Genomic DNA, 57,671 nt, shown 5'->3' with positions numbered 1-57,671 from the left:
GATGGGATCAGCGGTTATGAGCATCAAAGTTGCACTGGAGCACCGCACCAGTTACACCTTTGACAAGCTGGTCCAGGTCTATCCCCATGTGGTGCGGCTGCGCCCGGCTCCGCATTCGCGCACGCCGATCGAGGCCTACTCCCTGCGGGTCGAGCCGGCCGAGCACTTCATCAACTGGCAGCAGGACGCGCTGGGCAATTTCCTGGCCAGGCTGGTGTTTCCCAAGCCCACGCGGGAGATGACGATCACCGTCGGCCTCATCGCCGACCTCAAGGTGATCAACCCGTTCGACTTCTTCATCGAAGACTGGGCCGAGACCTGGCATCCGGACAAATCGCTGTACCCCAAGGCGCTTGCCGACGACCTCGAGCCGTACCTGCGACCCGTCGACGAGGACGGCGAAGGGTCCGGGCCCGGGGACCTGGCGCAGGCCTGGGTGCGCAACTTCTCGGTACCCGAGGGCACCCGCACCATCGACTTCCTGGTCGCACTGAACAGGGCCATCAACGTCGACGTCACCTACAGCCTGCGGATGGAACCCGGCGTCCAGACCCCGGACTTCACCCTGCGCACCGGCGTCGGCTCATGCCGGGATTCGGCGTGGCTGCTGGTGTCGATCCTGCGCCAGCTTGGCCTGGCCGCCCGGTTCGTCTCGGGCTACCTGGTACAGCTGACCTCTGACGTGGAAGCGCTCGACGGGCCATCGGGACCGGCCGCCGACTTCACCGACCTGCACGCGTGGACCGAGGTGTACATCCCGGGCGCGGGCTGGATCGGACTCGACCCGACCTCGGGGCTGTTCGCCGGGGAGGGACACATCCCGTTGGCGGCCACGCCCCACCCGGCGTCCGCCGCACCCATCACCGGGAGCACCGAACCCTGCAGTTCGGTGATGGAGTTCTCCAACACCGTCACCCGGGTCCACGAGGACCCGCGCGTCACCTTGCCCTACACCGACGAGGCATGGGCCACGATCTGCGCGGTGGGCCACCACGTCGACGACCGGTTGGCGGCCGGTGACGTCCGCCTGACCATCGGTGGTGAGCCGACGTTCGTGTCGGTGGACAACCAGGTGGACGCGGAGTGGCGCACCGCCGCGGACGGCCCGCACAAACGGAAGCTGGCCTCGGATCTGGCCGCCCGGTTGAAGGCGCAGTGGGCGCCGGAGGGACTGGTGCAGCGCAGCCAGGGCAAGTGGTACCCCGGAGAGCCGTTGCCGCGCTGGCAGATCGGGCTGTACTGGCGCACCGACGGGCGCCCCCTGTGGACCAACGAGGCGTTGCTGGCCGACCCCTGGGGGGCCGTCGATGCCGAGCCCGTCGAGATCGACACCGCACACGACGTGCTGGCAGGGATCGCCGAGAGCTTCGGGCTGCCGTTGTCGCAGGTGCGCCCGGCCTTCGAGGACCCGCTGGCCCGGCTGGCCGCCGCCGTCCGGTTGCCGGCGGGCGATGCGGTGGCCCCCGACGACGACCTCGCCGACGACGCTGGCGCGCGCCGGTCCGAGTTGCTGGCGCGGCTGGATGAGGCCGTCACCGCTCCGTCGGCCTTCGTACTCCCGCTGCACCGCCGCGACGACGGCAGCGGCTGGGCCAGTGCCGACTGGCGGTTGCGCCGGGGCCGACTGGTGCTCACCGAGGGCGATTCGCCCGCGGGTCTGCGGCTGCCGCTGAACTCGATCAGCTGGGACCCGCCACCGGCGTCCTACGAAGTCGACCCGGTGGCGATCAGCGACCCGCTGTCCCCCGCCGCGCCCGACCAGGCGGTGCTCGTCGAGCCACACAACGCGCCGACGACCGCGCTGGTCGCCGAGGTGCGCGACGGGCTGCTGTACGTGTTCATGCCGCCCACCGAGGCGCTGGAAGACTTCGTGGACCTGATCGCGCGCATCGAATCCGCCGTGGCGAAGGTCGACACCCGGGTGGTGATCGAGGGCTACGGTCCGCCGCCGGACCCGCGCCTGACGTCGACGACGATCACACCCGACCCCGGTGTCATCGAGGTCAACGTCGCACCGACCGCCAGCTTCGACGAGCAGCGCCGGCAACTGGAAACGCTCTATGCGCAAGCGCGGCTGGCGCGGCTGTCCACCGAGTCGTTCGACATCGACGGCACCCACGGGGGCACCGGCGGCGGCAATCACATCACCCTCGGCGGCGTCACGCCCGCGGACTCTCCGCTGCTGCGCCGCCCCGACCTGCTGGTGTCGCTGCTGACCTACTGGCAGCGGCATCCGTCGCTGTCCTACCTGTTCGCCGGCCGGTTCATCGGCACCACCTCGCAGGCGCCCCGGGTGGACGAAGGCCGCGCCGAGGCGCTCTACGAACTCGAGATCGCCTTCGCGGAGATCGCGCGTCTGAGTGCCGGCGGTGCCGCGAAACCGTGGGTGACCGACCGGGCGCTGCGCCACCTGCTCACCGACATCACCGGCAACACCCACCGCGCCGAGTTCTGCATCGACAAGCTCTACAGCCCCGAAGGCGCCCGCGGCCGGCTCGGGCTGCTGGGGCTGCGCGGCTTCGAGATGCCGCCGCACCTGCGGATGGCGATGGTGCAGTCGCTGCTGGTGCGCTCGCTGGTGGCGTGGTTCTGGGAACAGCCGCTGCGCGCCCCGCTGATCCGGCACGGCGCCAACCTGCATGGGCGATACCTGTTGCCGCACTTCCTGATTCACGATATCGCCGACGTCGCGGCCGATCTGCGCTCGCACGGGATCGCGTTCGAGACCAGCTGGCTGGACCCGTTCACCGAATTCCGGTTCCCGCGCATCGGGACCGCCGTCTTCGACGGCGTGGAAATCGAGTTGCGCGGCGCCATCGAGCCGTGGAACACCCTGGGCGAGGAGTCGACCGCCACCGGCACCGCCCGCTACGTCGACTCGTCGGTCGAACGCGTCCAGGTCCGCGTGATCGGCGCCGATCGGCACCGCTACGCCGTGATCTGCAACGGCTACCCCGTCCCGCTGCTGGCCACCGACAACCCCGACATCCACGTCGGCGGTGTGCGGTTCAAGGCCTGGCAGCCGCCCAGTGCGCTGCACCCGACGATCTCCACCGATGTCCCGCTGCAGTTCGAGCTCATCGACCTGACCGCCGGGACCTCACGCGGGGGCTGCACCTACCACGTCGCCCATCCGGGCGGACGCGCCTACGACGAGCCGCCCGTCAACGCCGTGGAAGCCGAGTCGCGCCGCGCCCGCCGCTTCGAAGCGGCCGGATTCACCTCCGGCAAGTTCGACCTCGCCGGGCTGCGGGAGAAGCAGGCCCGATTCCTCACCGACATCGGCGCGCCGGGCATCCTCGACCTGCGGCGCGTGCGTACCGTGCAGCAGTAATGGCGCTTCCAGATTTCTCGGTCGGTGACCGCTACGACGTCGACCGCCTGCTGGCCGGTTACCGGACGGCGCGCGCCCAGGAAGCCCTGTTCGACCTGCGTGACGGACCTGGCGGCGGCTATGACGAGTTCGTCGACTCGCACGGCGACGTGCGCGCCACCTGGACCGAGCTGGCCGACACCATCTCCCACGGCGGCCGGGCCGGCCTGGACCGGATGCGTTCGGTGGTGCACAGCCTCATCGACCACGACGGGATCACCTACACCGGGGTGGACCCGACGCGCGAGGCCCCGCCCGCGCCCGGCCATGGCCCCGAGCCGAACCCGTGGAGCCTGGACACGCTGCCGCTGGTGCTGTCGGCGGCCGATTGGGAGGTCCTGGAAGCGGGGCTGGTACAGCGCTCGCGCCTGCTCGATGCCGTGCTCGCCGATCTGTACGGGCCACGCAACCTGCTCACCGAGGGGCTGCTGCCGGCCCAGTTGGTGTTTGCCCACCCCGGATATGTGCGGCCCGCCAACGGGATCAAAGTGCCGGGCCATCACCAGCTGTTCATGCACGGCTGCGATCTCAGCCGGCTGCCCTATGGCGGGTTCCAGGTCAATGCGGACTGGACGCAGGCCCCCTCGGGCGCCGGCTATGCGCTGGCCGACCGGCGGGTGCTGGCACACGCGATCCCCGACCTGTACGAGCGGATTGCCCCGAGGCCGACCACGCCGTTCGCCCAGGCCCTGCGACTCGGCCTGATCGACGCCGCGCCCGACGTGGTGCAGGACCCGGTGGTGGTGGTGCTGAGCCCCGGTATCTACTCCGAGACGGCGTTCGACCAGGCGTATCTGGCGACGCTGCTGGGTTTCCCGTTGGTGGAGAGCGCCGACCTGGTGGTGCGCGACGGCAAGTTGTGGATGCGTTCGCTGGGCACCCTCAAACGTGTCGACGTGGTGCTGCGGCGCGTCGACGCGCTGTACGCGGACCCGCTGGACCTGCGCGCCGACTCCCGTCTCGGCGTGGTCGGCCTGGTGGAGGCGCTGCACCGCGGGACGGTGACCGTGGTCAACACGCTGGGTAGCGGCATCCTGGAAAGCGCTGGGCTGCTTCGCTTTCTGCCCGAGATGGCCGAGCGACTGCTGGGCGAGGAACCGCTGCTGCCCTCCGCGCCGGTCTACTGGGGCGGCATTCCCAACGAACTCTCCCACCTGCTGGCCAACCTGTCGTCGTTGTTGATCAAACCCACTGACGGCGGGGAAAGCCTTGTCGGGCCTACGCTTTCGTCGGCGCAGCTGGCCGAACTGGCCGCGCAGATCGAGGCGGTGCCCTGGCGGTGGGCGGGCCAGGAGCTGCCGACGTTCTCGTCGGCACCCACCGACCACGCCGGCGTGCTGTCCTCGGCTGGAGTGGGCATGCGGTTGTTCACCGTCGCCCAACGCAGCGGCTACGCGCCGATGATCGGCGGCCTGGGCTACGTGGTGGCACCCGAGCCCGACTGCTATACGCTGAAAACAGTTGCCGCTAAGGATATCTGGGTCCGCCCAACCGAGCGGTCGATCGCCGAGAAGGTGATCTCGCTACCGTCGGCCCCGCAACCGGCCGTCGCGTCCGGCGCGGGCAGATGGACCGTCAGCTCCCCACGCGTGCTGTCCGACCTGTTCTGGATGGGACGCTACGGCGAGCGCGCGGAGAACATGGCCCGATTGCTGATCGTCGCGCGCGAGCGCTACCACGTCTACCGCCACCATCAGGACACCGAGGAAAGCGAATGCGTGCCGGTCCTGATGGCCGCCCTGGGCCAGATCACCGGGACCGACACCGGGGCGACCAACGACGGCGAGTCGGACAACGCGGAGATGATCGCCGTCGCGCCCTCGATGCTGTGGTCGATGACCGTGGACCTGGACCGGCCGGGATCGCTGATCCAGTCGGTGGAGGGGCTGGCGTTGTGCGCCCGCGCGGTGCGCGACCAGTTGTCCAACGACACCTGGATGGTGCTGGCGAATGTGGAACGGGCGGTGGGACTTCGGTCCGACCCGCCGCAGTCATTGGCCGAGGCCGACGCGTTGCTGGCCTCTGCGCAGTCGCAGGCGCTGGCCGGCATGTTGACCCTGTCCGGGGTCGCGGGTGAGTCGATGGTCCATGACGTGGGGTGGACGATGATGGACATCGGCAAGCGCATCGAGCGGGGCCTGTGGCTGACCGCGTTGCTGGCCGACACCCTGAGCGTCGTGCGCAGCACCGTCGCCGAGCAGTCCGTCGTCGAGGCGATGCTGGAGGCCTGTGAGTCGTCGGTGATCTACCGGCGTCGCACGCTCGGCAAGATCAGCATTGCCGCGGTGACCGACTTGATGCTGTTCGACGCGCAGAACCCCCGATCGCTGCTGTTCCAGCTGGAGCGGCTGCGAACTCACCTTCGCGACCTGCCCGGCTCGTCGGGGTCGTCCCGCCCGGAACGGATGGTCGACGAGATCAGCACCCGCCTGCGCCGCTCGGATCCCGCTGAGCTGGAAGAGATTACCGACGGCAGCCGGGAGGAATTGGCGGAGCTGCTCGGTGCCGTGCATGCCACGCTGCGCGACCTGGCCGACGTGATCACCGCGACGCAGCTGGCCCTGCCCGGCGGCATGCAGCCGTTGTGGGGCGGGCCCGACGAGCGCCGCACCATGCCCGCCTAGCCTGGCCTGCGCGAGCAGACGCAAAATCCCCCGTGGAGCACGCGCTCCAGGGCGATTTTGCGTCTGCTCGCGAGGGGTGGTGACCTTCATTACTCACAATTTGTGAGAAATGGGTGCTACGGTGGTGCCATGAACGAATACGAGTTCTTCACCCTCCACGGCGGAGCATTGACACCCGAACCGATCGAGGTGTTCGCCTACCCGATGGGCGATGTGACGGTGCGGCGCAGCGGCGACGCGGAGCTCTCCCCCGCTGTTCAGGTGCTGTGGGTTCGCACGCCGTCGCCGGATTGGTCCGTCGTGTTCAACTGGGCCTCTCTCGTCGCGGGCGCCGCCCGGCGCGTGCTGGTGATGCCGTACCTGCCCAGCGCGCGAGGCGACAAGGACCTGCCCAGTCCCGCTCGGACGAATGCCAGACTGGCAGCGCTCTCCGGCATCACCGACATCGTCACGGTCGACCCGCACTCACCCGTGTGGCTGGATGCGATGAGTGCAACAAACCCGGCCATCGGCCGCTGGGAACTCGACCTGGCCGCGATCGTCAGCGATGCGGTGACCGACAGCGGCTCCTATCAGGGCGTGATCGGGCCGGACGCGGGATCGAGAGACCGTGCCTCGCTGGTGGCCGCAAAGCTCGGGCTGCCGGTCTTCATCGCCTCGAAGTCGCGGGACCAGGCGACCGGGAAACTCAAGGGCTACCACGCGCCCGACGGCGTGCTGAACGGCCGCTATCTCGTGGTGGACGACATCTGCGACGGCGGAGGGACTTTCGCGTTACTGCGAGCCGCGATACCGAGCGACGCGTCGTTGGACCTATGGGTCACCCATGGCGGTTTCACCGGTCCCGATCGCTCGCACCGGGCGCTCGCCGGATACCAGTGCGTCTACACCACCGACTCCCTGCCGAGCGCCGCCGGCCCACACATCCGGACCACAGATCTGGCTCCGTACGTCACGCAGCTGCTGAGCCGTATCGCCACCAATCATGAAGGGGCACAATCATGAACGACAGGCAGGATCGCGCGCTGGACACCCTGCTGGCGACCGACGCCTACAAGCTCGATCACCGTCGTCAATACCCGAAGGGCACCGAGTTCGTCTACTCGAACCTGACCGCGCGGGGAACGCGACTGCCCGATGTCGATGCCACCGTGTTCTTCGGGCTGCAGGCATACCTGCGCCAGCTGCGGCAGCGCTGGCAGGTGTTCTTCGACCTTGCGCCCGACGAACTCGAGGCGGTGCTGACTCAATACGAGCAGTTCGTCACCGCGCTACTCGGCCCGAATAACATTGGCGCCGAACACTTCCGGCAGCTGCACACGCTGGGTTACCTGCCGCTGCGGGTGCGGGCGGTCAAGGAAGGCGCCTTGATTCCGCTGCGGGTGCCCTACCTGACGGTCGAGAACACCGACAGCCGATTCTTCTGGCTGACAAATTATCTCGAGACCGAGCTGTCGGCGCAGCTGTGGCAGCCCATCACCAGCGCCACCCTCGCGTGGCGCAACCGTACGCTGCTGGACCGGCGGGCGGCGTTGTCCGGCGACGAGGATGCGGTGAAGTTCCAGGGTCACGAATTCGCCTACCGCGGCATGACCGGCACCGAAGCCGCGGCCGCGTCGGGAGCCGGCCATCTGCTCAGCTTCTGCGGCACCGACACCCTGCCTGCGATCCGCTACATCCAGCAGCATTACCCGGGAGACGATGGCGAACTGATCGGTGCCAGCGTCCCGGCCACCGAACACTCGGTGATGTGCGCCGGTGGTCAGGACGGCGAGCTGCAGACCTTCGACCGCCTGTTGCAGCTGTACCCGGACGGCACCCTGTCGGTCGTCTCCGACACCTGGAACCTGTGGCGCGTGCTCACCGAGTATCTGCCCGCCCGTGCCGACGAAATCACATCCCGCAGCGGCAAACTCGTCATCCGGCCCGACTCCGGAGACCCCGAGCTGATCCTGTGCGGTGACCCGGACGCCCCCGCCGGCACTCCGGAACACAAGGGCGTGGTGCGGCTGCTCGCCGACACCTTCGGGACCGTCGTCAACGCAAAGGGCTATCGGGAACTCGACCCGCACGTCGGTGCGATCTACGGAGATTCGATCACCTACGAACGCGCCGACGCCATCACCCGAAACCTGATGTCTCAGGGATTCTCCTCTACCGCAGTCGTTTTCGGTTTCGGTTCCTACACCTACCAGTACCAGACCCGGGACACGTTCAAGATGGCCGTCAAAGCCACCTGGGTGCAGGTCGATGGTCAGGGTCGCGACATACTCAAAGACCCGATCACCGACGACGGCTCCAAGAAATCGGCCACCGGCCGGCTGTCCGTGCGCCGGCGCGCCGATGGCCGCCCCTACCTGATCGAACACGCCGACCACGAGTGCGACGACGAGTTGGAGATCGTCTTCCAGGACGGACAACTGCTGCGCACTCAGACCTTCGCCGAAGTGCGGGCGAACCTGCGGCGCGAGACGGCGATCCGCGAGCAGTGGACCGGTACATGACGCAAACCTGGCTCAGCGTCGACGTCGTCGCGCTCACCGAGGACGAGCCGGTGCCGCGCCTCGTTCTCATCCGGCGCGCCGGGACCCCGCACCGCGGGGCGACGACGCTGCCCGGTGGGTTGCTGGCTGCCGAGCGGGGGGAAACCGTCGAGCAGGCCGCCAGAAGGATTGTGCGCGAGAAGGCAGGCGCGGAAATCACCAGCGGCATCGTCGTCGTCGACGTGGTCAGCGACCCCGCGCGCGACGAACGCGGCCATACCGTCTCGATCGTGGTGGCGGCACGGGTTCCCGCCGGCACGAAGGGCGCCGTCGCGGTGACGGAGATTCCCGGCGCGATGCCGTTCCAGCACACGGCGATGGCGCGCGCGGCGCTGTCGAGGATCGGTGAGCGCCTACTGGCCGACGCCGAGACCACCTATGCGCTGCTCGGGACGGAGACGACGTTCGTCGAGGCCTACTCGCTGCTGCGGGCTTGCACCTCGATCACCGACACCGCAGCACGAGCACGGCTGGACCGGTCCCCGCTCTACGTGCGGACCGGCCGGTCGCGCAAACCCGCCGGGTCCGGCCGCCCCGCGCACATCTATCACCGGCGGCCCGCCTAGCTTGGCGAGCAGACGCAAAATCGGCCGGGAGCGTGCGCTCCAAGGCGACTTTGCGTCTGCTCGCGCCACCAGCTCAGCTGGCGGCCTGCAACTGCTGGGTCACTTCCTCGATCACGGTGTGCACGAACTGCATCTTGTCCAATACCGCCGGCGGCAGCACGAACGGATACAGATCGTCGTGCCCCATCGAGCGGTTCACCATGTTCAGCGACCACGACAACGGCAGCCACATCTCAATGATGGTGGGAAAAGCGCTGGGCCCCAACGGCGGCCGATCGAAAGTGGCGGCCGCCGGCGCCAGGCCGCAGGACGCCGAGGTGTCCAGTGTGTCCCGGATGTGCAGGTAGTGCGCGAACGTCTCGGCCCAGTCTTCGGCCGGGTGCATGGTCGCGTACGACGAGACGAACGTCTCCTGCCAGCCCTCGGGCGCCCCCTGGCTGTAGTGACGGTCCAGCGCCGCCTGGTAGTCGGAGTCAGGGTCACCGAACAACTCGTTGAATCGCTGCAGGTACTCCGGTGACCGGACCAGACGGTAGAAGTAGTAGTGCCCGACTTCGTGGCGGAAGTGCCCGAGCAGGGTGCGGTAGGGCTCTTCCATCTCCACCCGCAGCTGTTCGCGGTGCACGTCGTCGCCCTCGGCCAGATCCAGTGTGATGACCCCGTTTTCGTGTCCGGTGATGACGTTCTCATGCGCACTGGACAACAGCCGGAACGCCAGTCCGTAGTCCGGATCCTGCTCGCGCCCGATGATCGGCAGACTCAGCTCGTGCAGTTCGGCGACGAGCCGGCGCTTGGCCGCCTCGGCTCGGGCGAACTCCGCCAGCCCGACCGTGTCGTTGTCGTTCGGCCGCTCGATCGTCAGCGCGCATGACTCGCACAGCCCACCCGGGTGACCGACCGGAACCAGCCAATTGCATTCGGCGACATAGAGGTTCGCGCACAGCTGGTATTCGTTGGCGGCGACCGCGCCGGCGTGCTCACTGTCTTCGTCGCGTTTGGCGATCACCAGCAGCGCCATCTGGTCCAGGGAGAACCCCAGTGCGCTGTGGCAGGACAGGCATTCTGAGTTTTCGAAGGCCAGACGCTGGCCGCAGTTGGGGCAATGGAAGTCACGCATGCAGCGCATCCCCTTCGAACGGGACGACGTCGACGCCGACGTCGATCACGCTACGTTCCGAGTTGGTATAGATGATGCCGCGCAACGGCGGCACGTCCGCGTAGTCGCGGCCGCGTCCGACCACGATGTAGCGCTGGTCAACCAGTTGGTCGTTGGTGGGATCAAGTCCCAGCCACTCGAACTGACCCGGTTGCTGCGGCGTCCACACCGACGCCCAGGCGTGGGTGGCGTCAATGCCTATCATTCGATCCTTTCCAGGGGGTGGGTCGGTAGCCAGATAACCGGATACGTAGCAGGCCGCCAAACCATGGGCGCGCAGGCAGGCGATCGCCAACCGCGCGAAGTCCTGGCATACCCCTTCCCGGGCCGTCAGAACCTCATTTACCCGCGTGGAAACCGTGGTCGAGCCCGAACGGTAGGTGAAATCACGGAAAATTCGCGACGCCAGGTCGCGCAGCACCTCAACCAGCGGCCGTCCCGGCTCGAAGCTGGGCGCGGCGTACTCACGAACCTCGTCGGTGATTTCCGGTGGTGTCAGGTCCAGCGCGAAGTCGCACGCCAGCGCCCCCCGCGCGCCGCTGGGCCGCGCGTTCTCCCACGGTTGCAGTGCCGGCCCGGTGCTGTAGATCCCGGCCGCCTGCGGCGCGACGTCGACGATCGAGTCGCTGACGATGGTCAGGGCGTGATGCGGTTCGGTCACGTGGAAATACGAGCTGATGTTGCCGTAGGAGTCGCGGCTGGTCGAACTGTCGGCCGGGGCCGGATCGATGATCAGTTCGTGCGCAACGCAGCGCTGCCGCAACGAGTCTCGCGGTGTGAGGAACCCGCGCCCGTAAGAGCTGGTCACGACGTCGGAGTAGCGGTACTCCGTACGGTGCGTGACCCGGTAGCGTTTTGCGGCCAGCGGCGCCGACCGGCCATTGAACCCCTCGGACGGCTCCTCAGACGGCAAGACGAACCTCCCTGTCGGCGAGTGGCGGCAAGGGTAGCTCAGGCCGCATGCTGACAGTCTCCACTCCAGGTCTAGTCCCGCTCCAAATGGGAACCCTATCGGTCACGGCAGAAAGGAGCCCAGCTCGTGCAGGGACACGAAATGAAGTCGCTGGCCGACCTCGCGGGCGAAGGCACGCGGGTCCTGACCACCCTGGTTCGTGATGTTCATCACGGCATCGCCAGGCGCGTTTTCACCTCGATAGGTCCGGCGGCCAGACCCGTACAGGTGATTCACGACACCACCGCCTCGGCCGTCTACACCCTGGTCGACGGCGCGGTACGGGGTTCCCTGTACGGCGCGGGGGCGCTGGCGGCCCACACGCTGAGCAACGACGAGGACGAGACGGTCCTGGCGCGGCCGCGGGTCGCCGGTGCGATCGCCGCGGTCAACGGGATCTACGGCGACGAGATGACCAACCGGGAAAACGGCTTCGCGCTGTCCATGCAGGTCCGACGCAGGGGTGAACCAGTCCCCCTGACCGCGGAAGCCATCGCGGAGGCGTTTCCGCGGGCCACCGGGCGGATAGCGGTATTCGTGCACGGCTGGTGCATGACGGAACGGTCATGGTGGCGCACGCCGCGCACCGGCGACGGGCTGCGCCCCTACGGAAAACGGCTGCGCAAGGACCTCGGCTTCACGCCGGTGTTCGTGCGTTACAACAGCGGCCACCACATCTCTGAGAACGGCCAGGCGCTGGCCGACCTGCTGCACCGGTTGCACGAGTTGTGGCCGGCAGCGGTCGAAGACGTGGTCCTGGTCGGCCACTCGATGGGAGGGCTGGTCTCCCGCAGCGCCTGCCACTACGGGCGTGACCGGGCACACGCCTGGACCGACGCCGTGCGGCACGTGGTGTGCCTGGGCTCCCCGCACCTGGGCGCCGACCTCGAAAAGGGTGTCAACGTCGCGGCGTGGGCGCTGGCGAAGCTGCCCGAGACGCGGGGTCTGGCGGCGTTTCTCAACACTCGCAGCGCCGGGGTGAAGGACCTGCGGTTCGGCGCGCTGCTTCACGAGGACTGGCGCGACTGCGACCCGGACGAGTTCCTGCGCGACCGCTGCCAGGAGGTGCCCTTCCTGCCCCATGCGGTCTACCACTTCGTCTCCACCACCGCGGCGCCCCGAGCGGTCGGCCTGCTGATGGGTGACCACCTGGTGCGACCCAAGAGCGCGGCAGGCCGCGGCCGGTCCCGGAAGGTCCCGTTCGAGGCTGCCCACGGCCTCACCCTGACCGGTCTCAATCACTTCGACCTGCTCAACCACCCGTCGATCTACGAAAAGTTGGTGGCGTGGCTCAGTCACACGCCGGCGCTGGCGCAGCCGGAATCCGTCGGTTAGGGGACTAACGCGATGAGTCAACTGAGCGGCAAGACGGCACTCGTCACCGGCGGTAACTCGGGCATCGGTCTGGCGGCCGCGCAGCGGCTGGCCGCCGAGGGCGCTCACGTCTTTCTGACCGGCCGTAACCAACAGACGATCGACGCCGCGGTGGCCTCCATCGGCGAGGATGCGACCGGTATCCGCGCCGATGTGTCGAACGCCGACGACCTGGCAACCGTGGCCGCGGCGATCGAGTCGCGCGGCAAGGGGCTTGACGTGCTTTTCGCGAATGCCGGTGGCGGAGAGTTCGCGCCATTGGGCGACATCACTCTCGAACAGTTCAGCGGCACATTCATGACGAACGTGGGCGGCACGTTGTTTACCGTGCAGACCATGCTGCCGCTTCTCAACCGGGGGTCGTCGATCATCCTGACGGGTTCCACGGCCGCCTACAACGGGACGCCCGCGTTCACCGTGTACGCGGCCACCAAAGCGGCGATCCGTTCGTTCGGCCGGACCTGGGCCGCCGAGCTGGTGGGGCGCGGTATCCGGGTCAACACGATCGTCCCTGGACCGGTCGAGACGCCGGGCCTGAAAGGCCTGGCGCCCGCCGGCCAGGAACAGGAATTACTGGATGGTGAGGCGGCAAAGGTTCCGATGGGCCGTCTCGGCCGGCCCGACGAGATCGCATCCGCGGTTCTCTTCCTTGCCTCTGATCAAAGCAGCTTCATGACCGGCGCCGAACTGTTCGTCGACGGCGGCGCTGAACAGATCTGAGCAGCGCGCGGGCAATTTCGGATAACGCGCCGAACTGGGCGTTTGGAGCGCACAATCGAAACGTGGCCACTTGGGATGACGTGGCCCGCATCGTCGGTGAGCTGCCGCTGACCACCGAGCAGTCACCGCGCGACTGGCGGGTGGGCAAGAAATTGCTGGCGTGGGAGCGACCGCTGCGGAAATCCGACATCGAGGCGCTGACCCGCGACGGGGTGCAGCCACCCCCGGGTGACATCCTCGGCGTGCGGGTGCCGGACGAGGGGGTGAAGTTCGCGCTGGTCGCTGACGAGCCCAACGTGTACTTCACCACCCCGCACTTCAACGGCTACCCGGCCGTACTGGTCAAACTGGGTGAGATCGGGGTCGCCGACCTGCGGGAGTTGATCACCGAAGCGTGGCTGACGCAGGCACCGAAGCAGCTCGTCAAGGAGTTCCTGGCCAAGTCATCCTGACGGCCGCTCGATCACCTGCTGTAGGTCGTCGGCGCAGCCCGAGACCACGTCGGCGACCACCACCTCGTTTCGGTCGCGGGCACCGGACTGCAGTTCCGCGGCGTGGCGGCGCGCGGCGGCAAGGTGGGCGGACGCGGCCGCGTAGTCGACATCGGCGAGCCCGGTCGCCACAGTCAGGTCGGCGATCGCTGCCTGCAGGGCCGGCGCTGCCGCCCGGCCCAGCGGACGATTAACCGAGCGGGCCAGGTGCAGCACGGAACTGGCGAACAAGCCCAGCTGCGCGGACTGAGCGTCGATATCCCGAATCGCGCCGCGTGCGGCCCACCGGCGCGGCGCACGACGCGCGGCGACTTCCGCCGTGGATCGCGCCTCGATCAGGGCGCCGACCTCCTGATGGAGGTGGTCGGAAACGGATGTGGGCCAGTCGGGATGGCGAGTGCCGGAATCATTCAGGATGCCGGCCGTCCGCACCAGCGTCTCGTGCGCCGCCGCGAGGACACCCGCGCGCGCGTCACTGAGGAGCTTTTCCGGGTCGGCGGGGAACAGCACGAGAGCGAATACCAGCGCCAGCCCGCCCCCGATCAGCGAATCGAAGAGGCGCTCGGTCACCACGATGCCGGTGTGAGAGAACACCAGGACCAGGATCGCCGAGACGGCGGTCTGGTTGACGAACATCAAGCCCTGCCCGATGGCGCCGCGACCGACGAGCACCGCGACCGACAGCGCGATCATTACCGCCACCCCGATCCCGACCGGTCCGGCGCCGACGAAACCTTCCGTACCGCCGCCCACGGCGATGCCCAGCGCGACCCCGACCATCATCTGGGTGGCGCGCCGCGCACGAAGTACATTGCTCGCCGACATGCACACCACCGCCGAGATCGGCGCGAAGAACGGTTGCTGGTGATGCAGCAGGTCATGGGTCAGGTACCAGGCCAGCGCGGCGACGACCGATGTCTGGGCGATCGGCCACAACGCGGTGCGCAATCGCTGGACGGCCGCCGTGCCCTCACCGGCCATCCCGGCCAGCAGCGAAGTCTTCACCACGCCTGCTTACCCCACCACGGAATAACCTGCGATGCGTGCCGCGCGAGAACGGAGAACGGGCCGCCACTACTGCATCGTCGGGTGACTTGGCTGGGGCCCAGAGCTGCCGAGAGTTCGCCGCTGAGATGACGGCGATGGCGAATCAGTCGCGGCGCAGTTCGAACAGCGGAATGACCCGGTCGGTCTTCGCCTGATACTCGGCGAAGCCCGGTGCCGCCGCGGTGATCTGCTCGAAGATCGCGTCGCGCTCGGCGCGGTCCAACTCGTGTGCGGTGACCTCGAACGCCTCGGTGCCGACCTCGACGTGTGCCCGGGGCTGAGCGCGCAGGTTGTGCACCCGCGCCGGGTCTATCGGCGCGCCGGCGAACGACCCGATGATGATCAGCCGACCGTCAACGCCGAAATAGGCCAGCGGCGCAATGCGCGGCTGACCCGACCTGGCGCCGGTGGTGGTCAGCAGCAGCAGGTCGGCATTGGCGAACTGGCCGCCGACTTTGCCTCCGTTGGAACGGAACTCATCGACGATGCCGTTGTTGAACGCTTTGATGGATTCGGTGTCCGGGGTCGTCATGATTGGTCAAGCTGCTTGGGTTTGAAATCTATTCCCGACTCCTTGCGCTGCTGAGCGGTGATCGGCGCCGGCGCGTCGGTCAGCGGGTCGACTCCCCCGCCGGTCTTGGGGAACGCGATCACCTCGCGAATCGAGTCGACGCGGGACAGCAGCGCGTTGATCCGGTCCCAGCCGAAGGCGATCCCACCGTGCGGCGGGGCGCCAAAGGTGAACGCCTCCAACAGGAATCCAAACTTCTCCTCGGCCTCGGCCTGGTCCAGACCCATCACCGCGAACACCCGCTCCTGAATGTCGCGACGGTGGATACGGATCGAACCGCCGCCGATCTCGTTGCCATTGCAGACGATGTCGTAGGCATCGGCCAGCACGGCGCCTGGGTCGGATTCGATGCTGCCCTCGTGTTCGCGCTTGGGTGAGGTGAACGCGTGGTGCACCGCCGTCCACGCTCCCGCGCCCACCGCGACGTCGCCCGACGCCGTGGCGTCCTCGGCAGGCTCGAACAGCGGCGGGTCGACGATCCACACGAACTCCCACGCGTCCGGGTCGATCAGGCCCAGCCGGTGCGCGATCTCAATGCGCGCCGCGCCCAACAGCGCCCGAGACGTTTTCACCGGCCCGGCCGAGAAGAAAATGCAGTCGCCGGGGTTGGCGCCGACGTGGGCGGCCAGGCCGTCGCGTTCGGCGTCCGACAGGTTCTTGGCCACTGGCCCACCCAGCGTTCCGTCCTCGCCGACGAGCACGTAAGCCAGGCCCCGGTGGCCGCGCTGCTTGGCCCACTCCTGCCAGCCGTCGAGCGTGCGGCGCGGCTGAGAAGCCCCGCCCGGCATCACCACCGCGCCGACGTAGGGCGCCTGGAACACCCGGAACGTGGTGTCCTTGAAGAACTCCGCGCACTCGACCAACTCCAGGCCGAACCGCAGGTCGGGCTTGTCAGAGCCGAACCGGCGCATCGCATCGGCATACGTCATCCGCGGAATCGGCGTCGGAATCTGGTAGCCGATCAGCGCCCAGAGTGCCGTCAGGATCTCCTCGGAGACCGCGATGACGTCCTCGACGTCGACGAAGCTCAGCTCCATGTCGAGCTGAGTGAATTCGGGCTGGCGATCGGCGCGGAAGTCTTCGTCGCGGTAGCAGCGCGCGATCTGGTAGTAGCGCTCCATCCCGGCCACCATCAGCAGCTGCTTGAACAACTGCGGGCTCTGCGGCAGCGCGTAGAACATCCCGGGATGCAGTCGCGCCGGTACCAGGAAGTCGCGTGCACCTTCCGGCGTCGACCGGGTGATCGTCGGCGTCTCGACCTCCACGAAGTCGTGGCGCCCCAGCACCTCGCGGGCTGCGGCGTTGACCTTGGAACGCAAGCGAATTGCGGCGGCCGGGCCCTCGCGGCGCAGGTCCAGGTAGCGGTACTTCAGCCGCAGCTCCTCCCCCGCGGGCTCGTCGAGCTGGAACGGCAGCGGCGCCGATTCGCCCAGCACGGTCAGCGAGGTGGCGTTGACCTCGATGTCGCCGGTGGCGATGTCGGGGTTCGCGTTGCCCTCCGGCCGGATCTCGACGACACCGGTGACCGCGACGCAGAACTCCGAGCGCAGCCGGTGCGCCTGAGCCAGCACCTGGGTTTCACGGAACACCACCTGCGCGACGCCGGACGCGTCGCGGAGATCGATGAAGATGACGCCGCCGTGGTCGCGGCGGCGGGCCACCCACCCGGCCAGGGTCACCTGCTGCCCGGCATCGCCGTCCCGAAGCGATCCCGCGGCGTGGCTGCGCAGCACAAATACTCCTTTACACCGGGTGAGATTGACTGCCCAGTCTAGAGGGCCGGTTGATTTGCCCGATCCTGCCGGTACTTTTGGCTGCATCGCAACCGATATCGCACTCGTGGGCCCCGGCGCCGTCGGCACGACCGTCGCGGCTCTATTACATGCGGCGGGGCACCGGGTGTTGCTCTGCGGCCACCGACCGCGGGACGGCATCGAACTGCGCCCGGACGATGCCGAACCGATCGTGGTGCCGGGCCCGGTGCACACCGATCCGGACGCCGTCAGCGGTCCGGTGGACGTGCTGATCCTGGCGGTCAAAGCCACCCAGAACGAGGCGGCGGCCGGCTGGCTGGCCCGGTTGTGCGACGAGAACACCGTCGTCGCCGTCCTGCAGAACGGCGTCGAACAGGTCGAACAGGTCGCCCCGCTCTCGCCGTCTCCGCACGTGATACCGGGCAGCGTCTGGTTCTCTGCCGAGACCCAGCCGGACGGTTGGGTGCGGTTGCGCGGTGAAGCGGCGCTGGTGGTGCCCACCGGGCGGGCGGCCGAATCGTTCGCCGACCTGCTGCGCGACGCGGGCTGCCAGGTGGAATGCAACCCCGACTTCGTCACCGTGAACTGGCGCAAGCTGCTGCTCAATGCGCTGGCCGGACTGATGGCGTTGTCCGGCCGCCGCTCCGGGATGTTCCGCCGGGACGACGTGGCCGAACTGGGCCGCCGGTATATGGCCGAGTGTGTGGCGGTAGCGCGCGCCGAGGGCGCCCAACTGGACGACGCGGTGGTGGACCAGCTCGTCGAATCCTTTCGGGTGGTGCCCGAAGACATGGGCACCTCGATCCTGGCCGACCGGGAGGCGCACCGCCGGATGGAGTGGGACCTGCGTAACGGCGTCATCGTCCGCAAAGCCCGCGCGCACGGGCTGCCCACTCCGATCAGCGACGTGCTGGTGCCGCTGCTCGCTGCCGCCAGCGACGGGCCGGGTTAGGTTTGCAGGCATGCACCCGTGCGAACGCGTCGAGCTGAGCTTCATCGAGACGGCGCCCTACCGCTTCCGCAACAGTGTCGATCTGGCTATCACGCCCGAGCAGTTGTTCGAGGTGCTGGGCGACGCCGAGTCCTGGCCGCGCTGGGCGAAGGTGATCACCAAGGTCACCTGGACCAGTCCGGAGCCGCGCGGCGTCGGCACCACCCGCGTCGTGGAGATGCGCGGCGGCATCGTCGGGGACGAAGAGTTCATCGCCTGGGAACCGTTCACGCACATGGCATTCCGGTTCAACGAGTGCTCCACCAAAGCGGTCGCGGCGTTCGCCGAGGACTATCGGGTCGAGGTGATACCCGGCGGCTGCCGGCTCACCTGGACGATGGCCCAAAAGCCCGCCCGAGGCGCCGGACCGGGCATGGCCGTGTTCGGTCCGCTGCTCAACCTGGCGCTGCGCCGGTTCCTGCGGAATCTGCGTACTTACACCGACACCCGATTCGCCGCCGCGCAGCAGCGATAGGCTGTGTCGGCGCGGCTCAAACTCTAATTCCGGGAGCGACCGATGACCTTCAACGAGGGTATGCAGATCGACACCAGTTCCGCGTCGTCCTCGGGCGGCGGCGGGATGGGCCGGATGGCCATCGGCGGTGGAATCGGCGGCCTGCTGCTGGTGGTGGTGGCCATGCTGCTCGGGGTCGACCCCGGCGGCGTGATCAGCCAGCAGCCGCTCGACTCGCGCGAGGACGTGGCTCCCGGTTTCGACCTCAGCCGCTGCAAGACCGGCGCGGATGCCAACAAATACGTGCAGTGCCGCGTGGTGGCCACCAGCAACTCGCTGGACGCGGTGTGGAAGCAGTTGATGCCGAAATACACCCGCCCCCGCCTGCGACTGTTCAGCGGCCAGGTCAGCACCGGCTGCGGGCCGGCCAGCAGCGACGTCGGCCCGTTCTACTGCCCGGTGGACAAGACGGCCTACTTCGACACCGATTTCTTCCAGGTCCTGGTGACTCAATTCGGTTCCAGCGGTGGGCCTTTCGCGGAAGAATATGTGGTGGCTCATGAGTACGGGCACCATGTGCAGAACCTGCTGGGGGTGCTCGGGCGCGCTCAGTCCGGGGCGCAGGGCGCAACCGGCAGCGGGGTCCGCACCGAGCTGCAGGCCGACTGTTATGCCGGGGTGTGGGCGCACTACGCGTCCACCGTCAAGCAGGACAGCACCGGACAGCCGTTCCTGCAGCCGTTGACCGACAAGGACATTCAGGACGCGTTGTCGGCGGCCGCGTCGGTGGGTGACGATCGTATTCAGCGGCAGGTGAACGGGCGGGTCAACCCGGAATCCTGGACGCACGGCTCATCCGCGCAGCGCCAGAAGTGGTTCACCACCGGATATTCGACCGGCGAGCCCAATAAGTGCGACACGTTCAACACCAACGATCTGGGGTGAAGCTCGAGCATCCGATCACGGTAGGCACAGCCGAGTTCAACGCGGACCAGCATTGCTACTACGACTGGATGCGCCGCGAGGCGCCGGTCTACCGAGGCCGGTTGGCGCTGCGCCCGCCCGAGCAGGACGTCTACTTCATCTCCCGCTACCGGGACTGTCTGGACCTGGTCACCGACCCGCGGATCCGCCGCGTGCTCGACGGCGCCGCGGAGGACACCTCGGTGGTGCCCGAGGCGATCCGCCTGCTGACCACCGACACCATGGTGTATCAGGACGACCCGTCACACCTGCGGCTGCGCAAACTGGTGAGCCGGCCGTTCACCCCGCGCGCGATCGAGGGGCTCGGTGACCGGATCCGCACCGTCGCCCGCGAACTGCTCGACGGCTTCGAGCCCGGCCAGCGCCTCGAGGTGCACCGGCAGTACGCGCTGCCGGTCCCGACCACGATTATCAGCGAAATGGTCGGCGTCTCAAGCGAACACCGGTCCTCGTTCTACCGCTTCATCGAGTTGTTGTTCGAGGCGATGCTCAGCCACAACGCGGCCGGCGCCGGCGAGCAGATGCAGGGCTTCGTCGCATACCTGCGCGATCTGATCGAGCAACGACGGGCTGACCCGGGCCCGGACATCATCACCGGGTTGATCAACGCCCGGGCAGACGGTGGCGGCCTGACCGACGACGAGATCGTCGCGATGGTGTTCCTGCTCATCACCGGCGACTACCAGACCACCCCGAATGTGATCACCAACGGCATCGCGGCGCTGCTCACCCACCCTGACCAACTTCGCCTGCTGCAGCAGCAGCCCGAACTCATCGGCAGTGCCGTCGAGGAGATCCTTCGCTACTCCGGCACCGTCGGCGGCACCGAAGCCACCACCTTCGCCGGCGAGGACATCACCCTGCACGGCGTCACCATCCCGCGCGGGGCCATGGTGACGACGCTGTTGACATCGGCCAACCGCGACCCCGCACAGTTCCCCGACGCCGACCGCTTCGACATCACCCGCAGTCCCAACGACCACCTCGCGTTCAGCAAGGGCACCCACTTCTGCCTGGGCTCACATCTGGCACGGCTGGAGACCGGGATCATAATCGGCGAACTCATCAACCGCTTTCCCGGCCTCACACTGGCCGTCGCGCCCGAAGAGCTGCGCCTGCAACCGATTCCGTTGCTGAACCGCTTCGACGAAGTGCCAGTGATCCTGGGCTGAACCTCACGGCCCGGCCAGTAGGTCCCGTAACTCGGCGCGCCAGTGCTCGTCGAGCGACAGCAGCGGCGCGCGTGGGTCGCCGACCGGGAAACCCAGCAGACCCAGACCGGCCTTGACGGTGGTGGGCAGCCCACCCGCCACGATGAACTGCAACAACGGTTTGAGGTCGTCGTAGAGCAGTTGCGCCTTCTCGAGGTCGTCCGCCCGGATCGCGTGGTACAGGTCGATACACGGCTGGGGGCGCAGATTCGGTGCGGCCGTGCACCATCCGGACGCCCCCACCCGCAGGGCGTCGAGCACCAGCGGATTGCTGCCGTTGTAGAAGGGCAACTGGCCGTCGCTGAGTTCGGCGATGCGCCGCATCCGGGTCAGGTCACCGGTGGACTCCTTGACCATGGTGACGTTGTCGATGTTGTCGAACAGGGTGACCAACAGCTCGGGGCTCATGTCCACACCACTGGTGGCGGGGTTGTTGTACGCCATGATCGGGATCCCGATCGACTCGCCGATGCTGCGGTAGTGCTGCGCGACCTCGCGATCGGTGAGCTTCCAGTAGGAGACGGGCAGCACCATCACCGCGTCGGCGCCGGCCTGTTGCGCGTACTGAGCGCGCCGAATCGTGTTGGCGGTGGTCAGATCTGACACCCCGACCACAACCGGGACCCGCCCGTTGACGGTGGCCATCGTGGTGTCGACGACGGCGTCGAACTCGGGTTCGTCGAGATAGGCCAATTCGCCGGTGCTGCCGAGGGGGGCGATCGCATGCACGCCGGAGGACACCAGTCGGTCGACCAGCGCGGCAAGCCGGTCTTTGTCGATGCTCGACGTGTCGGCCGAGAACGGGGTGACGGGGTAGGCGATGATGCCGTGGATCTCGGACACGGTTCCTCGAATTCAGTTGGCGGACGGAGGGTTCAGGACGTCGGGGTGCCGCGCCAGCGCGCGGCGGGCGTAGTAGGCGAAGTTGGCCCGGCTGCGCGAGGGTGTCAGCGTCCAGTCGTGGGCCTCGCGGGCCAGTTCCTCCGGGAGCGCTTTGACGGTGCCCGCGGCCATGGCCGCGAGTTGCAGCTTGGCGGCGCGTTCGATCAGCACCGCCAGCGAACACGCCTCCTCGACACTGGCGCCGGCCACCACGTGCCCGTGATGGGCCAGCAGGGCGGCTTTCTTGTCGCCCAGTGCGGCGGTGATGATCTCGCCTTCCTCGTTTCCCACCGGCACGCCGGGCCACTCGGCCAGGAAGGCGCAGTCGTCATAGAGCGGGGTGGTGTCCATGTGCGAGACGATCAGCGGAACCCCCAGCATCGACAGGGCCGCCACATGGAAGGGATGCGTGTGCACGATGCAGTGGACATCGGGCCGCGCGCGGTAGATCCAGCTGTGAAAGCGGTTGGCCGGGTTGGCCATTCCGTTGCCTTCCAGGACATTGAGGTCCTCGTCGACCAGGAGCAGGTTGTCCTCGGTGATCTCGTCGAAACCCAGGCCCAGGCGCTGGGTGTAGTAGGTGCCGGGCTGCTCGGCGCGTGCGGTGATCTGCCCGGCCAGACCGGAGTCATGGCCGGCGTCGAACAGGGCTCGGCAGGTGAGCGCGATCTTCTGGCGGGTGCTCAGCTGTGAGTTGGCGCTCTCGGCATCCAGGCGTTGCTGGGCGCGCCGCATCAAGTCGGCCTTCGAATGCGTGAATGTGGATGACATCAACGACTCCCTCGATCGGGAATGTGTGACACAATAGTAGCACTATAGGACACTTTGTGTCATTCCACGTCCGAGGAGGTCCTGCCGAATGACCGCTCTGCTGCGGACGGTGCGCCGGCAACGTGGCCTCACCCTCGAGCAACTGGCCGAGCAGACCGGCCTGACCAAGAGTTACCTGTCCAAAATCGAGCGCGGCCAGAGCACGCCGTCGATCGCGGTGGCACTCAAGGTGGCGCGGGCGCTCGACGTCGACGTCGGCCGGCTCTTCTCCGACGACGCCGCCGAGGAGCAGATCACCGTCGACCGCGCCGACCCGGCGGGCGGGCGCTACCGGGCCCTGACCACCACGTTGCTGGGCAAATCCATGTCGCCTTTCGTGGTACGACCCACGGCAAACGCCTCTGACGATCCACATCCCGAGCACGCCGGCCAGGAATTCATCTTCGTGCACGTCGGGGCCGTCGAGTTGACGTACGGCGACCGCGTGATCTCACTCGCCGCCGGCGACAGTGCCTATTTCGACGCGTCCGTGGGGCACCGACTCAGGGCTGTCGGCAGCGAGCCCGCGGAAGTCGTCGTGATCACCAACCCGGGCCCTTAGCCTGGTGTCCCCCGATCGGGGGACACAACTAGGGCCCGTCGTGGGATACACATCGCACTGATATGTAACGAGAATAGCGTTACACATTGACATAAATCGTCATTGTGTAATGATTATTACCAGTTATCGATTCACTAGGAGAATCATCGTGTCCTACGAAAACCTGTTCGCCGCCGAGGAGACCACGTACGGCCTGATCTCGTTCATCGTCGACGAGATCGCCGACTGAGAACGGCCCGCCGGCCGGCGGGAATCGATCGCCCCCCGCTGGCCCGGGTTCTCGTCAGCTAACCGCCCAACATCTAGGCTCGGAATCGATATGCCCACGGAGAACACCCCCGCAAGCCCGATAACCGCCGACGGCAGCCTGGTCGAGATTTATCGACGCGTGTCGGTGATCGACGAAGTCAACCTGATCACCGCGCACCTGGAACCGGGCGGCTCGGTGCTGGACCTGGGATCGGGAGCAGGACGCATCGCCAACCCGTTGGCCGACAACGGATTCCAGGTCAGCGCAGTGGACGACTCGGCTGACATGCTCACTCACGTGCGCGGCGCCAGAACCGTTCAGGCCCGCATCGAGGACCTGCGACTGCCCGAGAAATACGACGTCGTGCTGCTGGCCAGCAGTCTGGTCAACTACCCGGGCGTGGACGCACGCAGGGGTCTTCTCGCCACGGTTGCCCATCACCTCAAACCCACTGGCAAAGCCATCATCCAGTGGCGGCCGCCGGACTGGTTCGGCCGGCGACCCGCCGGCAGTTACCACCGTGCCGACGGTGACATGCAACAGACCATGACCATCCTGCACAACGACGGCGATGTCGTTCTCGGCGAGTTCACCCTCGAGTACGGCGGGCAGAGCCTGACCCAGTCCTTCGAAGCTCACCGGGTCAGCGTCGACGACTTCCGCTCATTGCTCGACGAAGTCGGGCTGACACTGGACACCCAAGACCCGGATTCCGCCGAATGGCTCATTGCTTCCGCGCGGAGTTGACCCATCCGGTGGACGGCTCCGTACGCCGGTCGGAGGACCACAATTGGGTCCGTTCGTAGGCTGCCCAGGACCGATGCCCGCGTCGCACCATTGAGGCTCAATCACATTGAGCGAAAGGTGGTGTGTGTACCCATGGCACACGAAGTTCTGTTCCTCGACGAGGAGACGTCGTACTCGCTACTCAGTTTCGTCGTCGGCGACGTCGCGGAGTAAGCCCGGGCCGGGGATGCCTGCTCGGCTACCAGGGCCGCGTCGAGCAGGTGACTCCGGTGGTGGCGCTTCGCGAGTCCACCACCTGACCGTCGACGGCAATCTCGCAGCGCAGCTCCGGCGTGCTTCCCGAGCCGCAGTCCGGCCAGTGGCAGCCGCCGCTGGCGCTGACGAAGGCCCACTGGCCCGGGTTCGCGAGAGTCGCGGTGTACACGAGCGGTTGATCGGCGCTGAAGGTGGCCGGCACGGTGGTCAGAAACTGCGAGGAGTTCGCGTCGAACGCCCCTTGACTGGGCGGATCGGTGTTGATGTAACGGACGTTGCCGGTGAGGTTTCCGGTGGTGGTGATCGTGTAGGTCACCTGGTGGCCGGTCGGGTCCGCGAGGGCGGTCGGGGTCAAGCCCACGAAGGCCGCGCCCAGGATGCCTGCGGCGACCGCGCTTGCCAGTTTGTGCACGTTCGTCATATCGGAAACGCTACCGGATTCGTTACCTGCCCAAACCGGGCAAAGGTCTCTACCATCTAGCTGTGCCCACAGCCTTCGTGTTGTCCGGTGGCGCCAGCCTGGGAGCAATCCACGTGGGGATGCTGCGCGCCCTGGCCGACGAAGGAATCACCCCGGACGTCATCGTCGGCACCTCCGTCGGCGCGGTCAACGGCGGCTGGCTCGCCTCCCGGGCCGACGCCGCGGGCATCCGGGGCCTGGCCGACCTGTGGGTGTCGCTGACCCGCCAACAGGTATTTCCCGCCCACCCGCTGTCGGGTTTCATGGGCATTCTCGGGCGCCGGGCGCACCTGGTCCCCAACTCCGGCCTGCGGCGCATTCTCGCTGAGCAGCTGCAGTTCAGCCGGCTCGAGGACGCGCCGATTCCGCTGCACGTGGTGGCCACGGACGTCGTCTCGGGCACCGATGTGTTGCTGTCGTCGGGTGACGCAGTGGATGCCATCGCCGCCAGCGCCGCCATTCCGGGAATCTTTCCGCCGGTCAATATCAACGGACGCGATCTGATGGACGGCGGTGTTGTGAACAACACACCGGTGTCGCATGCGGTTGCGCTCGGCGCCGACCGCGTGTGGGTGCTGCCCACCGGTTACTCCTGCGACCTGCCCGCAACGCCCAAGTCGGCCGTCAACATGGCCCTGCACGCCATGACCATCGCCCTCAACCATCGGCTCGCCGCGGATATCTCCCGCTACGAAACCACCTGTGAGCTGCACGTTATTCGACCGCTGTGTCCGGTCGACATCTCCGGCTCCGACTTCTCGCACGCGGCCACGCTGATCGAGCGCTCGCATGCCGCGACCCGCGAGTGGCTGGCGGCGCACCCGCCGTCCACCGGGCAGGCGGCATTGCTGGAACCGCATCGCCACTAGACGCCTACCGGCGGGCCAGTTCTGGCGGCGTTCACCCGGGTCCGGTATGAAGCACCCCATGAGCGACGATCCGGGACAGGGAGACCCACCTGGCTTCAGCCGCCGCACACTGATCACGACCGGCGCCGTGGCCGGTGTCCTCGGCGTCGGTGCCGGGGTGGGCGGGGCCGCGTTACTGCGGTCAGGTCACGCCGGGGTCTGGTCCCAGCCGGATCGCACCGGCGCGCCGCCGGTGGCCGGGTTGCATCTGCAGTTCGGCCGGGATGCCGGCACCGAGGCGGTGGTGTCCTGGCATACCACCGACGCTGTCCGTAACCCGCGGGTGATGCTGGGCGCGCCGACGTCCGGATTCGGCAGCACGGTGGCGGCCGAAACCCGGACGTATCGAGATGCCAAATCCAACACCGAGGTTCGCGTCAATCACGCGCGGCTGACGGGCCTGCAGCCGGACACCGACTACATCTATGCCGCGGTGCACGACGGAGCGCAGCCCGAGCTGGGGAGCCTGCGAACCGCACCGGCAGGGCGAAAGCCGTTCCGCTTCACCAGTTTCGGCGACCAGTCGACACCGACGCTGAGCACCCTGACCGATGGCAGGTATGTCAATGACCACCTCGGATCCCCGGCGGCCGGCGACACCACGGCGGCAATCGAACGGCTGGCGCCGCTGTTCAACCTGGTTAACGGCGACCTGTGCTACGCCAATCTGGCGGCCGACCGGATCCGCACCTGGTCAGATTGGTTTGTCAACAACAGCCGTTCGGCCCGTCACCGGCCGTGGATGCCGGCCGCGGGCAATCATGAGAACGAATTGGGCAACGGGCCAATCGGTTACGGCGCGTTTCAGACGTACTTCGCGGTGCCGGATTCAGGATCGAGTTCGCAGTTGCGTGGTCTGTGGTATTCGTTCACGGCCGGGGCGGTGCGGGTGATCAGCCTGAACAACGACGACGTGGCTTATCAGGACGGCGGCAACTCCTATGTGCACGCTTACTCTGGCGGCGAGCAGAAACGTTGGCTGACAGCCGAATTGGCGGCGGCACGGCGTGATCCCGGGATCGACTGGGTAGTGGTCTGCATGCACCAGACGGCGATCTCGACCGCCAAGGCCAACGGAGCCGACCTCGGGATCCGCCAGGAGTGGCTGCCGCTGTTCGATCAGTACCAGGTCGACCTGGTGGTCTGCGGGCACGAACACCACTACGAGCGGTCGCACCCGTTGCGCGGCACCCTCGGAAGTGACACCCGCACGCCGATACCGGTGGACACCCGCAGCGACGTCATCGATGTGACCAAGGGCACCGTGCATCTGGTCATCGGCGGGGGCGGCACGTCGCACCCGACCAACGGATTGTTCTTCCCCGAACTGCGCTGCCAGGTGATCACCGGTGTGGGCGCCTTCGATTCCGCTCTGGGACGCAAGCCGCCGATCTACGTGATGGAGGACGCGCCGTGGTCAGCGTTTCGTGACCGCGACAACCCTTACGGTTTCGTGGCTTTCGACGTCGACCCGGGTGCGCCGGGCGGCAAGACGTCGATCAAGGCGACGTATTACGCGGTGCGGGGGCCGTACGGCGGGGTTGTCCCGATCGACCAGTTCACGTTGACCAAGCCGCGCGGCGGCTAGAACAGGGTCGGTTGCACGGGAGGCGGCGCGGGGGTGGCCGGCGGCGTTGACGGGCGGGGATCACTGCCGAGCCGGTACTTGGCGATCAACGGCCTGGCGCGATCGCGCAGCACGTCGCGGTAGCTCTGCGGCAGGTAGGCGCCGCGACGGTAGAGGTCGCGGTAGCGGCTGGTCAGTTCCGGGTGCGCCCGGGCCAGCCAGGCCATGAACCAGCCTCGGGTGGCGCCGCGCAGGTGCAAACCGAACACGGTGACGCTGGTGGCGCCCGCGGCGGCGATCTGTCCGAGCAGTGCGTCGAGGTGTTCGGTCGAATCGGTGAGGTGCGGCAGCACCGGCGCGACCATCACATGGCAGCCGAGATCGGCTTCGCGAATGGCGGTGATGAGCGCCAGGCGGGCCTGCGGGGTGGGCGTTCCCGGCTCGACATCGCGGTGCAGCTGCGGATCGCCCACCGCCAGCGAGATCGCGACCGACAGCGGAACCTGCTGAGCCGCTTGGGATATCAGCGGAAGGTCGCGGCGCAGCAGGGTGCCCTTGGTGAGAATGGACATCGGTGTGCCTGAGTCGGCGAGCGCGGAGATGATGCCGGGCATCAACGCGTAACGGCCCTCGGCGCGCTGGTAGGGATCGGTGTTGGTGCCCAGTGCGACAGTCTCGCGTTGCCATGACGGGCGTCTGAGTTCCTGGCGCAGCACCTCGGCGACGTTGGTCTTGACGACGATCTGGGTGTCGAAGTCGGTGCCGACGTCGAAGTCCAGGTACTCGTGAGTGGGGCGGGCAAAACAGTAGCGGCAGGCGTGTGAGCAGCCGCGATAGCCGTTGACCGTGTAGCGGAACGGGAGTGCGGCCGCGTTGGGCACCTTGTTGAGCGCGGATTTGCAGAGCACCTCGTGAAACGTCATGCCCTCGAACTGCGGCACCCGCACGCTCTTGACCAGGCCTAGGCGCTGCAAGCCGGGCAAGGCCCCGTCATCAACGGGTGTGCCGTTGACCGCCACCGCTTGACCTGCCCAGCGCATACCTCATTCGAACAAGAGTTCGATGTCCCGTCAAGGGGGTGGGCGTGTTGCCGAGCGCCGGGCAGGCCCACGACCCCCTGGCGCGAGCGCGCGCAAATGTACGCGAGCTACCGCGTGTCGCCGGCAACACGCGCACGCTCGCGGGTTGGGGGCCGGGCCCGCCCACGACCCCCTGGCGCGAGCGCGCGCAAATGTACGCGATCTACGGCGTGTCGCCGGCAACACGCGCACGTTCGCGGTTGGGGGCCGGGCGCGCCACCGCACCCCCGCCGCGAGCGCGCGCAAATGTACGCGATCTACGGCGTGTCGCCGGCAACACGCGCACGCTCGCGGGGCCGAGCGCCGGGCAAGCCCTCACCCCAGCCGCGAAAGCACCTCAGCGACCACAGCATTCACCGGAACCGACACCTGCTCCCCCGACCCCAGGTCTTTGACGCCGATGGTGCCTGCTTCCAGATCGCGGTCCCCGGCCACCAGTGCCAACCGCGCGCCCGAGCGGTCGGCGGCTCGCATCGCACCCTTGAGCCCGCGGTCACCGTAGGCCAGGTCGACGCGGACACCGGCACCCCGCAGCTCAGCCCCCAGCACCGCCAACCGCAACTTGGCCGCCTCGCTGAGCGGCACACCGAACACCTCACACCGCGCCGTCGAGCCCACGCTCTTACCCTCGGCGCGCAGTGCCAGCAGCGTCCGGTCCACCCCGAGGCCGAAGCCGATGCCGGACAGGTCCTGTCCGCCAAGCTCTTTCATCAGTCCGTCATAACGGCCGCCGCCGCCGATGCCGGACTGCGCACCCAGCCCGTCGTGCACGAACTCGAAGGTGGTCTTGGTGTAGTAGTCCAGACCGCGGACCATGCGCGGGTTGATGACGTAAGGAACCCGCAAAGCATCCAGGTGAGCCAGCACGGTGTCGAAATGTTGCTTGGCCCCATCGGAGAGATGATCGAGCAGCACCGGCGCGTCGGCCGTCATCGCCTTGACCTCGGGACGCTTGTCGTCGAGCACCCGCAGCGGGTTCAACGCAGCCCGCTGCCGGGTCGGCTCGTCGAGGTCGAGGCCGAAAAGGAAGTCCTGCAACAGTTCCCGATATTGCGGACGGCAGCTGTCGTCGCCCAGCGAGGTGATCTCCAACCGGAAGCCGTCCAGGCCCAACGACCGGAACCCGGCGTCGGCGACGGCGATCACCTCGGCGTCCAGCGCCGGGTCGTCGACCCCGATCGCTTCGACGCCCACCTGTTGCAACTGGCGGTACCGGCCGGCCTGCGGGCGCTCGTAGCGGAAGAACGGACCCGCGTAGCACAGCTTGACCGGCAGCGCGCCGCGATCCAGGCTGTGCTCGATCACCGCGCGCACCACCCCCGCGGTGCCCTCGGGCCGCAGCGTCACCGAGCGGTCGCCGCGGTCGGAGAAGGTGTACATCTCCTTGGACACCACGTCGGTGGACTCCCCCACCCCACGGGCGAACAGCGCGGTGTCCTCGAAGATCGGCAGCTCGATGTGGCCGTAGCCGGCCCGCCGGGCTGCGGACAAAAGCCCGTCGCGCACGGCGACGAACTCCGCGGAATCCGGCGGGATGTAGTCCGGAACACCTTTTGGTGCAACGAATTCCGTCACGGGCTCAGGCCTTCGATGAACGGGTTGTACCGGCGTTCGGCGCCGATGGTGGTGGAGTTGCCATGTCCGGGTAGTACCACGGTCTTGTCGTCGAGCACCAACAGTTTATTGACGATAGAGCGCAACAGGTCACGTCCGCTGCCGCCGAACAGGTCGCTGCGGCCGATGGACCGCTCGAACAGGGTGTCGCCGCTGAACACCACGTCCGCCTCGTTCTTGGCGGCCTGCAGGATGCGGAAACACACCGATCCCCGCGTGTGCCCGGGGGTGTGGTCGATGTTGACGGAGATGCCGCCCAGGTCGATCTTGTCGCCGTCGCGGTCCAGCTCGACGACCTGCCTGGGCTCCCGGAAGAACGCGCCGGCGAACACCTGCGCGAGCCGCGGCCCCATGCCGTAGATCGGGTCTTTCAGCATGAACCGGTCCTCGGGATGGATGTAGGTCGGGCAGCCGAACGTGTCCGAGACCTTCTGGGCGGACCACATGTGGTCGATATGGCCGTGGGTGATCAGCACAGCGGCCGGAGTCAACCGATTCTTGTCCAGTATCTGCCGCAACTGGCCCATCGCGCGCTGGCCGGGATCGACGATGATGGCGTCAGAGCCTGGCCGCTCGGCCATCACGTAACAGTTGCACTGCAACAATCCGGCCGGAAATCCGGTGATCAACACGGTCCCAGTTTCCCATCCCGCGAGCCATGGAAAGATAGCGGCCGTGCCGACCAATCAGCAGCGACGTGCGACAGCAAAGCGCAAACTCGAGCGGCAGCTGGAGCGCCGCGCCAAGCAGGCCAAAAGGCGCCGCATCCTGACGATCGCCGGGGGCGCGGTCGCCGCCGTGGCGGTGGTGGCGGCCGTCGTGGTCGCCGTCGTCGTCAGCAAGGACGACAACAAAGCCAACCCCTCGGCTTCGCCCACGTCGAGCAGCGCCGCGCCCAGCCCGTCGGCCGCAGGTCTGCCACCGGTGCAGCTCGGCAACGCCGTGCCGTTGCCGCCGTTCAAGGCGCCGGCCAACCTCGGCGCCAACTGCCAGTACCCTGCGTCGCCGGACAAGGCCGTCAAGCCCGTCAAGCCGCCGCGGACCGGCAAGGTTCCCACCGAGCCGGCCCAGGTGAGCGTCAGCATGGTGACCAGCCAGGGCAACCTGGGCCTGCTGCTGGCCAACAACGAATCACCGTGCACGGTGAACAGTTTCGCCAGTCTGACCAACCAGGGCTTTTTCAAGGACACCAAGTGCCACCGGCTGACCACTTCGCCGTCGCTGTCGGTGCTGCAGTGCGGCGACCCGAAGGGTGACGGAACCGGCGGCCCCGGATACCAGTTCGCCAACGAATACCCCACCAACCAGTACCCCGCCAACGACCCCAAGCTCAAGGAGCCGGTGATCTATCCGCGCGGCACCATCGCGATGGCCAACGCCGGACCGAACACCAACAGCAGCCAGTTCTTCCTGGTCTACCGCGACTCGGCGCTGCCGCCGGAGTACACCGTTTTCGGCAAGATCCAGGACGACGGCCTGGCCACGCTGGACAAGATCGCGGCGGCCGGGGTCGCGGGCGGCGGCGAAGACGGCCCACCCGCTGTGGATGTGACCATTACTTCCATCCTGCTCGACTAACGTAGAGCCCCGGGGTCGGCGGCGGCTTACGGGAGGAGATTCGTGGCCGAGAGCTCGTTCGGTCGGTACCAGCTGCAGGGGCTGCTGGGGCGAGGCGGCATGGGGCAGGTCTACCGCGCCTACGACACCCAGACCGACCGCATCGTCGCCATCAAGCTGCTGCCGGAGAATCTGGCCGAGGACAAGGAGTTCGAGCACCGGTTCCGGCGCGAGGCACGCACGGCCGCCAGCCTCAACGACCCGCACGTCGTGCCCATCCACAGCTTCGGTGAGATCGACGGGCGACTGTATGTCGACATGCGTCTGGTCGAGGGCCGCGACCTGACGAAGTTCATCGCCGAGAACGGCGGCCGGCTCAGCCCGGCCCAGACCGTCGCGATCATCGAGCAGACGGCGGCCGCTCTGGAGAGTGCGCACCAGGTGGGGCTGGTGCACCGCGACGTCAAGCCGTCGAACATTCTGGTCGCCAACGCCCGCAACTTCGTCTACCTGATCGACTTCGGGATCGCCCGCGCCACCACCGACACGGCCCTGACGCAGACCGGGATGACGATGGGCACGCTGGCCTACCTGGCGCCCGAACGCTTTCGCGGTATCACCGACCCCCGCGCCGACGTGTACGCGCTGGCCTGCACGTTGTATGAGTGCCTGACCGGCGCGCGGCCCTATCCCGGCGACAGCTTCGAGGAGCAGATCTCCGGTCATCTTCACGCGCCGCCGCCGCGCCCGACGGCGACCCGCCGTGACGTGCCGCCGGCCTTCGATGCGGTGGTCGCCCGCGGGATGGCCAAAGACCCGGAGGCCCGGTACCAGACGGTGACCGAACTCGCCGAGGCCGCTCGGGCGGCGTTGGGGGGCGCCGGGATGGCGTTGCCGCCACCGCCGCCGGCCGAGGCGCACGCCGGCCTGGGCCCGCCGAACCCACATCAACCGCCGGACGTGCCGGAGACGGACAAGGCGAGTCGCACCATGCTGATCGCGACCGTCGCGGGCTCGGGCCTGGCATTGGTGTTGGTGGCCGCGCTGATCGCGTTCCTGACCAGCGGCGACGACGGCGGGTCAAACAGCCCGACGACGCGCACCACGGTGACGACCACCAGCCGGGCACCGGAGACGACAACCGAGACGTCGACCGACGTCAGCGACACGTCCGGAGTCGAGCAGAACGGCACCTACGACACCACGACCGAGTCGGGTTCGCCGTAGGACGCCTTAAGAAGCTGACGTCACCCGGTACACGTCGTACACACCCTCGACGTTGCGCACCACGTTGAGCAGGTGCCCCAGGTGCTTGGGGTCACCCATCTCGAAGGTGAAGCGGCTGATGGCCACCCGGTCACCTGACGTGGTGACCGACGCCGAGAGAATGTTCACCTTCTCGTCGGCGAGCACCCGGGTGATGTCCGACAGCAGGCGGTGGCGGTCCAGCGCCTCCACCTGAATCGCCACCAGGAACACCGAGGAGGCCGACGGCGCCCACAGCACCTCGATGATGCGCTCGGCCTGCTGCTGCAGCGATGCCGCATTGGTGCAGTCGGTGCGGTGCACACTCACACCGCCGCCGCGGGTGACGAATCCCATGATCTGGTCGCCGGGCACCGGGGTGCAGCACTTGGCCAGCTTGGTCAGCACGCCCGGCGCACCGGGGACCGAGACGCCGACATCCTCGGTGCTGCGGGGACGGCGCAGCATGGTCGTCGGTGTGGACCGCTCGGCCAGTTCCTCCTCGGCCTGGTCGAGGCCACCGAGTTCGGCCAGCAGTCGCTGCACCACGTGGCGGGCCGAGACGTGCCCCTCCCCGATCGCGGTGTACATCGCCGACACGTCGGCATAGTGCAACTCGCGGGCCACCGCGGCCATCGACTCGCCATTGACCAAGCGCTGCAACGGAAGTCCGCCACGGCGCACCTCGCGGGCCATGACTTCCTTGCCGGCCTCCAGCGCCTCCTCACGGCGCTCCTTGGCGAACCACTGCCGGATCTTCGACTTGGCCCGCGGCGACACCACGAACTGCTGCCAGTCCCGCGACGGCCCGGCATTCTGGGCCTTGGAGGTGAAAACCTCGACGACTTCCCCGTTTTCGAGCTTGCGCTCCAGCGCGACCAGTCGTCCGTTGACCCGGGCGCCGATGCAGCGGTGACCGACCTCGGTGTGGACGGCGTAGGCGAAGTCCACCGGCGTGGATCCCGTCGGCAGCGTGAAGACGTCACCTTTGGGCGAGAACACGAAGATCTCTTGCACCGCAAGGTCGTAACGCAACGACTCGAGGAACTCGCCGGGGTCGGCGGCCTCCCGTTGCCAGTCGAGCAGTTGCCGCATCCAGGCCATGTCGTCGATCTCCGCGGCGGCATGTGGGTGCGGAACGCCGTTGCGGCCCTTGGCTTCCTTGTAACGCCAGTGCGCGGCGATGCCGAACTCGGCCGTCTTGTGCATGTCGCGGGTGCGGATCTGCACCTCCAGCGGCTTGCCCTCCGGGCCGACGACAGTGGTGTGCAGCGACTGGTACACGCCGTATCTGGGCTGGGCGATGTAGTCCTTGAACCGGCCCGCCATCGGCTGCCACAGCGAATGCACCACGCCCACAGCGGCATAGCAGTCGCGGATCTCGTCGCACAGAATCCGGATCCCGACCAGGTCGTGGATGTCGTCGAAGTCGCGGCCCTTGACGATCATCTTCTGGTAGATCGACCAGTAGTGCTTGGGCCGGCCCTCCACCGTCGCCTTGATCTTCGATCCGTTCAGGGTGTTGGTGATCTCAGTGCGCACCTTGGCCAGGTAGGTGTCGCGGGAGGGCGCGCGACCGGCGACCAGCCGGACGATCTCCTCGTACTTCTTGGGGTGCAGGATCGCGAACGACAGATCCTCGAGCTCCCATTTGACGCTGGCCATCCCGAGCCGGTGCGCCAGTGGCGCAATCACTTCCAGAGTCTCGCGGGCCTTGCGCGCCTGCTTCTCCGGCGGTAGGAAGCGCATGGTGCGCATGTTGTGCAGCCGGTCGGCCACCTTGATCACCAGCACCCGCGGGTCGCGCGCCATCGCGGTGATCATCTTGCGGATCGTCTCGCCCTCGGCGGCGCTGCCCAACACCACCCGGTCCAGCTTGGTCACGCCGTCGACGAGGTGGCCCACCTCTTCGCCGAAGTCTTCGGACAGTTGCTCGATGGTGTACCCGGTGTCCTCGACGGTGTCGTGCAACAGGGCGGCCACCAACGTCGTGGTGTCCATGCCCAATTCCGCCAGGATGTTGGCGACGGCCAGCGGGTGGGTGATGTAGGGGTCACCGGAGTGCCGGAACTGGGTGGCGTGCCGCTGGTCGGCGACCTCGTAGGCCCGCTGCAGGATCGCCAGATCCGCTTTCGGATAGACCTCCCGGTGCACCGCGATCAGCGGCTCCAGAACCGGGTTGATGGCGCCGCTGCGGGCCGTCATCCGTCGCGCCAGCCGGGCCCGGACCCGGCGGGACGCGCTGGTCGTGGTCTTGAGCGGCTCTACCGGCGGCTCGGGAATGTCCGCGACGGGCAGCGGTTCGGTCGGTGGCGCGGCAGCCTGCAACGTGCTCTGGTCTTCCGCCACGTCAGTCACCTCCGCTTAGAGGATATCTGGTCCGCACCGGTCGTTCAGGTATCCGGTGTTCCGTCAGGGCGGGCCTCGTGGTGTCGACGGCCGACTGTGCGGCGGTCTTCTTTCATCTCGGATTCGAAGATGTGCCGCATGCCGCCCTGCAGTTCGTCACGGACCCGGCGCTCATGGTCGCGGAACGGCGACCAGTAGTCGTCGTCGAATTCCTCGACGATCTGAAACGTCCAGCGTCCCTGCAGCACGTTGCGGCCTACCATGTCTTGCTCGAGCCGTTGGGCGATGTCGTCGTGCCCGGCGGCACGCAACTTGTCGCAGGCCTCGCCGAGCAGCAGGTCCGCGTGTCCCATGAGCTGGTGGAACGAGTACAGGTGGCCGCGGGCCCGCTCCACCCACTCCAGCGCTTCGGTCACCGACCCGACCGCCTCTACCGTGGCATCGCTGACCCCGTCAGGCCGTGGCCGCGGGTTGGCCGCGCCGTCGACACCCTTGCCACCCATCACGCTTTCCTTCCCGTTGGCTGACTGCTATGCGCGGCTCAGGCTGTGCAGGGGCAACGGCGCGATCGCCGCACGGCCGCCCAGCGCCTCCAGCTCCATGACGACCGCCGCACCGGTGACGTGAGCGCCGACCCGCTCGAGCAACCGCTGCGCGGCGCCGACGCTACCGCCGGTGGCCAGCACGTCGTCGATGACCGTGACCCGAAGGCCCGCCAGCTCGATCCCGTCGGCGGGGATCTCGATGGTGGCCGCGCCGTACTCCCGCTCGTAGTCCTCGCTCAGTACCGGCGGCGGGAGTTTGCCACCCTTGCGGATCGCCAACACGCCGGTGCGTAACCGGGTGGCGACGGCCGCGGCAAGCAGAAAACCGCGCGAATCGATGCCCGCCACCAGGTCGGAGCCGACCGCGGCGGCTGCCAGACCGTCGGTGATCGCGGCCAGCGCGTCCCGGTCGGCGAATACCGGGGTGAGGTCACGGAACAGGACGCCGGGTTCCGGGAAGTCAGGGACGGTACGGGACAGCGACGTGATCATGGCCGGGACAGTGCTCACCGCTGCCTCATTGCATCAGGGCCCATCGGTCCATGTTCCAGCCGACCCCCCAGCGCGTCGGATTTCGGCTCACCGCGTACATCTTCTTCGACATCAATAAGGTGCGTTGCTGCCGGTACAACGGCAGGGTCGGCATGTCGCCCCACAGAATCGGCGCGCCCTCGGCCAGCAACCGAGCCCGCTCAGCAGGGTCCGCCGAGACCGCCAGCGCGCCGATGATCCCGTCCACCTGCGGGTTTGCGTAACCCGACAGGTTGTTGCCATTGCCGCCGTGCAGGTCGTAGGCATCCATCGACGACGATCCGGTGGACCCGCTGCCGCTGGCTCCCCCGGTGCTGGCCAGCAACACGTCGATCTTCCCGTCCCGCAGCGCCTGCGGGCCCGAGGTATCCAGCGTCACGTTGGAGACGGTGATGCCGGCCGGTGCGCACGAGGCGGCGATGGACCCGACGGTGGCGGCCAGCCGGGCGTTGGGTCCGCGGTAACCGATCCGCACCGTCAGCGCGACGTTGTTCAGCGCGGCCCGCGCCGCGTTCGGGTCGGCCTTGCTGAACTGGGCCGCCTCGTTGGCGCCCTCGGCCGCGGACAGTGCGTCCTCGGCCGCCGGGGACAGTCGCGAGTTGGCGATCGGCACGCCCGCGTCCCGGGCGATCGCGTCCCGAGGTGTGCACAGCGCGAACGCGTGCCGCGCGGCGCTCGTCGCCAACGGGCCCTGCGCGGCGAAGATCAGCTGCTCGATGCCCGCTGACGGCGCATCGGCCCGCTCGTAGTTGTCCGGCGTGGCCAGCGCACCCGACGATCCCGCCGCCACATCGACGACGTCGACGCTGCGGTTGTTCACCCGGTCCTGGATGTCAGCGCCCTGCGGCCAGACGGTGATCCGCTTGGTGATCGCCTTGGCACCCCACCAGCGGTCGTTGGCCACCAGCACCACCGCACCGCCGTCCAGCACGCGCTCGATCTTGTACGGCCCGGACGACGGGAACCGCTTGAGATCGATACCCGGCTTGAGGTCCCAGGTGCTGTTCCACACCTTCGCGACCTGCTCCACCACCGCGCCCTTGTTGGTCAGCAACGCCGTGGTGATGTCGGTGCCGAGGGTGTCGGAGATGACGTGCGACGGCATCATCGAGGTCGCGGTGAACAGCTGGGTGTAGTCGACGACGCCGCGGTCCGGGATGAATGAGACCCGGGCCTTTTTCTGGCCGGGTGTGCACTCGATGTTCGCGATGTCGACGTATCCGGCCTGGGTGGCGGCGTCGAACCCTCCGAAGCGCCCCGACTGGGCCGCCCAGGCCAGCACCAGGTCGTCGCAGGTCACCGGCTTGCCATCGGAATAGACGGCATTGTCGGCGATTTGGTAGTCCAGCACCAGGGGCGAGCCGCCCACCACCGAGATGGTGCCGAAGTCGTGGTCGGCGACGACCTGCCCGTCCGGCCCGTGGTAGCCGAAGCCGGTGAGGGTGCGGGCGAACGCCTGGGCACCCGCCGAGGCGGCGCCGATCACGGTGTTGGTGTTGTAGGTGGACAGCACGCCGTCCACGACATAGTCGACCCGCCCCGCGGCGCTGCCCGAGCACGCGGTGACCGTGGAAGCCGCCAGCACTGCCGTCACGCCAGTGGCCAGCATGGCTCCCCGCCAGCGAGACCAGGTGGACATCCGGCCTACCGCTTGCCGGCGTTTCGCTTGCCGGTGGGACGCCGCGTACCGGTCGGACGCGCAGGTCGCGCACCGGGTGCCGGCTTGTTGGTGGCCGCCGGCTTGCTGACGGTGACGACCTCGGTGGCCTGTTCCGTCGTAGCGGCGTCCTCGGCGTCCTCGGCGTCACCGTCGGCGGGCTCTGCTTTGGCGTCCTTGGCGGCCGGCTTCTCGGGGACCGCGCCGGCACTGCGTCGCCGGAGCACCCGACGGGTGTGCGTGCGCACCAGCTCGGTGCGTTCGCGCATGGTCACCAGCAGCGGCGTGGCGAAGAAGATCGACGAGTAGGTGCCCACGATGATGCCGATGAGCTGCACCAGCGCCAGGTCCTTCAGCGTGCCGACGCCCAGCAGCCATACCGCCACCACCATCAGCGCGAGCACCGGCAGCACCGAGATCAGGCTGGTGTTGATCGAGCGCATGAACGTCTGGTTGACGGCGAGGTTGGCCTGCTCGGCGAAGGTGCGCCGGGTGGTGTGCTGGAAGCCGTGCGTGTTCTCTTCCACCTTGTCGAACACGATGACGGTGTCATAGATCGAGAACCCGAGGATGGTGAGCAGGCCGATCACCGTGGCGGGGGTGACTTCGAAGCCCACCGCCGCATACACGCCGGCGGTGACGGTGATGTCGAAGATCATGGCCGCCAGCGCCGACAGCGTCATGTAGCGCTCGTAGCGCACGGTGATGTAGACGGCGACCAGAACCAGGAACACCACCAGCGCGATCACCGCCTTCTTGGTGATCTGCCCGCCCCAGGTTTCCGACACCGCCGCGTCGCTGATGGCCTTCTTACTCGGATTTCCGTCCGGGCCCTTGGGGTGGAAAGCGTCGAACAACGCGTTGCGCAGCTTCTCGGTCTGCTCGTTGGACAGGGTTTCGGACCGGATCTGCACGGTCGCCGACGAACCCTTGCCGACGGTGACCACCGATTCGGGGTCCTTGCCGATGGTGCGGTGGAAGACATCTTCCACCTGGGTGACCTGGATGGTGCCCGAGGTACCCGCGGACGGCATCGAGACCGTGGTGCCGCCCTTGAAGTCGATCCCGAAGGTGAACCCGCGGATCAGGATCGCCAGGATGGCGATCGCCATGATCGCCCCGCTGATGCCGTACCAGAGTTTGCGGCGCCCGACGACCTCGAAGGCGCCGGTGCCGGTGTACAGCCGCGAGAGGAAACTGTGTTGCGGCCCAGTGGTTTTCGAGTCATCGTCGGCTTCGATGACTTTGGCTTCGGGCTTGGACGCCATGGCTTAACCCCGTCCCGTCTTGGCGGCCGAACTCGACGCCCGGCGCTCGCGTGCGACCTGCTGGACTGCGCCCAGGCCGTTGTACGCCGGCTTGCCCAGTCGCGCGGACTTGGAGGCCAGGTACACCAGCGGCCAGGTCACCAGGAACACGACCACGAGGTCGAGGATGGTGGTCAGCCCCAGGGTGAACGCGAATCCCTTCACCTGTCCGATCGCCAGGAAGTACAGCACGGCGGCCGCCAGGAAGGTCACGGCGTTACCGGACACGATGGTCTTGCGGGCCCGGGCCCACCCGCGCGGGACCGCCGACCGGAACGAACGGCCCTCGCGGATCTCATCTTTGATGCGCTCGAAGAACACCACGAACGAGTCGGCGGTGGTACCGATACCGATGATCAGACCCGCGATCCCGGCCAGGTCCAGGGTGTAGTTGATGTACCGGCCCAGCAGTACCAGGATCGCGAAAACCATTGCCCCGGAGGCGACCAACGACAGCGCGGTGAGCACCCCCAACACCCGGTAGTAGAGCAGCGAGTACACCAGCACCAGCAGCAGGCCGATCCCGCCGGCGATCAGGCCGGCCCGCAACGACGTCAAACCCAGTGTCGCCGAGACAGTTTGGGCTTCCGATGATTCGAACGACAGGGGCAGCGAACCGTATTTCAGGACGTTGGCCAACTGCTTGGCGGTGGCCGCGCTGAACGGTGGGTCGCCGCCGCTGATCTGGGTCCGTCCGCCTGGGATCGGTTCCCTGATCATCGGCGCGCTGACCACCTGGGAGTCCAGCGTGAATGCGGTCTGGGTGCCGGTGTGCGCAGCCGTGTAGTCGGCCCAGACGTTGGCCGCGGCGCTCTTGAACTGCAGGTCGACCACGTAGCCCAGGCTGCTCTGGTTCATCCCGGAGGTGGCGTCCTGAATCTGGTCCCCGCTGATGATCGAGGGCGCCAGCAGGTAGGCCGTCTTGTGGTCCGTCGAGCAGGTGACCAGCGGCAACTTCGGGTCGTCGTTGCCGGCCAGGATGTCGTCCTTGTCGCAGCGGGTGGCTTCGAACTGCAGCGCGATCATCTGGATGTACTGGCTGGTGTTCTGGCGCCACTTCTTTTCCTGCGCGATGCGCTCGGCCAGGTCCTTGCGCGGGTCCGGGGCGGCGGGAACGTCGGTGGGCGGGGCCTCGCCCGTCGGCGATGGCGCGGGGGCCGGACTGGGCGCCGGCGAATTGCCCGGCGCGGGCGCGGGACTCGGCGCGGGACTCGGCGCGGGGCTGGGAGCGGGCGACGGGCTGGGCGCGGGATCCTGCGGATAGGGCCTGGGCTGCCCGCGCGGCGGCGCCGGTGCCGGGGCGCCCGACTGTGGTGGCGCGGGAACGGCCGCGCCGGGCGCGCCAGGTGCGGGCGCCGGTGCACCGGGCTCAGGTGCCGGTGCGCCAGGCGCGGGGGCCCCCGGCTCGCCCCCAGCAGGCTGCTGTCCCGGTTTGGGCTCCTGCGGCGCCTTCTGCGCCGGCATCGAGTTCAACACCGGGCGGATATAGAGCCGCGCCGTCTGCCCGAGGTCGCGCGCCTCGTTGCCGTCACTGCCGGGCACCGTGATGACCAGATTGTCGCCGTCGACGACGACTTCCGAGCCGGAGACGCCCAGCCCGTTCACCCGGGAGCTGATGATCTGCTGGGCCTGCGCCAGCGCGTCCCGGCTGGGCCGCGAGCCGTCCGGGGTTCGCGCTGTCAGCGTCACGCGGGTGCCGCCCTGCAGGTCGATGCCCAGCTTCGGGCTTGCCTTCTTATCCCCGGTCAGAAACACCAGCAGGTAGACGCCGACGAGCATGAGCAGGAACACCGACAGATAGCGGGCAGGCTGCACCGGCGCCGAAGACGATGCCACGTTCCTTCTATCTCCTTGAAAATCGGTCTTGAAGATCCGTCCAGCCCCGGACAGAGCCTCCGCAAAGACTACGTGCCTCGTCGCGACCGGTGTCGCGCACGCGGCGGTCAGTACGGGTCAGGAATCCTTGATGACGCGGCCGGACTCCGAGTCGGCGGTCTCGTCCTCGCCCAGCTCCGCCGCGGCGCTCTCGACCTCGTAGTCCTCATCGTCGTCGGGCAGGATCCGGTCCCGCACGGCCAGCTTCATCCAGGTCGTGACGACGCCAGGTGCGATCTCGAGGTCAACGGTGTCGTCGGTGAAGCTGACAACGGTCGCTTCCAAGCCGGACGTCGTGTGCACCCGATCCCCCGGCTGCAGCGATTCGTGCAGGTCGATGGTGGCCTGCATCGCCTTGCGTTGCCGTCGCGACGCGAAGTACATGAACCCGCCCATGATGAGCAGGAACGGCAGGAACAGGACAAAACTCTCCATCAACAGGCCTGTCTTTCGTATCGGTAGTGCTCGAAATTCCCCGCACGATCCGGGGGTGGCGCCGGTCTGACCCGGGCTCGCTCACGTCGCTAAGGGTCCAGTGTGCCATTCCCGCAGGTCGCAAACCGACCGGCATCGACCCGGCGGGCGCCGCCACGGCTGAAGCCGCTTGCGCGCCGGTCACCGGCTAGGCTCTTGATCGCGACGTGACCTGCGCGTCCGCGGGAGGAGGAGTCCGTGGCCAGCCTCGATCAGAGCCGTCATTTGGCCACTGAAATCCCGGGTCCCGCGTCGCTGGAGCTCAACAAGCGGCGTACCCAGGCGGTGTCGCACGGCGTCGGGGTGACCCTCCCGGTGTTCGTGGCGCGCGCGGGTGGGGGCGTCGTGGAGGACGTCGACGGGAATCGGCTGATCGATTTGGGTTCCGGTATCGCGGTCACCACGATCGGCAACGCGGCGCCGCCCGTCGTGGACGCCGTGCGCCGGCAGGTCGCCGAGTTCACGCACACCTGCTTCATGGTGACGCCGTACGAGGGCTACGTCGCAGTGGCCGAGGAGCTGAACCGGATCACCCCGGGTGAGGGCGAGAAGCGCTCGGTGCTGTTCAACTCCGGCGCCGAGGCCGTCGAGAGCTCGATCAAGGTGGCGAGGGCGTACACCGGTAGGTCGGCCGTCGTCGCGTTCGACCACGCCTACCACGGCCGGACCAATCTGACGATGGCGCTGACCGCCAAGTCGATGCCCTACAAGAGCGGTTTCGGCCCGTTCGCGCCGGAGATCTACCGCGCTCCCCTGTCCTATCCGTACCGGGACGGATTGCTCGACAAGGAACTGGCCACCGACGGTGAAAAGGCCGCGGCCCGCGCCATCAGCGTGATGGACAAGCAGGTCGGCGCGCAGAACCTGGCGGCGGTCATCATCGAGCCGATCCAGGGCGAGGGCGGTTTCATCGTTCCGGCTGAGGGCTTCCTGCCCGCGCTGCTGCGCTGGTGCCGGGAGAACGACGTGGTGTTCATCGCCGACGAGGTGCAGTCCGGCTTCGCGCGCACCGGCGCCATGTTCGCCTGCGAGCACGAGGGCATTCAGCCCGACATCATCGTGACGGCGAAGGGCATCGCCGACGGGCTGCCGCTGTCGGCGATCACCGGCCGGGCCGAGGTAATGGACGCCCCACACGCCGGCGGACTGGGCGGAACGTTCGGCGGCAACCCTGTCGCGTGCGCGGCGGCACTGGCCACCATCAAGACCATCGAGGACGAGGGGCTGATCGAGCGGGCCCAGCAGATCGAGCGGCTGATCACCGAGCCGCTGCTGCGATTGCAGGCCGCCGACGACCGGGTCGGCGACGTGCGCGGCCGCGGCGCGATGATCGCGATGGAACTGGTGAAGTCCGGCACCTCCGACCCCAACCCGGAGTTGACGTCACGGGTGGCGACCGCGGCGCACGCTGCCGGGGTCATCGTTCTGACCTGTGGCATGTTCGGCAACATCATCCGGCTGCTGCCGCCGCTGGCCATCACCGACGAGCTGCTGACCGAAGGTGTAGAGGTGCTGACGGGGCTGCTCGCCGAGCTGTGAGAGCGCCCGCCGCCGCCGAAACTGACAGCGCGCACACCTTCCCCGGCGTGTCCTGTGCGTAGGTTCAGTGTCGCGGCGCGGGCGGCGACACGTTCCCCCAGAACTCGACCAGCGTCCGCGCGATCGTTTGCGCATCGATCAGCAGCGGCGCCACTCGGCCGCCACCTCTGACGACGTCGACCCGCGCGTCGCGCATCACGGCGCAAGCAGCCCGGGCCTGTTCCGGCGGCCAGCCTTCGTCGTCGTCGTGAGCGGCGAGCATCAGGGTCGGCGCTGCGATCTGCGGCAGCCGCTCGTGCAGGTCGGGCCGCTTCAGCATCATCGAGCGCGCGGCGTGATACATACCGCTGCGGTCGGCCTGCCGGAACGCGTCCATCACCTCCGCGGAACCGTTTGGTCCCAGCAGCGCCACCGACAGCGGATCGCACACCAACGGGGTCGCCCCGAACAGTCGATAGAGCAGAACCAATGGCCAGCCCTTGGTGAGGCGAAATCGGGCGTCGATGCCATGCACGGGGGTGCCGATGGTGGTCAGGGTGCGTAACCGACGCGGCTGGGTCGCGGCCAGCAGGATGCCGACATGGCCGCCCCAGGCGTTGCCGACCCAATCGACCGGCTCGTCGATGCCGAGTCCGTCCAGGACTTCGCCCGCAACGCGCGCGCAGTCGTCGAACGTGAAGTCGCGGGTAACCGGTTCGCTGCGGCCATGCGACGGCCCGTCGATGGCGACAATCGTGCGCCGTGGAGCCACCTCGGCCAGCGCATCGATCAACGGCGCCCACGACCGGGAGTCGAGGAACAAGCTGTGCCACAGCACAGTCACCGGTCCGCTACCCCGGCGCAGCACGTGCAGACGGCCCAGCACCGTGGGAACGAACTCGTCAGTCAAATTGGCCATGTCGCCTCATTTACTTCGGAAACCGAAATTTCGGTATCCGTAGTATCTTCGGTCATCGTGGCTACGTCAAGCGATCTGTCTCCGGATAGGCAAGCGATCGGCCAGCTGTTGGTGCGGCTCACAAGACAGTTCCGCACCGATCTGGCCGCACCGCACGTCGAGCAGGGCTACGGGGACATCCGCGATCCGCACCTGCAGATCTTCGGCAACATCCGGATGGGCGGCATCCGGCTCACCGAACTGGCCGCACGGGCGCAGCTGAGCCTCGCCGCAACATCGGAACTGGTGAACGACCTTGCGACGCTGGGATACCTGGCCCGCCGGCCCGACCCGGACGACGGCCGCGCCAAACTCATCGACCTCACCGAGCGGGGCCAACGCCTGCTCGCCGACGCCGGAAATCGGGTGGCCGATATCGAGGCACGATGGTCACAGCTGGTGGGGGCCGCCGAGTTCGCGCACATGTGCACAACCATGCAGCGGCTGCTCGATGCGCTCGACCCGGACGACTCCCGGGCCTGACCTGGTGGCGTAATTCACAGGCAACACGCAGCGGTTCCCCATTGAGGAATATCTTTACTTTAGCTAACGTTCTTTCTGTCAGCGCAATGTCGCGCCACCTAGATTTCATTCTTCTCCGGTTCATTTCAAAGAGGATCTGATATGACGACCACACAAGAGGAGCGGATCGCCCGCCGCGCCGAAGAGCTCGCTGCCACCGACCCCCAGTTCGCCGCCGCCCAGCCCGACCCGGTGGTGGCCGAGGCGTTGGAGAACCCGGACCTGCGGCTGCCCCAGGTCATTCAGACGGTGGTCGACGGCTACGCCGACCGGCCGGCGCTGGGCCAGCGGGCAGTGGAGTTCGTTGCGGACCCGGCGACCGGACGCACCTCGCTGAGCCTGCTCCCCCGATTCGAGACCATCACCTACCGCCAGCTCGGTGACCGGATCGCCACCGTCGGCCGAGCCCTGGTCGACGCGGTGCAGACCGGCGACCGCGTCTGCGTACTGGGCTTCAACAGCGTCGACTACGCCACCATCGACATGGCGCTCGGCCAGATCGGCGCGGTGTCGGTACCGCTGCAGACCAGCGCGGCGATCGCCCAGCTGCAGCCGATCGTCACCGAGACCGAGCCCAGCCTGATCGCGGCCAGCGTGAACCAGCTGACCGACGCCGTCGCGTTGATCCGCGGAGCGGCCGAAGCCCCCGCGAAGCTCGTGGTGTTCGACTACCACCCTCAGGTCGACGACGAGCGTGAAGCCCTGGAAGGCGCGGTGGCCGCCCTGTCCGACACCGGAGTGGTGGTCGAGACGCTGGCCGAGGTTCTGCGGCGCGGCGCCGATGCCCCGGCGCAACCACACGCGGAACTGGCCGACGACGCGCTGGCCCTGCTGATCTACACCTCCGGCAGCACCGGCGCCCCCAAGGGCGCGATGTACCCGCAGCGCAACGTCGGCAAGATGTTCCGCCGGTCGGCCAAGAACTGGTTCGGACCGACCGCCGCGTCGATCACTCTGAACTTCATGCCGATGAGCCACGTCATGGGTCGCGGCATCCTGTACGGCACGCTCGGCAACGGCGGCACCGCGTACTTCGCCGCCAAGAGCGACCTGTCGACCTTCCTGGACGACTTGGCCCTGGTACGGCCCACCGAGATGAACTTCGTGCCGCGCATCTGGGAGACCTTGTACGGCGAATTCCAGAGCGAGGTGGACCGCCGGTTGCTCGATGGAGGGGACCGCACTGCCGTTGAGGCCGAGGTCCTGGTCGACCAACGGGAGAACCTGCTCGGCGGCCGCTTCATCTTCGCGATGACGGGCTCGGCACCGATCTCCCCGGAGCTGAAGAAGTGGGCCGAAGAGCTGCTGGAGATGCACCTGCTGGACGGCTACGGATCCACCGAAGCCGGGATGGTGCTGTTCGACGGTGAGGTGCAGCGCCCGCCGGTGATCGACTACAAGCTGGTCGACGTCCCTGACCTGGGTTACTTCACCACCGACCAGCCGTACCCGCGGGGTGAGCTGCTGCTCAAGACCGAGAACCTCTTCCCCGGCTACTACAAGCGCCCGGAGATCACGGCCAGCGTCTTCGACGAAGACGGCTACTACCGCACCGGCGACGTCGTCGCCGAGGTCGGCCCTGATCAGGTGCGCTACGTCGACCGTCGCAACAACGTGCTCAAGCTCGCCCAGGGTGAGTTCGTCACCGTCGCCAAGCTGGAGGCCGTCTTCGGTAACAGCCCGCTGGTCCGGCAGATCTACGTCTACGGCAACAGCGCCCACCCCTACCTGTTGGCCGTGGTGGTGCCGACGCAGGACGCACTGGCCGCGCATGATGTCGACGCGCTGAAGCCGATGATCGCCGACTCGCTGCAGAACGTCGCGAGAGAGGCCGGGCTGCAGTCCTACGAGGTGCCACGCGACTTCATCATCGAGACCACCCCGTTCACCCTGGAAAACGGTCTGTTGACCGGCATCCGCAAGCTGGCGTGGCCGAAGCTGAAGGCGCACTACGGCGAGCGGCTGGAGCAGCTGTACGCCGACCTGGCCGCCGGTCAGGCCAGTGAGCTGAGCGAGCTGCGGCGCGCCGGAGCCGACGGACCGGTGCTGGAGACGGTGAGCCGGGCCGCGGCCGCGATGCTGGGCACCGCGAGCAGCGACCTGTCCCCCGACGCGCACTTCACCGACCTGGGCGGGGACTCGTTGTCCGCCTTGACCTTCGCCAACCTGCTGCAGGAGATCTTCGGGGTCGAGGTGCCGGTGGGCGTCATCGTCAGCCCGGCCAACGACCTGCAGGCGCTGGCCAACTACATCGAGGCCGAGCGTCAGCCCGGCTCGAAACGGCCGACTTTCGCCTCGGTGCACGGCCGGGACGCCGTCGAGGTGCACGCCAGTGACCTCACGCTGGACAAGTTCATCGACGCCGACACCCTGGCCGCCGCGCCCGGCCTGCCGGCACCCAGCGAGCAGGTGCGCACCGTGCTGCTGACCGGAGCCACCGGCTTCCTGGGCCGCTACCTGGCGCTGGAGTGGCTGCAGCGGATGGCCCTGGTCGACGGCAAGGTGATCTGCCTGGTGCGGGCCAAGTCCGACGAGGACGCGCGCGCCCGGCTGGACGCCACGTTCGACAGCGGCGACCCCAAGCTGTTGGCGCACTACCAGGGGCTGGCCGCCAAGCACCTCGAGGTGCTGGCCGGCGACAAAGGCGAGGCTGACCTGGGCCTGGACCGCGTGACCTGGCAGCGGCTGGCCGACACGGTAGACGTGATCGTGGACCCGGCGGCGTTGGTGAACCACGTGCTGCCCTACAGCCAGCTGTTCGGGCCGAATGCGTTGGGCACCGCGGAGCTGATCCGGCTGGCGTTGACCAGCAAGATCAAGCCCTTCAGCTACACCTCGACGATCGCGGTCGGCGGCGGGATCGCGCCGGGTGCGTTCACGGAGGACGCCGATATCCGGCAGATCAGCGCGACCCGCCAGATCGACGACGGCTATGCCAACGGCTACGCCAACAGCAAGTGGGCCGGCGAGGTGCTGCTGCGCGAGGCGCACGACCTGTGCGGGCTGCCGGTCGCGGTGTTCCGCTGCGACATGATCCTGGCCGACACCACCTGGGCTGGTCAGCTCAATGTGCCGGACATGTTCACCCGGACGATCTTGAGCCTGGCTGCCACCGGGATTGCGCCCGGTTCGTTCTACGAGCTGGACGGCGAAGGCAACCGGCAGCGTGCCCACTATGACGGTCTGCCGGTCGAGTTCATCGCCGAAGCCGTGGCGGTGCTCGGGGCACAGAGCGGCGACGGGTTCGCGACCTACCACGTGATGAACCCCTACGACGACGGTATCGGCTTCGATGAGTTCGTCGACTGGATGATCTCTCCGGAAGGCGGAGTCGGGTGCGGTATCTCCCGTGTCGCCGACTACGGCGAGTGGTTGCAGCGGTTCGAGACCGCCCTGCGTGGCCTGCCTGAGAAGCAGCGCAGTGCCTCGCTGTTGCCGCTTTTGCACAACTACCAGAAGCCGGAGAAGCCCATCAACGGGTCGATCGCTCCCACCGACGTCTTCCGCACGGCGGTGCAGGAGGCGAAGATCGGTCCTGATAAGGACATCCCGCATGTCACACCGGCGATCATCGCCAAGTACGTGAGCGATCTGCGGCTACTCGGGCTGCTGTAATCGCCACACCGGGGCAGGCGTTCGGTCGTCAAGACCGGGCGCCTGCTCTGGTGTTCAAGTCAGGGCCTTCGGTTTGACGGCCGGACGAGAGGGGCAAACTCCAGGCCATGTCTGAGCCGTCCAAGCATGATCTGGCCGTGCGCATGGCCGAGTTGGCGCGCCTCGTCGCCGCACCCCGCCGAGCCGAAGACATCCTGACCGAGGTCACTGCGGCGGCAGTCGAACTGATCCCCGGTGTCGATACCGCCGGCATCTTGCTCATCAGCAAAGGTGGGCGATTCGATTCGGTCGCCGCCACCGACGCGCTGCCGCACGAACTCGACGAACTGCAGCACACCCTGAACGAGGGGCCGTGTATTGAAGCAGCCTCGTCGTCGGATTACGACGTCGTGCGCACCAACGACTTCCGCGACGAAACGCGGTGGCCGGCCTACTCTGCCGCCGTCCAGAAGCTCGGTGTGCTCAGTGGACTTTCCTTCCGGCTCTACACCCACGAACGCACCGCCGGCGCACTGAACCTGTTCGGGTACCAGCCGACAGACTGGGACGCCGAGCGGCAGACGATCGGCATGGTGCTGGCCGCCCACGCCGCCGCCGCCCTGATGGCCAGCCACCAGAGTGAGAACCTGCAGTCCGCGGTGGCGAGCCGAGACCGCATCGGCCAGGCCAAGGGCATCATCATGGAGCGCTTCGACGTCGACGACGTGCGGGCGTTCGACATGCTGCGGCGGCTGTCGCAGGAGAGCAATACTTCGCTGGTCGACATTGCGCAGCGAGTCATCGACACCCGTGGGAGTCACTGACCCCCGGCCCACGCGGAGTCATCCCTGCGGGTGGGGCCAGCGCAGATAGGCATTGCTGCGGCCCGCGCCGGCCTGTTGCCGCGGTCGGCGGACCTCCCGCCACCGCCGCGGGTCGTTCTCCGGCGCGACCCGGTCACCGCGCGGCTTGGTCACCGCTTCCGACGCCGGCGCTTCCGCCACCGGTGCCGTCATGGCTGCGTCCGCGCGGCGGGGCTCAGCGGGCACCGGCGCGGGAATGTCGCGGGCCAAGCGGGCGAAGGTGCGGGCCACTGCGAACCCGCCGACCAGGACGATCAGTACGCCCAAACCGGTGAAGTAGGAAAGTTCGAGCACGGCACGCTTGCGTTCGGTGACGCCGACGGGATCACCGATCGTCCCGAGGTGCATCAGCGGCGCCACCCGGGGGCCGATGACGAACCAGGCGCCGGCGAACACCGCGAGCAAGCCGCCGAGCGTCGCACTGACGCGGTTGCGGGAGGCGATCAGAAGCAGTCCGCCAAGAACCGCCGCCGCGCCCGGGAGCACTTCGAACCAGCCGCGCGCGGTGGTCCATGCCCACTCCTGGGCCCCCTCCTGCGCCCGGGTGTAGGCGAAATCGAACCGCGGCCCTAAGAATGGGACCAGCGCCCCCACGCACCGGCAAGGACCAGCAGTAATCCGCTGACAGCGCCGCGGGAACGGGGCATCTGCAGCCCGCCTGGGTGTTCAAGCTCTGCATTTTTCATGGCCGGCGGGTACCCGACATCGCTCGAAATAACCGGCGATGCCCGGTCGCGGCGAACTGGCTACTGCGGGTGCCCGGCCGGCGTGCGGTGGCGACGGAACAGCCCGCCACGCCGAGTCTCGGCTTCACCGTCGGCCGGCCCGAACCGGTCCCGCGGCGTGGTCAGAGCGTCGGTCGACACCTCGCGTTCGGGCTCAACCAACCCGCTGTACTGCGGCTCCGCAGTAGCCGGTTCCACCGGATGCGCAACGGGCTCGACGGGGCGCACGTCGCGCGCCAACCGGAACGCCATCCGGGCCAGAGCGGCACCGGCCAGGAAGGCGATCAGGACGCCCAAGCCGGAGAAGTAGGCGAGTTCCACCGCGACCCGCTTGCGGTCGGTGGCGCCGACCGGATCGCCGACCGAGCCGATGCCTGACAACGGCGCCAAAGTGCGGCCGACAACGAACCAGGCCCCACCCAGCGCCGCCAGCCAGCCGCCGAGCAAGGCACTGCCGCGGTTACGCGAGACGATAACCAGCAGGCCGCCGACAGCGGTGGCTACGCCGGGCAGCACCTCCAGCCAGCCGCGCGCGGAGGTCCAGGCCTGGCCGGGTGTGTAGGAAAAGTCGAAGTTCGGGCCGATGAAGGGGATCAGCGCTCCCCATGCGCCCAGGATCACCAGCAGCAGTCCGATCACGGCGCCACGCGAGCGTGGGATTCGTCCCCGGGTGGGGCGGTCCTCGATGGTTTTCATGACATCTCCCTCGGTAGGTACCGGGGTGGGTACCCGGACCCCGAGGCGTTAAAGCAGCTGTCTTTTCATTCGAACGCGCAGACGCCGGTGATATCGCCGGCGATATCGCTTTTCAAACGAGGTCATGCCGAGCTGCGCCGTGACTGGTGTTACTGGTGTTACTGGTGTTACTGGTGTTACGTCAGTAAACCAACCAGCAGCAGCACGATCGCGATGGCCGGGAACAGCCCCTGTGTCACGGCTGCGCGTGCCTTATCCCGCGCCGAAATCAGCAGCACCACCGCGGCCGCCGCCATCGACCCGACCCCGGCGAACACCAGGGCCGCCCCGACGTCACGGTGCCCGGTGAACATCGCGGCAATGCCTACTCCCGACACGATGGCAAGAAACAGGTTGTAGAACCCCTGGTTGAACGCCAGCAGCTTGGTGGTCTCGGCCTCCTCGACCGTAGTGCCGAACGTCGCGCGAGTGCGTTTGGAGGTCCACGTCAACGACTCCATCGTGAAGATGTAGACGTGCAGGACCGCGGCCAGCGCGGCGAAGATCAAAGCGGCGGTGACCATCTGAGTCCTCCTAGTCGAACAACCCGGGCTGCGAGACCCCGGCGGGCGGCGTCATGCCCAGATGAGTCCAGGCCAGCGCCGTGGCCACCCGGCCCCGCGGCGTGCGAGCGACCATTCCGGCGCGCACCAGGAAAGGCTCGCACACCTCTTCGACGGTCGCAGCCTCTTCGCCCACGGCCACCGCCAGCGTCGAGACGCCCACCGGGCCGCCGCCGAAACTGCGGGTCAGCGCCGACAGCACCGCCCGGTCCAGCCGGTCCAACCCCAGCTCGTCGACGTCATAGACCGCCAGCGCGGACTTGGCGATGTCACGGGTGATGATGCCGTCGGCGCGCACCTCGGCGAAGTCACGCACGCGACGCAGCAACCGATTGGCGATCCGCGGGGTGCCGCGCGAGCGGAGCGCGATCTCCGCCCCCGCTTCGGCGCCCAACTCGATACCCAGGATGCCGGCCGATCGGGCCAGCACCCGTTCCAGCTCCGCGGGCTCGTAGAAGTCCATGTGCGCGGTGAACCCGAACCGGTCGCGCAGCGGGCCCGTCAGCGCACCGGACCGGGTGGTCGCACCGACCAGCGTGAACGGTGCGACCTCCAGCGGAATCGACGTCGCACCTGGGCCCTTGCCGACCACCACGTCGACCCGGAAGTCCTCCATCGCCAGGTACAGCATCTCTTCCGCGGGCCTGGCGATGCGGTGGATCTCGTCGATGAACAGCACGTCGTGCTCCACCAGGTTGGACAACATCGCGGCCAGGTCGCCGGCGCGTTCCAGAGCCGGCCCCGAGGTCACCCGCAGCGAGGATCCCAGTTCGGCGGCGATGATCATCGCCAACGACGTCTTGCCCAGGCCGGGCGGCCCGGACAGCAGGATGTGGTCGGGGGTGCCGCCGCGGTTCTTGGCCCCCTCGATGACCAGCTGCAACTGCTCGCGGACCCGTGGCTGGCCGATGAACTCCCCAAGCGAGCGGGGCCGCAGGCTGCCGTCGATGTCCCCCTCACCGACGGCCAGCGCCGGCGAGACGTCGCGCTCGTCGAAGTCCTCGGGATCGCTCATTTGGCCTTACCCAGCAGCGACAAGGCGGCCCGCAGCGCCGACGACGTGGACGCCTCGCGGTCGGCCGCCAGCACCTTGTCGGTGGCCTCCTCGGCCTGCTTGACCGCAAAACCCAGCCCGACCAGCGCCTCCACCACCGGGCCGCGCACGGCGTGACCGTTCACCGCCGGCGTTGCACCGGACCCGGCGACCAGGCCCACCTTGTCGCGCAGTTCCAGCACCATCCGTTCGGCGCTGCGTTTGCCGATGCCGGGCACCCGGGTGAGAGCGGTGACGTCGCCGTCGGCCAGCGCCTGGCGCAGCGCCGTCGCGTCGTGCACGGCCAGCGTCGCCATCGCCAACCGCGGCCCGACACCAGAGACCGACAACAGCGTCTGGAACAGGTCGCGGTTCTCGGCATCGCAGAACCCGTACAGCGTCATGGAGTCCTCGCGCACGATCATCGCGGTGATCAGCCGCGCCTCGCTGCCCGTCCGCAGCGTGGCCAGTGTCGACGGCGTCGCGTTGACCCGGTAGCCGACCCCGGCCGCCTCGATCACCGCGTGATCCAGCGCCACCTCCAGAACCTCACCGCGCACCGAGGCGATCACCGGACGGCCTTCACCTTGGCCAGGTATTTGCTCCGCTGCTGCGCCGCTTGAGCCTCGGCGGCGGCCATCCGGGCCAGCATGGGCGCCCGCCAGCAGTGGCAGATGGCCAGAGCCAACGCGTCGGCGGCGTCGGCCGGGGTGGGCTTGGCCTGCAGCGCCAGGATTCTGGTGACCATGGCGGTGACCTGCGCCTTGTCCGCGTTCCCGTTGCCGGTGACCGCCGCCTTGACCTCGCTGGGCGTGTGGAAGTGCACGTCGATGTCCCGCTTGGCGGCCGCCAGCGCGATCACCCCGCCGGCCTGCGCCGTACCCATCACCGTGCTGACGTTCAGCTGGGAGAACACCCGCTCGATGGCCAGCACGTCCGGGTGGTGGGTGTCCAGCCAGTGGTCGACGGCGTCGCTGATCGCCAGCAGCCGCCGGTGCAGCGGCTCGCCCGACGGGGTGCGAACCACGTCGACGTCCAGTGCGGTGATCTGCCGGCCGCGCCCGCTTTCCACCAGCGACAGGCCGCACCGCGTCAAGCCGGGGTCGACGCCCATCACACGCACCGCAGCTCCCCACGTTTTTCCCGAGGCCGAGTCATCGGCCGAGTTTCCGAACAGCTGTTCGATAGCCTAGCCGCCAAGTGGGACATCTCCGATGAAAGACACGCGCTGCGGCCGTGAGTTACGTTATGCGCACTACGGAAAGGTCCGCGTGGGAGCACAACTCATCGTGATCGCGGTGGCGCTGTTCATCGCGTCTCTGCTGGTGCTTGTCTATGCGCTCAAGAAGGCGCCCAGAACGCCCGAGACCCCCAAACCCAGGCAGGACCCGCTCGCGTTCACCGCGATGCCCGCCGAATACGGTCCCCGCCAGCTCGGCCCTGGCGCGATCGTCAGCCACGGCGGCACCGACTACGTGGTGCGCGGCTCGGTCACCTACCGCGAAGGCCCGTTCGTGTGGTGGGAGCACCTGCTCGAAGGCGGTGACGAGCCGGTCTGGTTCAGCGTCGAGGAGGACGACGGCCGACTCGAGCTGGCCATGTGGTTCAAACGCACGGATCTAAACCTGCAGCCCGGCGGCCGCCACACGGTCGACGGCACCGACTTACACGAAGTGGAGCGCGGTCACGCCGGTTACACCACCGAGGGCACCACCGGCCTGCCGCCCGGCGGCGAGATGGACTACGTCGACTACGCGAGCGCCGATAGGGCCACGCTGCTCTCGTTCGAGCGCTGGGCACCGGAAACACCCTGGGAGATATCCACCGGCAAGACCGTGCTCACCGGCGAGATCACCGTCTACCCCGCATCCGCGGGCTGACCGAGGTGCCGCTCCACCATCTGGCGGTGGCTCCGGCCGATGTGTCCGGGGCCAGGCTGGCATTGGCGCTCAACGCGGCGGCACCGCCCACGCTGGCCAGCTACCGATTGGCACATCCGCGCGGCGGCGCGCTACTGCTGGGCGTCCTGGGTGCGTCGCACGTCGTCACCGTAGAACACGGCACCGGCCGGTTCTCCGAACAGGTCTCGTGCGCCGCGGGGGACGGTCTGCCCGCGCACTCGGATGCTCCGGGCTATCACCTCGAATCGCACAGCGTGACGCACGACGAAGCCACCTTCCGCGCCCTGGCCGGCGACTTGCGCGAGCGGTGCGCAAGCGACCCGGGCTGGCTGGGCGGCGTGTTCCCGGGCGACGACGCCGCGCTGACGGCCCTGGCGGCCGAGCCCGACGGCGACGGCTGGCAGTGGCAGACCTGGCACCTCTACCCCACCGGCAAAGGCGGGACCGTCGTCTACACAGCCAGCCGGTGGCAGCCGTGACCCGCAACCGGCTGCTGCTGGTCGCCGGCGGGCTGGCACTGGCCGCCAGCGTGTCGCTGGTCTTCGGCATCGTGCTGGTGAGCCGGGACGTCGGCTCCTACATCGCCGGCCACTACCAGGAGTATGCCCACGACGCGAACGCGAACCGCTACTCCTGCTCCGGGTCACCCAAGCAGGTGGCCGACACACTGGCTCACTACAAGTCGCCCTCCGCCCGGGCGTCCGACGGCGGCAATGAATATCTGCGGTACAGCGACTACGTCGTGATCGTCGGCCCGGACGGCACCCGGCCCTGCAGCATCCGCGTCGAAGACCTGGGCGCCGGGTACAGCCACGGCTCCTGTGTCTTCCTCGGTCCCGGGTTCACGCCCGGATCCCCATCCGGCGGCTCGGGCGGCAGACCCGGCGGCCCGGGCGGCGTCAAGTAGGCACTCGCAAAGGAGGACTGTCATGTACTACAGCGCGGTGGAGTTCGGCAGCGTCAGCCTCGATCCGATCCTGCGCGGGGCCGTCGCCACAGTCCTCTACTTTGCGGTCGGTATCGCCGTGCTGATCGCCGGGTTCCTGATGGTCGACGTCCTGACCCCCGGAAATCTGCGTCAGCTGGTGTTCATCGAGCGCCGGCCCAACGCCGCCATCCTGGCCACCGCGATGTATGCGGCGCTGGGCACCGTCATCATCGCGGCGATCAATACCAGCTCCAACCAGCTGGGCGAGGGCCTGCTCGGTGTGGCGATCTACGGCGGAATCGGCGTCATCCTGCAGGGACTGGCGCTGGTCATACTGCGAATAGCGGTGCCGGGCAACTTTCACGAGCATGTCGAGGAACCCACACTGCATCCGGCGGCGTTCGCCACAGCGGCGATGCTGCTGGCGGTGGGAGGGGTCAACGCGGCCGCGTTGCTATGACGACAACCGCTGCGGCCGAACCCGTTTCGCCGTCGCTGGGGCGGTGGCGAGCCATCCTGCTGGCCGCGGTCGCCGCGTGTGCCGCCTGCGGGATTGTCTACGAACTGGCGATGCTGACGTTGTCGGCCAGCCTCAACGGCGGCGGCATCGTGGCGACGTCGCTGATCGTCGCGGGGTACATCGCCGCGCTCGGTCTGGGTGCGCTGCTGATCAAGCCGCTGCTGGCGCGCGCCGCCATCACCTTCATCGCGGTAGAGGTGCTGCTCGGCATCGTCGGCGGATTGTCGGCCGCAGCCCTGTACATCGCGTTCGCCTTTGTCGACGGTTCGACGCTGGTGCTGGCGGTGAGCACGGCGGTCATCGGGTGCCTGGTGGGGGCCGAGGTGCCGCTGCTGATGACGCTGCTTCAGCGCGGACGCGCTCCGGGCCCGTCCGATCTGGCCACCGACACCGGGCGCACGCTGGCCAACTTGAACGCGGCCGACTACCTGGGGGCGCTGGTGGGTGGGCTGGCCTGGCCCTTCCTGCTGCTCCCGCAGCTGGGAATGATCCGCGGCGCGGCGGCCACCGGCATCATCAACCTGCTGGCCGCGGCAATCGTCGCGGTGTTTCTGCTGCGCCGGGTCGTATCGGGGCGGCAGCTGGCGGCGGCGCTGGCCGCGCTGGCCGCGGCGCTGGCCCTGCTCATCACTTTGCTGGTGCGCGCCCAGGACATCGAAATCTCCACCCGGCAGCAGCTCTACGCCGACCCGATCATCGCCCACCGGCACTCCGCCTATCAGGACATCGTGGTCACCCGCCGCGACAACGACATGCGCCTCTACCTGGACGGGGATCTGCAGTTCTCCACCCGGGACGAATACCGCTACACCGAGAGCCTGGTCTACCCGGCACTCGGAGGCGGCGCCCGTTCGGTGCTGGTGCTCGGCGGCGGGGACGGGCTGGCGGCGCGCGAACTGCTGCGCCAGCCGGGCCTGCAGCGGATCGTGCAGGTGGAGCTGGACCCGGCGGTCATCGAACTGGCGCGTACCACCATGCGTGACGCCAACGGCGGGTCGCTGGACAATCCGCGGGTGCGCGTGGTGATCGACGACGCGCTGAGCTGGCTGCGGGGCGCCCGGTCGGATCGCTTCGATGCGGTGATCGTCGACCTGCCCGATCCCGACACGCCCGTACTGGGTCGGCTCTATTCGACCGAGTTCTACGCGCTGGTCGCGGGGGTGCTGAACCCGGGCGGGCTGATGGTGGTGCAGGCGGGCAGCCCGTTCTCGACCCGAACGGCGTTCTGGCGCACCGTCTCGACCATCCATTCGGGCGGCTATGCCGTCACGCCGTACCACGTGTACGTGCCCACATTCGGGGACTGGGGGTTCGTGCTGGCACAACGCGGTGGCGCCGCGCCGATCGCGGCGCTGCCACGCGATGTTCCGCCGCTGCGCTACCTCGACCAGCGGGTGCTGAACGCCGCGACGGTGTTCTCCGAGGACGTCCGGCCGCGGCCGATGGAGCCGTCGACGTTGGACAATCCGCGGATCGTCGAGGACATGCGGCGCGGGTACGACTGAATCAGCCGCCGCCCTGAGCGCCGGCGCCGCCTTGACCGCCCGTGGTTCCGTTCGGTAGGCCGCCGGGAACCGCAAACCCGGGGATCTCTCCGTCGCCGCCGAAGCCGCCGGCGCCTCCCCCGCCGCCTCTACCCCCGGAGCCGCTGCCGAAGGGCGGTGCGATGCCGTTGCCGCCGTTGCCGCCCCGGCCGCCGGTGCCGCCCGCGCCGCCGAGGCCGAACGAACTGCCTTTGCCGCCGCCGCCGGCGTTGCCGCCGACGCCGCCGTCACCGGCGTCGAACAGGACGGACGCGTCCGCGCCGTTGCCGCTATCGCCGCCGTTGCCGCCGCGACCACCGAAGCCTTGCGTGCCGGTGCCGCCGACGCCGCCGGTGCCGCCGCGGGCGCCGTCGGCGTTGGCGCCGACTCCGCCGTCGCCACCATGGCCACCGTTACCCGCATTGCCGCCGTTGGCGCCGGTCCCACCGTTACCGCCGTTGCCGCCCTGACCACCCGCGGGGTTGACGACGCCGCCGACGTTGCCAGTGCCGCCGTTGCCTCCGGTGCCGCCCTGGCCACCGTTGCCCTGCACGCCGACGCCGCCGGTAGCGCCCTGATTGACGCCCGTGCCGCCACCGAGGCCGCCGGCTCCGGCGGCACCGCCTACGCCGCCGTCGCCGCCGCGGCCGCCCTGACCCGCCTGTGGCCTGCCGGAGGTTGAGTCGCCGCCGTTGCCGCCGTTGCCGCCGGTGCCGCCGGTGCCACCGGTGCCGCCCTGGCCACCTGCCCCGCCCTTGCCTGTGGCGCCGTCCTTTCCGCCGCCGAGGGCGCTGCCCTTTCCG

51 protein-coding genes and 2 pseudogenes are annotated in these 57,671 nt (G+C 68.2%); 27 read left to right on the top strand and 26 right to left on the bottom strand.

From position 1 onward, the window contains the following. Positions 1-16: 16 nt before the first annotated feature. The 5 genes from AO501_RS14415 (at position 17) to AO501_RS14395 (ending at position 9,106) form a co-directional block, all read left to right on the top strand. On the top strand, positions 17-3,334 hold the full coding sequence (locus AO501_RS14415; protein ID WP_055578366.1) for a DUF2126 domain-containing protein: 3,318 nt from the start codon (positions 17-19) through the stop codon (positions 3,332-3,334). Next, a complete protein-coding gene (locus AO501_RS14410) occupies positions 3,334-5,997 on the top strand; it encodes a circularly permuted type 2 ATP-grasp protein (protein ID WP_055578365.1) in 2,664 nt (887 codons plus the stop codon). The genes AO501_RS14415 and AO501_RS14410 overlap by 1 nt, the downstream gene beginning before the upstream one ends. Positions 5,998-6,126: 129 nt before the next feature. Then, positions 6,127-7,002: a phosphoribosyltransferase family protein gene (locus tag AO501_RS14405; protein WP_055578364.1), complete on the top strand. Its 876-nt coding sequence runs from the start codon at positions 6,127-6,129 to the stop codon at positions 7,000-7,002. Continuing rightward, positions 6,999-8,501 carry a nicotinate phosphoribosyltransferase gene (locus AO501_RS14400; RefSeq protein WP_055578363.1) on the top strand — a complete coding sequence of 501 codons (1,503 nt, stop codon included), beginning with the start codon at positions 6,999-7,001 and terminating at the stop codon, positions 8,499-8,501. Before AO501_RS14405 ends, AO501_RS14400 begins: the two co-directional genes overlap by 4 nt. Beyond that, the gene (locus tag AO501_RS14395) at positions 8,498-9,106 is read left to right on the top strand and encodes an NUDIX domain-containing protein (protein WP_055578362.1); all 609 of its coding nucleotides are present in this window, start codon (positions 8,498-8,500) and stop codon (positions 9,104-9,106) included. The genes AO501_RS14400 and AO501_RS14395 overlap by 4 nt, the downstream gene beginning before the upstream one ends. A gap of 73 nt (positions 9,107-9,179) precedes the next feature. On the opposite strand, the gene AO501_RS14390 is transcribed toward AO501_RS14395, so the two are convergent. Together AO501_RS14390 and AO501_RS14385 are read right to left on the bottom strand one after the other, a co-directional pair. Continuing rightward, positions 9,180-10,223 (bottom strand): zinc-binding metallopeptidase family protein, encoded by a 1,044-nt coding sequence (locus tag AO501_RS14390; RefSeq protein WP_055578361.1) that lies wholly within the window; start codon positions 10,221-10,223, stop codon positions 9,180-9,182. Then, positions 10,216-11,127, bottom strand: coding sequence for a transglutaminase family protein (locus AO501_RS14385; protein ID WP_156452556.1), 912 nt, complete (start codon positions 11,125-11,127; stop codon positions 10,216-10,218). The genes AO501_RS14390 and AO501_RS14385 overlap by 8 nt, the downstream gene beginning before the upstream one ends. Before the next feature lie 174 nt (positions 11,128-11,301). Here AO501_RS14385 and AO501_RS14380 point away from each other — a divergent pair, with 174 nt between their 5' ends. The 3 genes from AO501_RS14380 (at position 11,302) to AO501_RS14370 (ending at position 13,760) form a co-directional block, all read left to right on the top strand. Next, a complete protein-coding gene (locus AO501_RS14380) occupies positions 11,302-12,549 on the top strand; it encodes an esterase/lipase family protein (RefSeq protein ID WP_055578359.1) in 1,248 nt (415 codons plus the stop codon). A gap of 12 nt (positions 12,550-12,561) precedes the next feature. Further along, positions 12,562-13,308, top strand: coding sequence for an SDR family oxidoreductase (locus tag AO501_RS14375; RefSeq protein ID WP_055578358.1), 747 nt, complete (start codon positions 12,562-12,564; stop codon positions 13,306-13,308). Positions 13,309-13,370: 62 nt separating this feature from the next. Next, a complete protein-coding gene (locus AO501_RS14370) occupies positions 13,371-13,760 on the top strand; it encodes an MmcQ/YjbR family DNA-binding protein (RefSeq protein ID WP_055578357.1) in 390 nt (129 codons plus the stop codon). Here the strand turns inward: AO501_RS14370 and AO501_RS14365 are convergent. From AO501_RS14365 to aspS, 3 genes are all read right to left on the bottom strand, one after another. Beyond that, positions 13,752-14,804 carry an FUSC family protein gene (locus AO501_RS14365; protein ID WP_055578382.1) on the bottom strand — a complete coding sequence of 351 codons (1,053 nt, stop codon included), beginning with the start codon at positions 14,802-14,804 and terminating at the stop codon, positions 13,752-13,754. The two genes, AO501_RS14370 and AO501_RS14365, sit on opposite strands and share 9 nt — an antisense overlap. A 145-nt stretch (positions 14,805-14,949) precedes the next feature. After that, positions 14,950-15,381: a nitroreductase family deazaflavin-dependent oxidoreductase gene (locus AO501_RS14360; protein ID WP_371935015.1), complete on the bottom strand. Its 432-nt coding sequence runs from the start codon at positions 15,379-15,381 to the stop codon at positions 14,950-14,952. Continuing rightward, complete coding sequence (gene aspS, locus AO501_RS14355; RefSeq protein WP_055578355.1) at positions 15,375-17,150, bottom strand: aspartate--tRNA ligase; 1,776 nt, start codon at positions 17,148-17,150, stop codon at positions 15,375-15,377. Before aspS ends, AO501_RS14360 begins: the two co-directional genes overlap by 7 nt. Before the next feature lie 85 nt (positions 17,151-17,235). Here aspS and AO501_RS14350 point away from each other — a divergent pair, with 85 nt between their 5' ends. Genes AO501_RS14350 through AO501_RS14335 form a run of 4 tightly spaced genes read left to right on the top strand, consistent with a single transcriptional unit; the run spans position 17,236 to position 20,772 of the window. Beyond that, positions 17,236-18,123 carry an oxidoreductase gene (locus AO501_RS14350; protein ID WP_197419846.1) on the top strand — a complete coding sequence of 296 codons (888 nt, stop codon included), beginning with the start codon at positions 17,236-17,238 and terminating at the stop codon, positions 18,121-18,123. Between the two features lie 10 nt (positions 18,124-18,133). Beyond that, complete coding sequence (locus AO501_RS14345) at positions 18,134-18,637, top strand: SRPBCC family protein (protein WP_055578354.1); 504 nt, start codon at positions 18,134-18,136, stop codon at positions 18,635-18,637. 42 nt (positions 18,638-18,679) lie between these two features. Further along, positions 18,680-19,561 carry a neutral zinc metallopeptidase gene (locus AO501_RS14340; RefSeq protein WP_055578353.1) on the top strand — a complete coding sequence of 294 codons (882 nt, stop codon included), beginning with the start codon at positions 18,680-18,682 and terminating at the stop codon, positions 19,559-19,561. Continuing rightward, on the top strand, positions 19,558-20,772 hold the full coding sequence (locus tag AO501_RS14335; protein ID WP_055578352.1) for a cytochrome P450 family protein: 1,215 nt from the start codon (positions 19,558-19,560) through the stop codon (positions 20,770-20,772). The genes AO501_RS14340 and AO501_RS14335 overlap by 4 nt, the downstream gene beginning before the upstream one ends. Positions 20,773-20,775: 3 nt before the next feature. On the opposite strand, the gene AO501_RS14330 is transcribed toward AO501_RS14335, so the two are convergent. Together AO501_RS14330 and AO501_RS14325 are read right to left on the bottom strand one after the other, a co-directional pair. After that, a complete protein-coding gene (locus tag AO501_RS14330) occupies positions 20,776-21,654 on the bottom strand; it encodes a dihydrodipicolinate synthase family protein (protein ID WP_055578351.1) in 879 nt (292 codons plus the stop codon). A 12-nt stretch (positions 21,655-21,666) separates the two neighbouring features. After that, positions 21,667-22,464 carry an aldolase gene (locus tag AO501_RS14325; protein WP_055578350.1) on the bottom strand — a complete coding sequence of 266 codons (798 nt, stop codon included), beginning with the start codon at positions 22,462-22,464 and terminating at the stop codon, positions 21,667-21,669. Between the two features lie 88 nt (positions 22,465-22,552). Between AO501_RS14325 and AO501_RS14320 the strand changes: the two genes are divergently transcribed. Then, on the top strand, positions 22,553-23,065 hold the full coding sequence (locus AO501_RS14320) for a helix-turn-helix domain-containing protein (protein WP_055578349.1): 513 nt from the start codon (positions 22,553-22,555) through the stop codon (positions 23,063-23,065). 319 nt (positions 23,066-23,384) lie between these two features. Continuing rightward, positions 23,385-24,062 (top strand): class I SAM-dependent methyltransferase, encoded by a 678-nt coding sequence (locus tag AO501_RS14315; RefSeq protein ID WP_055578348.1) that lies wholly within the window; start codon positions 23,385-23,387, stop codon positions 24,060-24,062. A 238-nt stretch (positions 24,063-24,300) separates the two neighbouring features. Here the strand turns inward: AO501_RS14315 and AO501_RS14310 are convergent, their stop codons facing one another. After that, positions 24,301-24,738 (bottom strand): hypothetical protein, encoded by a 438-nt coding sequence (locus AO501_RS14310; protein ID WP_055578347.1) that lies wholly within the window; start codon positions 24,736-24,738, stop codon positions 24,301-24,303. A gap of 62 nt (positions 24,739-24,800) precedes the next feature. Here AO501_RS14310 and AO501_RS14305 point away from each other — a divergent pair, with 62 nt between their 5' ends. After that, positions 24,801-25,646 carry a patatin-like phospholipase family protein gene (locus tag AO501_RS14305; protein ID WP_055578346.1) on the top strand — a complete coding sequence of 282 codons (846 nt, stop codon included), beginning with the start codon at positions 24,801-24,803 and terminating at the stop codon, positions 25,644-25,646. A gap of 58 nt (positions 25,647-25,704) precedes the next feature. Continuing rightward, positions 25,705-27,273, top strand: a complete 1,569-nt coding sequence (locus AO501_RS14300) for a purple acid phosphatase family protein (RefSeq protein WP_055578345.1) — start codon at positions 25,705-25,707, stop codon at positions 27,271-27,273. Here the strand turns inward: AO501_RS14300 and AO501_RS14295 are convergent. From AO501_RS14295 to AO501_RS14285, 3 genes are all read right to left on the bottom strand, one after another. Then, positions 27,270-28,292 carry an Rv2578c family radical SAM protein gene (locus tag AO501_RS14295; RefSeq protein WP_055578344.1) on the bottom strand — a complete coding sequence of 341 codons (1,023 nt, stop codon included), beginning with the start codon at positions 28,290-28,292 and terminating at the stop codon, positions 27,270-27,272. The two genes, AO501_RS14300 and AO501_RS14295, sit on opposite strands and share 4 nt — an antisense overlap. Before the next feature lie 354 nt (positions 28,293-28,646). After that, on the bottom strand, positions 28,647-29,906 hold the full coding sequence (gene hisS / locus AO501_RS14290; RefSeq protein ID WP_055578343.1) for a histidine--tRNA ligase: 1,260 nt from the start codon (positions 29,904-29,906) through the stop codon (positions 28,647-28,649). Beyond that, on the bottom strand, positions 29,903-30,577 hold the full coding sequence (locus AO501_RS14285) for an MBL fold metallo-hydrolase (RefSeq protein ID WP_055578342.1): 675 nt from the start codon (positions 30,575-30,577) through the stop codon (positions 29,903-29,905). The genes hisS and AO501_RS14285 overlap by 4 nt, the downstream gene beginning before the upstream one ends. Before the next feature lie 43 nt (positions 30,578-30,620). On the opposite strand from AO501_RS14285, the gene AO501_RS14280 reads away from it, so the two are divergent. Continuing rightward, complete coding sequence (locus tag AO501_RS14280; RefSeq protein WP_055578341.1) at positions 30,621-31,523, top strand: peptidylprolyl isomerase; 903 nt, start codon at positions 30,621-30,623, stop codon at positions 31,521-31,523. A gap of 42 nt (positions 31,524-31,565) precedes the next feature. After that, positions 31,566-32,729: a serine/threonine-protein kinase gene (locus AO501_RS14275; protein WP_055578340.1), complete on the top strand. Its 1,164-nt coding sequence runs from the start codon at positions 31,566-31,568 to the stop codon at positions 32,727-32,729. 6 nt (positions 32,730-32,735) lie between these two features. Here AO501_RS14275 and AO501_RS14270 read toward each other — a convergent pair whose 3' ends face one another. The 7 genes from AO501_RS14270 to yajC form a co-directional block, all read right to left on the bottom strand. Further along, on the bottom strand, positions 32,736-35,096 hold the full coding sequence (locus AO501_RS14270) for a RelA/SpoT family protein (RefSeq protein ID WP_055578380.1): 2,361 nt from the start codon (positions 35,094-35,096) through the stop codon (positions 32,736-32,738). 44 nt (positions 35,097-35,140) lie between these two features. Next, the gene (locus AO501_RS14265) at positions 35,141-35,599 is read right to left on the bottom strand and encodes a hypothetical protein (RefSeq protein ID WP_055578339.1); all 459 of its coding nucleotides are present in this window, start codon (positions 35,597-35,599) and stop codon (positions 35,141-35,143) included. Between the two features lie 27 nt (positions 35,600-35,626). Beyond that, positions 35,627-36,133 carry an adenine phosphoribosyltransferase gene (locus AO501_RS14260; protein ID WP_055578379.1) on the bottom strand — a complete coding sequence of 169 codons (507 nt, stop codon included), beginning with the start codon at positions 36,131-36,133 and terminating at the stop codon, positions 35,627-35,629. Between the two features lie 25 nt (positions 36,134-36,158). Beyond that, positions 36,159-37,811 (bottom strand): ABC transporter substrate-binding protein, encoded by a 1,653-nt coding sequence (locus AO501_RS14255; RefSeq protein ID WP_055578338.1) that lies wholly within the window; start codon positions 37,809-37,811, stop codon positions 36,159-36,161. Positions 37,812-37,816: 5 nt separating this feature from the next. Next, the gene (gene secF / locus AO501_RS14250) at positions 37,817-39,097 is read right to left on the bottom strand and encodes a protein translocase subunit SecF (RefSeq protein WP_055578337.1); all 1,281 of its coding nucleotides are present in this window, start codon (positions 39,095-39,097) and stop codon (positions 37,817-37,819) included. Positions 39,098-39,100: 3 nt separating this feature from the next. Continuing rightward, a complete protein-coding gene (gene secD, locus AO501_RS14245) occupies positions 39,101-40,972 on the bottom strand; it encodes a protein translocase subunit SecD (RefSeq protein ID WP_055578336.1) in 1,872 nt (623 codons plus the stop codon). Positions 40,973-41,089: 117 nt separating this feature from the next. Next, the gene (yajC, locus tag AO501_RS14240; RefSeq protein ID WP_055578335.1) at positions 41,090-41,446 is read right to left on the bottom strand and encodes a preprotein translocase subunit YajC; all 357 of its coding nucleotides are present in this window, start codon (positions 41,444-41,446) and stop codon (positions 41,090-41,092) included. A gap of 237 nt (positions 41,447-41,683) precedes the next feature. Between yajC and gabT the strand changes: the two genes are divergently transcribed. Continuing rightward, on the top strand, positions 41,684-43,024 hold the full coding sequence (gene gabT, locus AO501_RS14235) for a 4-aminobutyrate--2-oxoglutarate transaminase (protein WP_055578334.1): 1,341 nt from the start codon (positions 41,684-41,686) through the stop codon (positions 43,022-43,024). A gap of 64 nt (positions 43,025-43,088) precedes the next feature. On the opposite strand, the gene AO501_RS14230 is transcribed toward gabT, so the two are convergent. Next, on the bottom strand, positions 43,089-43,922 hold the full coding sequence (locus AO501_RS14230) for an alpha/beta fold hydrolase (RefSeq protein WP_055578333.1): 834 nt from the start codon (positions 43,920-43,922) through the stop codon (positions 43,089-43,091). 57 nt (positions 43,923-43,979) lie between these two features. Here AO501_RS14230 and AO501_RS14225 point away from each other — a divergent pair, with 57 nt between their 5' ends. The 3 genes from AO501_RS14225 (at position 43,980) to AO501_RS14215 (ending at position 48,901) form a co-directional block, all read left to right on the top strand. Next, a complete protein-coding gene (locus tag AO501_RS14225) occupies positions 43,980-44,444 on the top strand; it encodes a MarR family winged helix-turn-helix transcriptional regulator (RefSeq protein ID WP_197419844.1) in 465 nt (154 codons plus the stop codon). A 141-nt stretch (positions 44,445-44,585) separates the two neighbouring features. After that, the gene (gene car / locus AO501_RS14220) at positions 44,586-48,098 is read left to right on the top strand and encodes a carboxylic acid reductase (RefSeq protein ID WP_055578332.1); all 3,513 of its coding nucleotides are present in this window, start codon (positions 44,586-44,588) and stop codon (positions 48,096-48,098) included. Between the two features lie 107 nt (positions 48,099-48,205). Then, entirely contained in the window at positions 48,206-48,901 is a 696-nt protein-coding gene (locus AO501_RS14215; RefSeq protein WP_055578331.1) for a GAF and ANTAR domain-containing protein, read from the top strand. Between the two features lie 18 nt (positions 48,902-48,919). On the opposite strand, the pseudogene AO501_RS14210 reads toward AO501_RS14215, so the two are convergent. The 6 genes and pseudogenes from AO501_RS14210 to ruvC form a co-directional block, all read right to left on the bottom strand. Continuing rightward, positions 48,920-49,626, bottom strand: a pseudogene (locus AO501_RS14210) (hypothetical protein). Positions 49,627-49,686: 60 nt separating this feature from the next. Next, complete coding sequence (locus tag AO501_RS14205; RefSeq protein ID WP_055578330.1) at positions 49,687-50,361, bottom strand: hypothetical protein; 675 nt, start codon at positions 50,359-50,361, stop codon at positions 49,687-49,689. A 176-nt stretch (positions 50,362-50,537) separates the two neighbouring features. After that, on the bottom strand, positions 50,538-50,924 hold the full coding sequence (locus tag AO501_RS14200) for a DUF1304 domain-containing protein (RefSeq protein ID WP_055578329.1): 387 nt from the start codon (positions 50,922-50,924) through the stop codon (positions 50,538-50,540). Positions 50,925-50,934: 10 nt separating this feature from the next. Further along, on the bottom strand, positions 50,935-51,978 hold the full coding sequence (gene ruvB / locus AO501_RS14195; RefSeq protein WP_055578328.1) for a Holliday junction branch migration DNA helicase RuvB: 1,044 nt from the start codon (positions 51,976-51,978) through the stop codon (positions 50,935-50,937). Beyond that, positions 51,975-52,568, bottom strand: a complete 594-nt coding sequence (ruvA, locus tag AO501_RS14190) for a Holliday junction branch migration protein RuvA (protein WP_055578327.1) — start codon at positions 52,566-52,568, stop codon at positions 51,975-51,977. The genes ruvB and ruvA overlap by 4 nt, the downstream gene beginning before the upstream one ends. After that, positions 52,565-53,119, bottom strand: coding sequence for a crossover junction endodeoxyribonuclease RuvC (ruvC, locus tag AO501_RS14185; protein WP_055578326.1), 555 nt, complete (start codon positions 53,117-53,119; stop codon positions 52,565-52,567). Before ruvC ends, ruvA begins: the two co-directional genes overlap by 4 nt. Before the next feature lie 148 nt (positions 53,120-53,267). Here ruvC and AO501_RS14180 point away from each other — a divergent pair, with 148 nt between their 5' ends. From AO501_RS14180 to AO501_RS14160, 5 genes are read left to right on the top strand one after another with little or no spacing between them, the layout of a single operon-like run. Next, complete coding sequence (locus tag AO501_RS14180) at positions 53,268-53,876, top strand: DUF4178 domain-containing protein (RefSeq protein ID WP_055578377.1); 609 nt, start codon at positions 53,268-53,270, stop codon at positions 53,874-53,876. Between the two features lie 5 nt (positions 53,877-53,881). Beyond that, complete coding sequence (locus AO501_RS14175) at positions 53,882-54,376, top strand: DUF2617 family protein (RefSeq protein WP_055578325.1); 495 nt, start codon at positions 53,882-53,884, stop codon at positions 54,374-54,376. Further along, positions 54,373-54,804 carry a DUF4247 domain-containing protein gene (locus tag AO501_RS14170; RefSeq protein ID WP_055578376.1) on the top strand — a complete coding sequence of 144 codons (432 nt, stop codon included), beginning with the start codon at positions 54,373-54,375 and terminating at the stop codon, positions 54,802-54,804. Before AO501_RS14175 ends, AO501_RS14170 begins: the two co-directional genes overlap by 4 nt. A 22-nt stretch (positions 54,805-54,826) precedes the next feature. Then, entirely contained in the window at positions 54,827-55,285 is a 459-nt protein-coding gene (locus AO501_RS14165) for a DUF350 domain-containing protein (protein WP_055578324.1), read from the top strand. Then, positions 55,282-56,850, top strand: coding sequence for a polyamine aminopropyltransferase (locus AO501_RS14160; RefSeq protein WP_055578323.1), 1,569 nt, complete (start codon positions 55,282-55,284; stop codon positions 56,848-56,850). Before AO501_RS14165 ends, AO501_RS14160 begins: the two co-directional genes overlap by 4 nt. A gap of 1 nt (position 56,851) precedes the next feature. Here AO501_RS14160 and AO501_RS38030 read toward each other — a convergent pair. Then, positions 56,852-57,671: pseudogene (locus AO501_RS38030) on the bottom strand (cytochrome); the annotation flags it as partial.

It is taken from the genome of Mycobacterium gordonae (genome assembly GCF_001417955.2).
Classification (GTDB): domain Bacteria; phylum Actinomycetota; class Actinomycetes; order Mycobacteriales; family Mycobacteriaceae; genus Mycobacterium; species Mycobacterium gordonae_B.
Note: the sequence above shows the minus strand (reverse complement) of the source record. Positions and strands in the feature narration are given on the sequence as shown.

What these genes read in the sequence shown, in the direction of transcription:
- ruvB (WP_055578328.1), bottom strand. Translation starts at nt 51,978, where the DNA reads ATGAGCGATCCCGAGGACTTCGACGAGCGCGACGTCTCGCCGGCGCTG.
- AO501_RS14325 (WP_055578350.1), bottom strand. Translation starts at nt 22,464, where the DNA reads ATGTCATCCACATTCACGCATTCGAAGGCCGACTTGATGCGGCGCGCC.
- AO501_RS14340 (WP_055578353.1), top strand. Translation starts at nt 18,680, where the DNA reads ATGACCTTCAACGAGGGTATGCAGATCGACACCAGTTCCGCGTCGTCC.
- AO501_RS14260 (WP_055578379.1), bottom strand. Translation starts at nt 36,133, where the DNA reads ATGATCACGTCGCTGTCCCGTACCGTCCCTGACTTCCCGGAACCCGGC.
- AO501_RS14300 (WP_055578345.1), top strand. Translation starts at nt 25,705, where the DNA reads ATGAGCGACGATCCGGGACAGGGAGACCCACCTGGCTTCAGCCGCCGC.
- AO501_RS14215 (WP_055578331.1), top strand. Translation starts at nt 48,206, where the DNA reads ATGTCTGAGCCGTCCAAGCATGATCTGGCCGTGCGCATGGCCGAGTTG.
- AO501_RS14320 (WP_055578349.1), top strand. Translation starts at nt 22,553, where the DNA reads ATGACCGCTCTGCTGCGGACGGTGCGCCGGCAACGTGGCCTCACCCTC.
- AO501_RS14255 (WP_055578338.1), bottom strand. Translation starts at nt 37,811, where the DNA reads ATGTCCACCTGGTCTCGCTGGCGGGGAGCCATGCTGGCCACTGGCGTG.
- AO501_RS14410 (WP_055578365.1), top strand. Translation starts at nt 3,334, where the DNA reads ATGGCGCTTCCAGATTTCTCGGTCGGTGACCGCTACGACGTCGACCGC.
- yajC (WP_055578335.1), bottom strand. Translation starts at nt 41,446, where the DNA reads ATGGAGAGTTTTGTCCTGTTCCTGCCGTTCCTGCTCATCATGGGCGGG.
- AO501_RS14405 (WP_055578364.1), top strand. Translation starts at nt 6,127, where the DNA reads ATGAACGAATACGAGTTCTTCACCCTCCACGGCGGAGCATTGACACCC.
- AO501_RS14295 (WP_055578344.1), bottom strand. Translation starts at nt 28,292, where the DNA reads ATGCGCTGGGCAGGTCAAGCGGTGGCGGTCAACGGCACACCCGTTGAT.
- AO501_RS14375 (WP_055578358.1), top strand. Translation starts at nt 12,562, where the DNA reads ATGAGTCAACTGAGCGGCAAGACGGCACTCGTCACCGGCGGTAACTCG.
- AO501_RS14230 (WP_055578333.1), bottom strand. Translation starts at nt 43,922, where the DNA reads ATGGCCAATTTGACTGACGAGTTCGTTCCCACGGTGCTGGGCCGTCTG.
- AO501_RS14200 (WP_055578329.1), bottom strand. Translation starts at nt 50,924, where the DNA reads ATGGTCACCGCCGCTTTGATCTTCGCCGCGCTGGCCGCGGTCCTGCAC.
- AO501_RS14265 (WP_055578339.1), bottom strand. Translation starts at nt 35,599, where the DNA reads ATGGGTGGCAAGGGTGTCGACGGCGCGGCCAACCCGCGGCCACGGCCT.
- AO501_RS14395 (WP_055578362.1), top strand. Translation starts at nt 8,498, where the DNA reads ATGACGCAAACCTGGCTCAGCGTCGACGTCGTCGCGCTCACCGAGGAC.
- AO501_RS14315 (WP_055578348.1), top strand. Translation starts at nt 23,385, where the DNA reads ATGCCCACGGAGAACACCCCCGCAAGCCCGATAACCGCCGACGGCAGC.
- AO501_RS14310 (WP_055578347.1), bottom strand. Translation starts at nt 24,738, where the DNA reads ATGACGAACGTGCACAAACTGGCAAGCGCGGTCGCCGCAGGCATCCTG.
- AO501_RS14415 (WP_055578366.1), top strand. Translation starts at nt 17, where the DNA reads ATGAGCATCAAAGTTGCACTGGAGCACCGCACCAGTTACACCTTTGAC.
- AO501_RS14205 (WP_055578330.1), bottom strand. Translation starts at nt 50,361, where the DNA reads ATGAAAACCATCGAGGACCGCCCCACCCGGGGACGAATCCCACGCTCG.
- car (WP_055578332.1), top strand. Translation starts at nt 44,586, where the DNA reads ATGACGACCACACAAGAGGAGCGGATCGCCCGCCGCGCCGAAGAGCTC.
- AO501_RS14390 (WP_055578361.1), bottom strand. Translation starts at nt 10,223, where the DNA reads ATGCGTGACTTCCATTGCCCCAACTGCGGCCAGCGTCTGGCCTTCGAA.
- AO501_RS14165 (WP_055578324.1), top strand. Translation starts at nt 54,827, where the DNA reads ATGTACTACAGCGCGGTGGAGTTCGGCAGCGTCAGCCTCGATCCGATC.
- secF (WP_055578337.1), bottom strand. Translation starts at nt 39,097, where the DNA reads ATGGCGTCCAAGCCCGAAGCCAAAGTCATCGAAGCCGACGATGACTCG.
- AO501_RS14160 (WP_055578323.1), top strand. Translation starts at nt 55,282, where the DNA reads ATGACGACAACCGCTGCGGCCGAACCCGTTTCGCCGTCGCTGGGGCGG.
- AO501_RS14345 (WP_055578354.1), top strand. Translation starts at nt 18,134, where the DNA reads ATGCACCCGTGCGAACGCGTCGAGCTGAGCTTCATCGAGACGGCGCCC.
- AO501_RS14400 (WP_055578363.1), top strand. Translation starts at nt 6,999, where the DNA reads ATGAACGACAGGCAGGATCGCGCGCTGGACACCCTGCTGGCGACCGAC.